Genomic DNA, 57,671 nt, shown 5'->3' on the forward strand with positions numbered 1-57,671 from the left:
AGCAGTTGCCCTTGCAGGTTCCACAACCGCGCTGTCTTGTCCTCTGATGCCGTGGCGATGGTTTTGCCGTCCGGGCTGAAACTCACACTTAAGACTGGGCGTTGATGCCCTTTGAATTCATGGAGCAGTTGCCCTTGCAGGTTCCACAACCGCGCTGTCTTGTCCTCTGATGCCGTGGCGATGGTTTTGCCGTCCGGGCTGAAACTCACACTTAAGACAATGCCTTGATGCCCTTTGAATTCATGGAGCAGTTGCCCTTGCAGGTTCCACAACCGCGCTGTCTTGTCCTCTGATGCCGTGGCGATGGTTTTGCCGTCCGGGCTGAAACTCACGCTTAAGACATAGCCTTGATGCCCTTTGAATTCATGGAGCAGTTGCCCTTGCAGGTTCCACAACCGCGCTGTGTTATCCAATGATGCCGTGGCGATGGTTTTGCCGTCCGGGCTGAAACTCACACTTAAGACTGGGCCTTGATGCCCTTTGAATTCATGGAGCAGTTGCCCTTGCAGGTTCCACAACCGCGCTGTCCCGTCTTGTGATGCCGTGGCGATGGTTTTGCCGTCCGGGCTGAAACTCACACTATAGACAATGCCTTGATGCCCTTGGAACTGGTTACGTTCTTTAATATTATCAAGAATAGTATGCAAAGCAAAAATAGGGCTGATAGCTGGATATTTTTCTAGAGGACGACCATCTTTTACCAGACTTTTTAACTCTTTACCACTCTGCATTGCTGACACCAGCGATTTTAACTCGGTATACTCAAACTGTTTTGAAGCATTAACTCCAGCCCGTTCTAATTCTGTTCCCTTTTGTGCTTCTTTTTGTGCTGCTTGCGCTCCTTCTGTTGCTTTTTGTGCTTGTGCAAGTTTTGCTTGCGCTTGGTTGAGGGTGGTTTGGGCTTGTTGAGCTTGAGATTCTGCTTGCTGTTGTTTTGTCGCTGCTTGTTCTAATTTTACCTCAGCAGTTTTTATTTCTTCCCTTGCCGTTTTAATTCTTTCCTCTGCTTGGGCGTTTTTCCCTTGTAATTCTGCTGCTTGCTGCTTTACTTTCCCTAAATCTGCTTCTGCTGCCTTAAATTTCCCTTCTGCGGCTTGCTGATTCTTCTGCGCTACTTGAAACTTTTGCTCTGCATCTTTCTTTTTAGTTTCTAATTCATACGCTTTATTCTGTATTTCTGCCTCTTTATTTTGCGTAGCTTGCAAGCTTTGAGTTACTTGATTGTAATTTGCTTCAGCCGTTGTCACTTGATTTTCTGCCTGTTGCTTTTTATTTCCAGCATCCTTAGCAACTTGAATTTGACTCAACGCATATAAAGATGATATACCTGCCAATAATAATAGACACGCAGCTAAACCAGAACTTACCGTCAACCGGTTGCGTCCCTCTTGAATTTGCTGGTCAGCTTTGCGTTTTGCATCAGTTAATATCTGCCTTGCCTCTTGTTCACGCTTCAATTCTTCTTCAGTTAGCTTTTGTTGCTCACGGATCTTTTCTAATTCTGCTAACAACTCACTTCCCTGCTGTTGGCGAATCAACGATACAAGATAATCATGCACCAATTGATAACGGTCAGCAGGAGATTCTGGTAACAGCAATACTAACCTAGATAGCACAAAAATCTCTAATATCAAATCTAGTTTATCGGCTTCTGCTGGCAAATCTGCGACTAACTCAGCACGAGTCTTTAGGGGACGAGTACCATTTTCATCTGTGAGCAAATATAAAACCAGTCGAGCAACCTGTTCATTCTCAGCACCACAATCATGGATGACTTCTTCTAAAAATTTCTCAACGAGTTTTTCTTTAGTGCCAAACTGACGATACTTTTCTAAAGTTGTAATTTTCTCAGTTTGCAGTTGTGCCCCCACAATTTGTAACTCAATTGGGCGTACCTCCCCCAACTCACCTGCTAAATCCCGCACTAATTCATCAATCAATGCTGGCTCTAGATAAAAGTGAGAGCGTGTTGTTAAACTCTGCACAACAGCTTTAGCATGTGCTGGCGAAAAGTTACCCAAGTAATAGCGAATGTTTTTATCAAGAATATTATTATTAATAACACCTAAATCAAATAATCTTTCTAACTCTAATAAATAATGTAAATAATCTTCCCGCAAAGATAAAATAACCTTCACAAAAGGAATATCTAGACAGACTCGCAAAAACTCATAGAATACTCGTCTTTGACTTTGGTCTGGATAAACAAAGAAAAACTCTTCAAACTGGTCAAACATTAAAACCGTTAACAAATTCCGGTCAGCATTTTTTCGTAACTGTCCTGAAATAGCTGTTGAAGAATCAAGATTAGCAAATAATTGATTACCTCTGACTTCCTCAAAAGCTTTAGCTAAACTCTGCCCCAACATTCCCACCCAATCTGTATACACTCGCAACAAAATAGGTAAAGCATCTCGCTCACCAATTGCTTCCTGTTGTAGCGCCGGGATTAATCCACCCTGCAAAATTGAACTTTTCCCCACTCCTGACTGACCATGAATTACAGTCAATTTATGCTCAGTCCCGCCAATTCTTTCTCGTAACCGCTTAACATCTTGTCCCCGACCAGAAGCAGCAATTTCTTCAGCAATTGTTTCAGGATTTTCTACTTGCAACTGTGCAGAATTAATTGCCTGTCGCTGCGGGTTAAGATAAGATGCACCAACAAAGGCGCGGAAACCATACTGTTGTTCTATTTGTAGTTGCTCTTGCTTAATATAAAAAGCTTTGAGATATTCACCTTGCTCAAAATAGAGTAAACGTAATATCTCTAATATAGATATATACAAATGCGGGTTGTACTGATGATTACTTTCCTTTTTCGCAGCTTCTAAATTAGTAATTGCTGCTTGAATTTGACCTAAGCCCTGTTGCGACTTAGCTAAAATAAACCGATACAACCCAAATTCATCTGGTTGTAAATTAGGAATATCAGTTAATATTTGCAATGCTTGCCCCGCGAGTTGATTAGCTTCATCCCAGCGTGACTGTTTTAAGGCTACTTCTGCCAAAAAACCATAATCTTTAGCTAATTGCAACGACGTGCCATAATTTTGATGTAGCGGCAGAGATTTTTCCCCAAGGCTTTGCAACTCTGACCATGCTTGCAAACGTCGCAGCACTTCACCTAGTTTAGTAATATGTTTTGCGACTAAATCTAAACGTTGTGCTTGTTCAAAAATATCAATAGCTTGCTGAAGGGAATTTCTAGCCTCTTGCCAATAACGTTGATTTTCTGTCTGATTTTTTTCGGCTTGGCGGTCATAGGCTAAAGCAATATTAACGAGTAGTATACCTTGTCGTTCTAAATAATTACTTTGTCGCCAAAACCCCAAACTTTGTAGATAATGTGCTAAAGCAGAATCTATCTGGTCATAGAGATAATCATTAAAGCCAAGCACAAACTCTAAACTGGCTTGAAGTACTGCTTCTAATACTTCTCCTCGATTTTGCAAATCCTGACGGGCGGTTTCTAGTTCCCGGCACATTTGGGAATTAGGCGTTACCTCACCAGCAAAGATTTCATCACTTTTTTGCTGGAGGAAGTTGACTAACTCATCGGTAGGGTTTTGAAATTCAATAATAGTTGCCCAATTCTCTAAATCAGTTGCTAATCGAATAAATTTTTGCAGAACTGAATCATTAACCCACAACAATATCGGAAACGGGAAGTTCTTTCTAAACTCCTCCCGGACTTGGTTAGCAGAAGTCAGAACTGTGTCAACATCTTTAACAGTCTCTAAACCAAAAATCATCAATGTAAGTGGCTGTTCATCTCCCAATTGTTCGCGTATATCTGTGTAAAGCGTTTTGACTGATGCAGGTAAAGTAATTTCGTGAATGTCTACAGGAGATAATTGGTGCAGACGTTGCACCATCCGCTGACGTAAAGCAGCATAGTTACAGCGCAGCAAAATCAGCGAAAATTCTCCCTGAGAAAGGGTAATTGTTCGCACCAGAGTTTGCAATGAATGCTCATTGTCAAAGGCTAAATTTTCTGGCTCTTGCTGATTACTCATAACATAGATAATTTACCTTATACTAGCTGTTTGTATAATTACATCATGCCAGTAGGGATAGTGGCCAAGAGAATGATTTTTGCTAATTTTAAAACGCTGTAAGTAAGTAGGCGAGAAAATCCCCAAGTATGTAACGAAATGTCAATTCAGCACATACCTTACAAATTCGTTATTTTACCGTTTTTACAAAACTAAATATATATCGGTTTTATCGTGCCTAGCTACTTAGTTGTGAAAATTACGACTGATATCGCTCCCGTCATCCTTGATATCGCTCCCGTCATCCTTGATATCGCTCCTGTCATCCTTGATATCGCTCCTGTCATCCTTGATACCGCTCCCGTCATCCTTGATACCGCTCCCGTCATCCCTGATATCGCTCCCATCATCCCTGATATGACTCCCGTCATCCTTGATATCGCTCCCGTCGTCCCTGATATCGCTCCCGTCGTCCCTGATATTGCTCCCGTCACGACTGAGATGGTTCTCTCGTTCCCAGGCTCTGGCTGGGAATGCCTACTGTGAGGCTCTGCCTCGTTTATTAGCGGCAGAGCCGCAATGAGGTGCATTTCCAGGTAGAACCTGGAAACGAGAGTGTTTCTTCTTGTGTTTTAGCTGAAGTTGACGCCAATGACATCTGTACGCCCCTACAACCGATTCATAAGCTAAATTCCTTAGCTTCAGCCAAAATCGGATTGATATCAAACCACGAACCATCCTCATTTCGGTATTCAAATACAAACATACTGCGGAGCAAAAGTTCGTATCTTTCATTACCTCTTAAGCTTTTCTCTTGCGCCACCTCACGCAGTACTTCCCATTCATCGGGCGTAATTGCCAAAATTAGCTCATTACGGCGTTGTTTAATCACCCTGTCTACGCACTCCCGCGACAGGGGTGGGTCTTCTTGCTGAAGACAGCGAAACAATAACATTAGCAAATTACGCAGATGACCACCGCTAACTCGGCAAAGTCGCTCTAAAGTATCAGGACTATCAAAAACCTCAGTAATTAAATTCCGACTTTGTTCCCAACTAACACCAGGAAAAGCCCTCGTCATAACCATCTGTTGCAGCAGCGTGATTCCTTGTGAAAATTGAGAACCATTCTGTAGTTGCACAGGAACCATCGGTAAAACCTTGGGGTCTACGCCAAAGCGATTTGTTAACCTTCCTAAAGCGTTGGAAAAAATCAACACTAGGGGAATGGTATAAACAACATGACAATTTAGCTGGTTTAACTGTTCACCGCGTTCCACAAAGAGATATTCTGGCTGGTAATAACCCGAAGGCTTTAAAGAATTATCAACTCGGTCGAGATTATCTATAATTACCACCAGTCCTTTTTTACCTTGCTGCTTGAGTTTTTCTCTAGCAGGCTTGAGCAATTCTTTGTTAATTGATTCTAAAATGCCATTGGTACGCGGTTCTAAATATTGTCGCAACTGACCGCGAAGTTTGGGACTATCTTTAGTTTTGGCAGTAATTTTGGCAATACCTACAGATAACTCTCCCCCAAGTTCTATCGGCGTTTGCAAAGATTCAGCAAGGTCAGTAAACAGAGTTTGAAAGTATCCTGGCTTGAGATTAATTTTTATTGCTTCAAGACTTTGACTTACCTCACGAGCTACTGCCAATAAAATATCTGTAACATCAATATCAGCCATATCCAAGCTTTGGCTAGACTCGAAATAAACCACATGAAATCCCTGCTGCTCTAACTCTGCTTTCAGCCGCAGTAACTCAGTGGATTTGCCACAGCCGATATGTCCGGTAAATAATTGACAGGTAGGTTCTTCAGGTGAAAGGCGGGTAATAGTTCGCCCTAATTCTTCAATAATCTTGGCACCACGCACTTTGGAGAAATCAATATAATACTGTCTATCTTCCGGTTTGCTTACAACCAGAGTTTTACTGGGGTTACAAGCTTGAAAAAACCTAACTAAATCTAGCTTCATCACAAATCACCCAAAATCAGCCTGACGCTCTTGCCCATTTCAGTGATTATACAGACGACAAAGCCGCTATTTCGGAAAAACTTCTTCAGGTTGAGTGATTATTTTTGTCTGTTTAATTAAACAGAATTCAGATGAACCCCACCCCCAACCCCTCCCCGCAAGCGAGGAGGGGAGTAAAAACTAGGATTAAAAACGTAGCTTTGGCTCTTTGCTTTAAAATCAATGACAAGATGTCTATCCTACAAAAAATGTCTATAATTCCAACTTTTCACCCCGAATCGAATAATCTAATAACTCCATCGGGTGAATAACTGAAATCTTCTTACCTTGCAACTCCAAATGCTTCGTAATTTGCAAAGTACACCCTGGATTAGCAGAAGCAATTAACTCAGCACCAGTATTCAACAAATTCTGCACTTTTTGCTGACCTAATTCTTCAGAAACTTCTGGTTGCAGCATATTATAAACCCCAGCGCTGCCACAACATAAAGCCGCGTCTATTGGTTCTCTCAACTTTACCCCTGGAATTTGTCGCAACACCTGACGCGGTTGCACGCTAATCTTTTGTCCATGCAATAAATGACAAGCATCTTGATAAACTAAATTCAAGGGTTTATCAGTCAGTGGTGAAAGTTTCGCTGTTAACCCAACAGTTGCCAAAAACTCTTGAGCATCTTTAACTTTAGCTGCGAAATCCTTCGCCTTTTCCCGATATTCTGTGTCATCTTCTAAAATGTGACCGTATTCCTTCAAAGTATGACCACAACCAGCAGCATTGATAATCACAAAATCTACATCAGTGTTAGCAAAACTATCAATCATCTGCCTTGCTAAAGCTTTCGCCTGTTCTGTTTGTCCTTGGTGTTCGGGAAGTGCTGCACAACAACCTTGAGATTTCGGAATCACAACTTCACAACCATTCGCTGTTAAAACCCGCACTGTTGCTTCATTCACTGAGGAGAAAAATAGCCGTTGCACGCATCCCAAAATCATCCCGACTCGGTAGCGCTTCTCACCTTGGGCGCGAATAACAGTAGGCAAATTATCTTGAAAAGATTTGAGAGTAATTTCTGGCAGAATAGATTCCATTGCTGCCAAACGGGGCGAGATTTTATTGAGTAAACCTGTAGCGCGAAAGAATTTAGCAAACCCCAATTTCTGATAAACCAACAACGGAACTAATAAAATCCGTAAAAGATTGGGATAGGGAAACAGAGAAAATATCAGTTGACGAAAAAATCGATCTGGCAAACTGCGGGGATAATTTCGTTCAATTTGGTGACGAGTTGCAGAAATCAATTTGTCATACTGCACACCAGAAGGACAAGTACTCACACAAGCAAGACACCCCAAACAAGAATCAAAATGTTCTACCGTGGCTGTATTGAGAGCAATTTCACCCTGATTAATCGCATCCATTAAATAGATACGTCCTCTAGGAGAATCCATCTCCTTGCCAAGCACCCGATAACTCGGACAAGTCGAGAGACAAAATCCACAATGTACACAACTATCAATCAACTTTGGGTCAGGCGGATGACTCTCATCAAACCCCTTCAAATTCTTTAAACTAGCCGTATTATTAACAGAATTTTCCGAAACTTGCATAATTATTCTTTCCCCTCTCTATCTCAGCGCCCTCAGCGTCTCTGCGGTTCGTTTCTTAAATCCCACCCACAAACCGACCAGGACTTAAAATATTCTTACTGTCAAACTGTTCTTTAATACGGCACATCAACGGTAAAGCATTGCCAGTGTAGCCCCAAACATCTATTTGTTGTTTAACCGCCATTGGTGCTGACAAAATTGTTAAAAAACCTCTATGAGCTTGAGTGCGTAGGTGCAGCCCGTCGTAGGCATCGCTTCCAGCGGAGCGTAGCTGATCGCGCACTTTCAAAACTTGATTTTTATCCTCTAATTGTAACAAACCTAAACCACTACTTATATGAATTAAACCCAACTCTACCTGAGTCAAAATCTCCACGGCAGCAGTAGGTAACACTCCTATTTTGCAGGTAATTACAGATTCTGTGGACGTAGTATGTATTCGTTTTTGCAATCTCTGCCATAGATTAGCTTCATCACCATCTGCAAATATTGCCCCGTTTAAACCTAACTTTTGCCCAACTTCTAAAACTCGATTTGACTGTTCCTTAACACTCTCACTAATACTTTGAAAGCGGGCAATTAATCCCAATCCTTCACCCAAACCTAAGCTAGACACCAGTTTAGCGGATAGTAAATCAGCCTGAACTGGTGTTAACGCCGAACCTCGAAGGATATCAGCCGCTTGGGATATAAGCTCTGCACTGCCAGTTAGTACCACCGTCCCCGATGCCTCTGGTAGCGGATATAGGCGAAAAGTTAGTTGACTAATAAAGCCCAATGTGCCATAAGACCCCGTAAGCAACTTCATCAAGTCATATCCGGCAACATTTTTAACTACTCTTCCCCCAGCTTTGGCGACTTGTCCATCAGCACGCACAAAGGTAATACCTAGTAACTGGTCGCGCACACTACCATAACGTTGCCGCAGAGAACCTGTATCACCTGTGGCGACAATACCGCCAATGGTTGCCGACTCTGGTGCTGTGGGGTCAAGGGCAAGAAATTGCCGCGATTTTGCCAAAAGTGCTTGGAGATCAGAGAACTTCATTCCAGCTTCTACTGTCACAGTCAAATCCCCAACAGCGTGTTCAATCAGTTGATTGATCCGTTCTGCACTAACTACGACATCAACGCCCTTAGCTAAACCACCCCAGCTGAGTTTACTGCCACTACCACAGGGGAGGACTCGCCAGTTGTGACTGTGAGCTGTGGCGATGACTGCGGCTAGCTGTTGTTGGGTGCGGGGATAGACAATACAACTGGGAGGTTTTTCAGAAGCTATAGCCTGTTGGATACGTTTTTGCTGACCAAGTTCGATGTTTTCCCAAAGGCAAACAGCATTTTCTTCGCCGACGTTAGATGCAAAATAAGAAGCGTAGACGCCTTGCGGCTTGTCGTTAGACATCGCTTTGATTCAGTTTATTTTTATTACGCCCTACATCTAATTTACTGGCTAAACTGACCAAAAAAGCGCATTGCTATTAATACATGGTGGCTAATTCAGTTGCGAGTTCCGCTTCTATAGGTTTTTTGATCCGCTGTTGGAAGTTTTACTACGCAAAAATAAACGCTGTAGGGGCAATTCATGAATTGCCCCGACGTGAAAATCTTTCTTTTCGGCTATTGTTTGCGTAATATTATGTTCGCCAAATTACCCATAAGACAGAACCTCACCCCCAACTCCTCCCCGCCTGCTCTTAGGGGAGCTAAAGCGTAGCTTGGGCGGGGTGGGGTTGGGGGTATTATGCTTAATTGCCCATATGTGCTTTTTGCTCGGAAGAAGACAATTTGCATGTGTACAACATCTTGTGGGGGAAAAATCAGAAATTACAGCGGTGTTAGTTGAATAGACTAGAGAGGAATGGAAGCGACGTGTAGGCGTAGTCTATTCATTTGAATATCGCTATAAAAGTGTAATTTTTGAGAGTAAATTTATGTTGTTCTAATTAACTTTAAAAAAAATGTAACAGATGGGTAGAAATTACCCCTCTGCTACAAGCAAACGGAGGTATAAACTTGATTATTTAATTGGCATGAACCAATTCCTGAGGCGCTGCGGCATCATATTCTACAGCTTTAACAAATTCTTTGAGAACATCTTTGAGTCTTTGCTCAATTTCCTCATCTAACACGATGCTGTTATCAGCTTGTCGTTGAATTTGTTTGTCTACCGCATAAATAGTAGCTAGGATATGCCGCGCTCCTAATTCAGATAAGACAGGTTTAAGAGCATATTCAATTGCCAATAAATGAGCGATCGTGCCACCAAGGGCAATTGGTAACACAGGTTTACCTGTCAATGATTTTTGCGGCAGCAAATCTAGAAATGTTTTCAGCACTCCTGTGTAAGCAGCTTTGTAGATTGGGGTGGCAATAATCACACCATCTGCCTTTGCTAATAAAGCTTTTGGCTGTTCTAAAGCAGGGCTGTCGTATCGTCCAAAAACTAAATCTTCAGCAGGCAAATCCCGAACTGAAATAATGTCTACATGCAAGCCTTCTTGTTGTAAAAGCTTGGCAGTGTATTCGACAAAACCGTAAGTTCTAGATGGATGGGTTGGACTACCAGCGATCGCTAAAATATTTGCCATTCAATTAAACTCCGAATTTCTACAATTGTTTTGATGGGCATTGGGAAAAATTCAGTCCCTAATCCCCAGTACCCACTACCCTAAACTTTACTAGGATATGGATGTGGCTTTCTCCTTATGCTGCTGCTTAGGAAAATCTTCATTTGCAACAATCTCGCCAAATGGACTCAAGACATGTTGCTTCTCCACTGCCGGCAGATTCTCTAAGGGCAAATGGGGAAATAGAAGTTCTGCGACTCGATAAGCTTCCTCTAGGTGGGGATAGCCAGAAAGGATAAAGGACTCAATACCCAAAGAAGCGTATTCCAATATCCTGGCAGCTACGGTTTGAGGATCGCCTACTAAGGCTGTTCCCGCACCACCTCGCACCAAACCGACTCCCGCCCACAGGTTCGGGCTTATCTCTAATGCCTCACGATTACCGTGGTGTAATTGAGTCATCCGCTGTTGCCCAACTGAATCCATCCGGGCATAAGCTTTTTGGGCTTTAGCGATCGCCTCGTCATCTACATATTTAATCAAATCATTCGCCGCATCCCAAGCTTCACTCTCGGTTTCTCGCACAATCACATGTAGGCGAATCCCAAACCGCAAAGTCCGCCCTTCTGCTTCTGCAAGTCTGCGAACTGATGCAATCTTCTCGGCTACTTGCGCCGGTGGTTCGCCCCAAGTTAGATAAACATCTATATGCTTGGCAGCAATTTTTTGAGCAACGGGAGAGGAACCGCCAAACCACAAAGGCGGATATGGCTTCTGAACAGGTGGAAACAGCAGTTTACCATCCTGAATGTTGAGATAGTCGCCCTGAAGATTGGCTTGTTCACCACTAGCGATCGCTCGCCACACTGTCAAAAATTCATCTGTTAATTCATAGCGCTGATCGTGGCTTAAATGCAAGCCATCTCCCGCTAATTCCACGGGATCGCCCCCGGTAACAACGTTAATCAGCAAGCGTCCACCAGAGAGGCGATCAAAAGTCGCCGCCATCCGTGCTGCCACTCCAGGTGATACCAAGCCGGGACGAATCGCCACCAAAAAACGCATCTGTCGCGTCAGTGATACCAGCGTTGACGCTACAATCCAAGCATCTTCGCAAGAGCGTCCTGTAGGCAACAATGCCCCTGTATAACCAAGGTCATCCACCGCTTGGGCAATCTGCCGCAGATAAGGAAAGCTTACTGCCCGTCCGCCTGTAGCAGTTGCAAGGTAACGTCCGTCGCCGTGGGTTGGGATGAACCATAGTAGCTGCATGAGTCCTGTCCTTTTAAAACTACGGTATTTTTATCGAATTACCGTGCTTTGCTTATAGCTTCACAGTATCACATATTCTACAAAAGCCCGCAAGAAGTTTTCAGAAAACTCCGGTATCTCTATCAAACCAATGTATATTAAGCCGTGTTCGATCAGGTAGCGATCGGAAAAATTGGGTATTAGTTATTTCTCCCTCTTTCTGTCTCTAGGAAGAATACACCAATGGCAGTTTTGTGTATACTACTTTACTTTTTCCTAACCTTTTGTTAAATTAACCTTAATGTAGGCCAAACTTATTGACTTAATGTAGTTAGGTTCTCAGCTATAAATGTGGGTAGCCATCCAGCCCACTGGCAATAGGCGCAAAATTCCGTTCTATCTCTAGGAGAAATAAGGCAATGGGGCCGATGTTTATTGCTGCCAACGATTGGCCACATATAGCATTTAGATTGTCTTTGGCGCTCCTGGTTGGTTGCCTGATTGGATTTAACCGTCAGCAAGGAGGTAGACCAGCAGGGATGAGAACATTTATGCTTGTGAGTATGGGGGCAGCATTATTTGTGATGATTCCTTTGCAGGCTGAGGGCGAGAGTCCCTATGCTGCTACCAATGCGCTGAGTCGCACAATTCAAGGTGTAGCTACCGGGATAGGATTTCTCGGAGCCGGATTGATTTTACAAGAGTCTTCTAGAAAATCTGCAACGCCAAAAGTCAAAGGTTTAACTACAGCCGCCTGTGTCTGGACTGCGGCCGGGTTGGGGGCTGCAATTGGTTGTGGTCTATGGCAAATGGGATTATTGGGAGGCTTACTTACCCTGATTACCCTAAGTGGGGTAAAGCGGCTCAATCGCGCATTTGTATTTATGACGGGTCATGGAAAAAAAGGGACTACTCAGGAACTAACAACTACCTCTGATGAAGATGATGATTGACTGTTGCTACACAAGATGCACCAGTTAGTCAACACTTCTGATGAGAACGATCTCGTTCTACATATCTACGTTGATCGGATTCCTTTGCGGTATTTTATTGAAGAATAATTTTTCAATTCTTAGCTAATTTTAATCAATTTATCAGGGCTAACTCAGGGCGATCGCTGATTCTGGTAATTAATGTAGGGAATCCCGTACTGGAGTTGATTGGCAAGTTAACGGCAAAATAGAAAATAATAGATATATGGACAAACGGTATTTTTTACAGGCTAGTGCAGCAATAGTCGGCACAGCATTCTTATCAAAGTATATCAATTGGGAGTCAGAGGCGATGACAACTTCTCAGAGTGGATTTGAAATTACCAAACCAGAGTCAGAGTGGCGCACGATTTTAACGCCAGAACAGTATAGTGTATTGCGTAAACATGGGACTGAACGTCCTCACACCAGCCCATTGGATAAAGAATACGACAATGGTACTTATTATTGTGCTGCGTGTGAACAGCCACTGTTTACATCTGATACCAAATTTAACAGTGGTACTGGCTGGCCTAGCTTTTTTAATCCAATTGAAGGTGCGATCGCCCTTACTGTAGATAAGTCGTTGTTTATGACCAGAACTGAAGTGCATTGTAGTCGCTGTGGTGGTCATCTGGGTCATGTTTTTGATGACGGCCCTGCACCCACTGGCAAGCGCTACTGCATGAACGGTGTTTCGTTAAAGTTTACGCCTGCTTAATTTAGTTGCGTAGGTATAACCCGTCGTAGACATCGCACCCACTAACTTAAATTATCAGATTTTGAGGCTTGAAAAAACAAGGCACACTGCGATACTGTAGACGCAATAGTGCGTACAAGTGTTTGTGTGCCTTGTTTTGGTTGAGTCGATGGCGGGTATTATCCCGCGCACCTCTCAGTTAAATCTGGGCGTGCGATTTTCACCGCACCCAGCTTCCGATGTTCTCAGCTTGCGCTTTTGCTCATGTGTTTGTAATCGTGGCAACTCTGATGAATTGCTTCTAGATTATTCTTTTTCCAGTTGGCGTGATTTCCGTCGATGTGGTGCAAATGTACCTTTTCTTCATCAATGAATTTCAGACCGCAGGAAGCACATTTATGGCTTTGCTTCTTAAGAGTTTTAGAGGTTTCACCATCGTAGAGCTTACTATTACGTTCACTCCAGTAGGCTATGTTTCCGTCATAGGGGGATTTTATTTCTGAAACCATGACGTGTTTATTTTCGGAGTAGGAAACTGCTGGGAATGCCTTTTTAACTAGCTCCTCGCTGGTGTAGCGTGTTTGCTTAGTTTCCTTGTTAAATACCGTGTATGCTCTGTGATTTAAAAACCAAAGTGAGAACTTTGACCCGTCCATCTTGCAGAACTTGTGGTAATTTCTCCAACCTCTAACTACTGGGGCTAATTTCTCAGCCTTTGTGGTAGCACCATAATTCGAGTTGTTAACGATGTGTTTTACTTTCTTACGGAACGCTTTAAAGTTATCCACTGAGGGAGTGCTTCTAAACTTTCCGTTTTTCTGTACTTTGAAGTGCCAGCCGAGGAAATCAAACCCATCTGTCGCGGCGGTAATTTTGGTTTTCTTTTGGCTTACTTGCATTCCGCGTTTGCGGAGGAACTCGCTGATTCTTTCAAGTATCTCTGTTGCATCATCTTCGGGTCGAAGTATAATAACCATGTCATCCGCATACCGGACTGATGGTTCTATGATTGACTTTTTTGGGGTCTTGTCATGTACCTTGCCACCTAGTTTGTGGTTGTAGTGGTATCTGTGTATACTCTCAATCCCGTTGAGTGCAATATTTGCTAGTAATGGGCTGACCACTCCCCCTTGTGGGGTTCCTTGTTCAGGGAATTCTGGATTTACCCCTGCCTTGAGGCATCGGAAGATACCGAGTTTTAAGCCTTTGGGAGCGATGAGTTCGTCCATTATTACTGAGTGGTTAATCCTGTCGAAGCACTTCTCAATATCGAGTTCAATAACTCGTTTCTCTATTCCGTTGACTCTGGAGTTGAGGTTGTTAAAGATGTACTGTTGTGCATCATGGGCGGAGCGCCCAGTTCTAAACCCATAACTCCGAGCATGGAATGTGGCTTCGTGTGCTGGTTCGAGTGCATATTTTGCGAGGCATTGCCAAGCTCTATCTGCGATGGTTGGTATTTTAAGCATTCTGGTAGTCCTGTCCTTCTTAGGGATGGGGATTTCCCGTAAGCCTTGATGCTTCCAATTTCCGCTATTGACTCTTAACCATTCTTCTAGATAAAAGCGTTCGCAAAAAGTAAGGGATTTTTTGCCATCAATACCAGCCGTCTTTTTACCAGCATAAAGCTTAGATACTTGTCTTATTGCAAGAAATCGAGCCGAGGTGGATTTTAGAATAAGCTTTTGGAGTGACCTAGCTTTCCGCTTGTCTCCAACTTGAACAGCTTTGAATACGCGCTTTTGAAGGCGGAAAAGATTTCGGCGGAATTTCTTCCACGGTAGAGCTTTCCAAGATTCACTAGTTTTGTAACTGTGTCTAATCATTTTCTCTTCTGGAGTTTGTATTTTCTGAACACCTCAGACCAATTACGGTCTGTCCTACCCGACTTGTGAGGATTCCGCTTCTCGTCTAGCCTACTTGGGGTTCGACTGCCCCAGGACTCACAAATCGTTTTTATTCGTTCCCTCGGAGAGATTGATGAGCCACTGCGTTGCGGGGGTTCCCCCCGTTGTAGCATGTGGCGTTGTTCCGTTAGATGTAGCCAATTCGACTACTGGATTCCCTGGACTCTTGCCGTTCTTTTAACCGCACACGGCGGGAATGGACTCCAGCGAAGTCAGGGATTTTTGTGTTGCGCCCTGCTTAAACATAAGTCGCTTTTCTAGGCTCTGTTTCATCATAGGAACTCCCTGTTAGCGCCAGTGTCAACCCGCAACGGTCGTCTGATTGCGCCCTGTTCCCAGCTTCACTCTACAAGAACCGAGCTTGTTCGGTGTGGGCAGGTAAGGAGTCAATTCTGAGTCTGAATGGCAAGACTTGCACTTGCATCTGACCGAGAGTTCAGCCTTTTATGACAGTAATCTGCTGTCGGGCTGGATTAGTTATTTACGGACTGAGTACCGTGATTCACTAATCAACGAATCGCACTGTTAAATGTCTTGTTCTCTATTGCCCAGCCAATGTGTGCATTGAATATTCCTGCACACTGCTCCATAAGATTTAGAAATCTTTGATTAGGTAAACTAACTGGGATAGAAATAGTACGTTTCATTTGCAGTCAAATTAAAGAAATGCAACTCTTGGTCTTAGCTAAAAAGCTATTTACCAAAATCGTTCTATTTGTTTGGCTCGTTTTTCTCCTTTTTGTCTTTGGGGTCTTTTTTAGGTTTTTTAACTTCTTTATTACTTTTTCTTTCCTTCGACATCAGCGTTCTCCAACTAGGTTATTCAATGAAAGCTTCCACATTCTGCCGTCAGGAAATCAGGAGATGACTTACCTAATATTCTTTTAAGGCAAAAAAGAAAGTATCAGACATAAATGCTACTAACTACCATGATAGGGTGTTGTTTGATTTAATGGAGCTTACATCCATATTGCTAGAGGTTGCCCAAATTCCTTAAAGACTTAGGTTACAGGGTACAGAACTCTATTAACAATTTTCTTTACTGTCACCTGTAATTTATCCCCTTTTTAACTCCTAACTCCCTTTACTATTGCTCTAACAATTTCATCCGCTGCCACCAACGATTTAGGGGATAATAGACTACAGGTGCCCACAGACTACTAAGAATGGCAGAGGCTAGGGCGACACGCTGGTAATATGTCCAAATATCTGTTACCTTGCGTAGGCTGTGCCCGCCGTAGGCATCGCCGGTTAAAGTTAATTGCAACCCAAAGATAGTTTCTGCCAAAACTGCCATACCAAAGACAATTACAGCTATCGAAATAAAATCTTCTTCGATAAAACGCTGTTTTTGGAGCAGACCAGTTAAAATCCCCACTATACCTAAACTGAGCGCATGAGTAGGGTTAGGTGATGTCATTGAATCTTGAAGTAGCCCCAGAACGATACCTGCCAATGCGCCGGATAACACTGTACGCTTCACACTCCAAGCTACCACCCAAATTAATAGCCAGTTAGGGCCAATTCCCAATAATTCCATACCAGGCAGGCGGGTTGGCAATAATAGTAAACATAACAGTACAGAACTAGCCGTCACTATCCAACCCAACAACTTACGTATACCGGGATGCCAACGAGAAAGCGGCGGGATTTGGAATTTCGATTTTCGCTCTGAGGATTTTGGCTTTTTCTGCCTGCTGCCACCAAATGCAGGAATCTTCATTTTTCTATGGATTTTCTCAAATAATTTACTTAGACTTTTGCGGCACTTGATCTGCCGATTTTTGGTTTTCCAACTCTTGGTTTTCTGGCTTTGGATAAACAGCTACCCAATCGAGAGAGTTGATTGGGGGAAAAAGCTCAATTTTCGCCACTGATGCGGGAAGTTTCTTTAAATCCAGGGACTTGATTCGTCCTACTGCCAAGCCAGATGGAAATTTCTGACTATAAGTAGATGTGGAAACTAAATCTCCTACTTTGACATTTGGGACTTTTTCATAAAACTCCAGCACAGCTTCTGCTGAAGAATCTCCTCGCAAAACGCCTTTAGCTGCCGTGCGGCTAACTGATACACCCACTTGACTCTTGAGGTCACTGATTAACAACACGCGGCTAGTATTGGGAGTTACACTCTCCACCAAACCCACCAATCCGCCATCTGCCTTGACTATAAAGCCTTCCTGAATTCCCGCATTTACTCCGCGATTCAGGGTAACTTGTTGCCACCACTGGTCAGCACTACGCCCTATCACCCGTGCTGGAACTGGTCGTGATGCCAGCGGCTCTTTTTCCACATAGCCTAATAAATCTTGTAGCTTTGTCTTTTGACTTTCCAAATCTACTATACGGGTTTGCAATTCCAATATCCGGGCATCTCTGATCCGTTCTTCTGGAGTTGGCCCTGACTGCAACATCTCTAACGGACGGGTAATTGCTTGGTATGTTTCAAGCACCAATTCACCTTGAGTCTGTCGCAATATCCAAGCACTACCAATTATTAAAGCTAACAACCCGATTTGTAACCCTTTACGATCCCACCAACGCCGTATTGTCACCATATATACCTTTACATACTTATGTAAATTAAGTTCTACTTGGATTCTATTTATATAGAACCCAAATAGAACTCAAATAGAACTCAAGTCTGATATTTTTTTTTGCTACATATTGCGAGAGCTTTCGGTGACAACTCGTTCCAACTGTTTAAAGTTTTCTAACACACGACCTGTTCCCAGCACAACACAGCTCAAAGGATCAGCAGCAATGTGGGTAATAATCCCTGTTTCATGGCTAATGAGGGTATCTATGCCTTTGAGCAAAGCACCGCCACCAGCCAGCATAATCCCTCTGTCAATAATGTCTGCTGCCAGTTCTGGAGGTGTGCGTTCCAGTGTCCGCTTCACAGCTTCTATAATTACTGATAGTGGTTCCAACATGCTTTCACGGATTTCTGGGCCTTTGATCGTTACAGTTCGCGGTAGACCAGAAAGCAGGTGTAAGCCTCGGACTTCCATAATCGCGTCATTATCATCATTAGTAGGATAGGCAGAACCAATCCGAATCTTGATGTCCTCGGCAGTCCGTTCACCAATCACTAAGTTATGAACTTTTTTAATATACTGAATGATCGCTTCAGTCAGTTCATCTCCAGCAATGCGTACTGATTCGCTAATCACTGTACCCTGAAGACTTAGCACTGCAACTTCTGTTGTGCCACCACCAATATCGATGATCATGTTGCCAGTGGGTTCGGCTACAGGTAGTCCTGCACCAATGGCCGCAGCTACAGGTTCATCGATTAAATACACTTTTCTTGCTCCTGCTTGGTGAGCTGCATCCATCACAGCTCGCCTTTCTACTCCTGTGACACCACTGGGAATACCAATGACAATCCGGGGTAAAATCAAAGACCTACCTTCATTTACACGCTGAATAAAGCTTTTCAGCATCAGCTCGGCTATCTCGAAATCAGCGATTACACCATCCCGCAAAGGGCGGAGGGCAATGACATTTCCAGGTGTGCGACCGAGCATTTTTTTGGCTTCTTCTCCTACTGCTAGTGCTACCTTTTCGTTGACATCGATAGCAACTACAGAAGGCTCTTGCAGTACAATACCTTTACCAGATACATAAACGAGAGTGTTAGCGGTACCGAGGTCGATACCCATATCCCATGATGTGCGAAAGTTCCTAAAAAGACCCACGCGTGTCTAAGCCCCCTATGTGCGATACTTTTTGACTACAACGGTAAGAGTTAATCGTGTCGGATTCGATAAAGTTCGTATCCTGAGTTGAGTAAACTAGACTATATATTTATATGATTCCCAGGAATATTTACTATGTCTCAGGCATCTATAGTTTTGATATTCTCTGGTTAACTTAGTATATCCGTATACTTTATGTGTTTCTCCAAGTAGTATGTATAATTTTTCAAGTCAACTATATTGTTAACTGTTTAACACATTATTTTCAAGAGTTTCATAATTCGCTATGATGAAAGTCGGAATGAGTCAGTACGTCTGTACTAAGAGGTAACGCATATGAGTATCAATATTGTCACCCTTGTTGGTCGTGTAGGCAGCGACCCTGATATCAAATATTTTGAATCTGGTAGTGTTAAGTGTAGATTGACACTAGCTGTAAAAAGACGATCGCGCAACAGCGATGAACCTGACTGGTTCACTCTGGAATTATGGGATAAGACGGCTGAGGTAGCAGGTAATTATGTGCGTAAGGGAAGCTTAATTGGTATAAAAGGCTCCTTGAAGTTTGACACATGGAGCGATCGCCAAACAGGAGCAAACCGTTCTACACCGATTATTAGAGTAGATCAGCTGGATTTATTAGGCTCTAAGCGAGATGGAGAAGGCGGTACAGGAGATATGTCTTCAGAACATTTTTAATTGGGCATTGGGCATTGGGCATTGGGCATTGGGCATTGGGCATTGGGCATTGGGCATTGGGCATTGATTATTAGTCCTTTGCCCTCACAAATGACAAAGGACTAATGACAAATGACTAATAACTAATTTGCAGCGTCACCGATGCTTCTACTTGTTGTTCACCACCAATAACAGGGGTGGAAGCATCAGCTGACTTGGCAGCTGATGCCCGTAAAAACATGGGTGGTGGAGGCGCACTGGCATTATTAACTTGAATGCTGACTATTTCTTTGGATTTCAAACCCAAGGCACTGAAAACAGCATCAGCTTGCTGCTGGGCATCTTGGGTGGCTTCTTTTAATGCTTGTTTTTGAGCAGCCGCGATCGCTTGATCATTCGCAACAAAACTAATACCGTTAATTTGTGTTGCACCCGCTTTCACTGCATCATCTAATAATGTACCAGCTTTCTCGGTAGGAATACGAAAACTTACGGTGTTATTGGCAGCATAGCCTGTAATTCGCTGCACATTATTGGTGTAGCTATAAACTGGGTTGAGACTGATACCAGTAGTTTGTAATTTTTCGACATTTTGGCTCTTGAGGAACGCAACTACAGCCGATGACCTCCGGGCGGCTTCTTGCTGTACCTCCTGGGCTGTTTTCCCCTGAATCTCTACTCCTAAACTGACTTGCGCCAGGGTTGCAGGAGTTGTTTCCACTCCACGACCACTGACAGTAAGGGTTCGCCACAATTTCTCTTTTTCTTGTGCCAACGCAGGTAGTGTAAAAGTTGCACATAAGAGCATTGCTAAAGGCAGTATTTTCCCCAAGTTTCCAGATGGAAACTGAGAACCGGGTAAAGCGGCTCTAGTCATCAGATTTGCACTCCTCAAAGTATCCACAGATGTTTTTAACAAGCGGATGTAACAATCTTCTGGTAGTCGTTGAGAGTCAACGGCTACCACAAGTTTTTCACAATTTAAGTGCGATCGCTAGATCCGATTTGTATGTTCTTACTTTGACACTGCGATCGTCAAAAGCTGAAATGGTTACATTTTTGGATACTGAAAAAATTACACTAGCTTTTTTGGAGATTTTGTCGTGGCGTATTGGCTGCTGAAAACTGAACCGGAAAATTATTCCTACTTCGATTTGGAACGGGACGGCAGTACAGTTTGGGATGGAGTCAACAATTCCCTAGCACTCAAACATATACGTACCATGCTTTCTGGTGACTTGGCGTTAATTTATCACACAGGCAAAGAACGGCAAGTCATCGGTTTAGCAGAGATAATTAGTCAACCCTATATCGATCCAGCACTCAATGACAGCAAACGGGCAGTTGTAGATGTGCGGGCATTACGAAGAGTACACCAACCCGTTACCCTAGCCCAAATCAAACAGGACAATAAATTCACAGACTTTGACTTGCTGCGACTTCCGAGACTGTCTGTAGTCCCGGTTTTTGAAGTCTACTGGCAGCGCTTGATTGAGTTGACAAATGGCACAAATTAAGATCCAAAAGCTGCCAATCGCGTTTCCATTGATAGATGTTTTTCAGAAACACGTCAGAATCAAAGAGAAGGATTTTCACAGAACCCATGCATTTGTTAGATCCAATCAGCTACTCTTTTCCTCTGCTGGCCAGCGCAACAGAAGCCGCAGACAGTTCAATGGTAGTAGCAGCAGTGCTACTAAGCTTAGTAGTCATTTATCTCGCCAGCAAAGTTGGTGGAGAGTTATCAAACCAAGTGGGTTTGCCGCCCGTCTTAGGAGAACTTGTAGGTGGTGTGGTAGTTGGCATCTCTGTTTTCCACCTTTTGGTGTTTCCAGAAGGCGGCACAGACAGTTCTAGCTCTTTGATTATGTCCTTCCTTCAAAGCACTGCCAGTTTAACGCCTGAAGCCACTCCAGGGGTGTTTGCAGCGCAGTCTGAGGTCGTTTCCGTTTTAGCAGAATTGGGTGTGATCATCTTGCTCTTTGAAATCGGCTTGGAGTCGAATTTAAAAGACTTAATGGCAGTCGGTATCCAAGCTACCGTCGTTGCAGTAGTTGGGGTAGTAGTACCTTTTGCTGCTGGTACTGTGGGACTGATGACTTTGTTTGGTATTGGTGCTGTACCCGCAATTTTTGCCGGGGCGGCTTTGACTGCCACTAGTATTGGTATTACTTCCAAGGTGCTGTCAGAATTGGGGCGACTCAATTCTAAAGAAGGGCAGATTATTCTCGGTGCTGCCGTAATTGACGATGTATTAGGAATCATCGTTTTGGCGGTAGTTGCCAGCCTAGCTAAAGATGGCGTGGTGGATGTAAGTAAAGTCATTTATTTGATTATCAGCGCCACTGGTTTTATTTTGGGAGCAATCCTACTAGGCAATGTTTTCAATAAGTCCTTTGTGGCGATCGCTGATCAACTCAAAACCCGCGGGGGACTGGTAATACCAGCATTCATCTTTGCCTTTGCTATGGCATATCTTGCCGCCGTCATCCACTTAGAAGCAATTTTGGGAGCTTTCGCGGCTGGTTTAGTCTTGGAGGAGACAGAGAAGCGCAAAGAACTGCAAACGCAAGTCTGTCCCATTGCTGATATGCTAGTGCCAATTTTCTTTGTGACTGTTGGGGCAAAAACCGATTTGGGAGTGTTAAATCCAGCAATTCCCGACAATCGTGAAGGTCTAATTATGGCAACTTTCCTGATCACAGTAGCCATTCTCGGTAAAGTAATCACAGGTTTAAGCGTGTTTGGTCAACCGGAAATCAACCGTTTAGCGATCGGTGTGGGGATGATACCTAGAGGCGAAGTTGGCTTAGTGTTTGCTGGTGTTGGCGCAGCCAGTGGCGCTCTCTCGAAACCATTAGGGGCAGCAATCATCATGATGGTTATCTTGACAACCTTTTTAGCTCCTCCCTTGTTACGATTTGTATTTCCAGACCCCAAAACCGTGGATGCAGGCTCAGAGCAACTGATTTTAGACGGTTCCTCTGGGACTTCATTGGTAATTGAACCACCTCAGTCGAGGGTGCCGGCATCAAATGACAGTGGCAATTTGGAAGTAACCCCAGATTCTGGCGATCGTTAATCAAAATCTTGGGTAACTTATTACTGAGTTCTGAGTGAAAATCGCTCAGAACTCAGGACTCTGTATTCAGTACTATCACCGTGCTTTGAAGATTTTGCGATCGGGCAGTGGAAACTTCTCTCTCCAAATTACCGTCCCGTGTGATTGTAGAATAATCGTCTGTTTATAATTTCTACCAGCATTCGGAATGTTATTTATTTCCAGTCTCCCTTGGCTTGTGGGCCTTTATCTGAATATTTTCCAGGTAATTGGGGAGTAACACCCATAAATCTTGCTAGATCATCTGACAGTAATGGGAATTATTTACTTAGTGCATTGATGGCAACAAAGAACAAACACTTATCAGTGAACGGTTATCAGTTATCAGTTTTCTAGCTTCCTTGGGATTCCGAGTCCCCCACCTCTACAGGTGAAGGTTTCACATGGGGATTTAGATTCAAGATAACTGATTTAAGCGTATCTTTATACCAGCTTAAAAAATCAAAAAAGGCATCAAAAGTCAAGTTTAGGTGGTGACGGTGTGATGATTTACCAATGAGTTGAGATATTGACGGCTCCCATGAACGTGAATTAGGAGAAAGGACTGTGAAATTACACTGGTTATTATCCAGTACTATTGGAACTATCTTCATGCTATCGTCGCCGGCAATGGCCGCGAAACTTGAATCTTGGCGCTTTGATGCCAATCAAAACAGGCTGGAAATTAATACTGTAGGAGCAGTTCAACCCCAAGCACAACTAATTTTCAACCCGACTCGGCTGGTAATTGATTTGCCAGGAACTACATTTGGGCGTCCGCAGCTAACCCAACAGGTGGGCGGTGGAATTCGCTCGATCCGTGTTGGGCAGTTTGATGCAGAAACTACGCGCATAGTCGTCGAACTGACTCCTGGTTATACTTTAGACCCCAAAGGAGTGCAATTTGTTGGTAGAACTGGCGATCGCTGGACGGTGCAATTACCTAAGCCATCAGCCGATAAAGTTTCCTCATCTCCTAGAAGTGTTTACAGTGTAGTCACCCCAGATTCTGAACCTCAACCTCGGATATCAAGGGTTGCCACTGCCATCCAAGGGGCGACTAAAATTGAAAACTTACAAGTAACAGGCGATGGGTTGTTCATCCGTACCAGTGGTGGTAATCCTCCGATTCACGTAATTCGGAGCCGCGATCGCGCTACCATCTTCATGGATATCTCTGACGCATCTTTATCACCACATCTGGCGCAACAGAATAATATACCCGTTAACAAACATGGTGTTAGCCGCGTCGAATTCACCCGACTACAAAGCCAACCTCCTGGTGTCCGCTTGACTTTGCGGGTAGATAAAAATAGCCCAGACTGGCAAGCAACTAATAGTAATAGCGGTGGTTTGGTAGTTTTACCTAGTCGCGTTGTCAGATTGCCTGGAAGTAATAATTCGGACAATCAGTCAGATGCCATTTCCTTTCCCAGCAGACCATCTACCAACAACTCGCCAGCAACAATTGAGTCTGTACAACTGGCTGATAATGGCACACAGCTGCTAATTAGAGCCGACCAAACTTTATCTGCTACGGGAACCTGGGATAGATCCTCCGGTGTGTTCCGTGTCACAATTACCAATGCCAAGTTAGCTCCCAGAGTCACAGGCCCTACTTTTGCTGCCAATAGCCCCATTCTTCGAGTCCGCCTGCAACCCCAAGCATCCAACACAGTCGTTGTTTTAGTTCAACCAGCAGCCGGAGTGCAACTTGGGCAACCCAGACAAATTGGCGACCAGCTTTTGGTATCAATACAAGGTTCTCGGCGAGTTGTCGCCCTCCCCGGAAGACCTCCCTTTGCCTTACCTGGGCTACCACCACCAAACCGTGGGCCCTTCCCAGACCCAAACAATCCCAATCCGCAGCCCCGATTCCAACCACAGCGCCGAGTTACCAATGGGCGAGTGGTAGTGATTATTGACCCCGGACATGGTGGCAAAGACTCAGGAGCGCTTGGGATTGGGGGGGCACGCGAAAAGGATGTAATTTTGCCTATTGGTAAAAGGCTGGCAGAGATTTTGCAGCAACATGGTGTACAAGTTATTATGACCAGGGATTCTGACTATTTTGTTACCCTTCCGGGACGAGTGCAATTAGCAGAGCGAGCTAATGCTGATGTATTTGTCAGCATCCATGCTAATTCAGCAGGTGCGAGTCGTCCAGATGTTAATGGTTTGGAAGTCTACTATTACGACAGCGGTCTGGATCTAGCTCGCATTGTCCGTAGTAGTATTCTCCAAAGTATTAGTACTCTCAAAGACAGGGGAGTGCGGCGAGCCAGATTTTATGTTCTCAGAAAAAGTTCTATGCCCTCCATTCTCGTGGAAACGGGTTATATGACTGGTCGAGAGGATATGGCTAGGCTCAGAACCTCAGCTTACCAAAATCAAATGGCAGAAGCGATCGCTCGTGGTGTTCTTCAGTATCTAAAGAGAAGATAAGTAATTTAGTCTAAATCATTGAGTAAATACATCTAATCTTTACCATTTTTATCCAATTTAGTAGTAAAACAATTTAAGTATTCTTGCGGCGGGACAGAAGTAGCTTCTTTGTTATTGTCGTCTGGTGCTGATGCTTTGTAAGTCAAATTTATCTAAGCTAATAGCATGGCAAAATTAGAGGAGCGTGCTATATTTTACGCCATTAGCTGTGTCTTAATAACAGCGCAAAACTCAAGTGTGTGCGGTGATGGTGTGAGGATTTGCCAATATTTTGAGATGTTAACGGCTCCCATGAATGTGAATCAGGAGAAAGGACTGTGAAATTACACTGGTTACTATCCAGTACTATTGGAACTATCTTCATGCTATCGTCGCCGGCAATGGCCGCGAAACTTGAATCTTGGCGTTTTGATGCCAATCAAAACAGGCTGGAAATTAATACTTTAGGGAATGTTCAACCCCAAGCACAATTAATTTTTAACCCCACTCGTTTGGTAATTGATTTGCCAGGAACGACATTTGGTCGTCCGCAGCTAACCCAACAGGTGGGCGGTACAATTCGCGCTATCCGTGTTGGGCAGTTTGACGAACAAACAACGCGGATAGTCATTGAATTGACTCCTGGTTATACTTTAGACCCCAAGGGAGTACAATTTGTTGCTAGAACTGGCGATCGCTGGATGGTGCAATTACCTATGCCATCAGCCGAAAATGTCCCCTCAACAAATACTGGGGGGCAACAAGAACAAGCTATCGCAACAGAAACTTCACCGAGAACATCTCCATCAGTGTTCTCCCCAAGAGATATTTACAACGTGGTGAGAACAAGCCCTCTCAATCCACCTAGAAACGGAATGCTTGTCGCCAGGGCGACTCAAATTGAGAACTTACAAGTTACAGGCGATGGTTTTTTCATCCGCACCAATGGTGGTAATCCTCAAATTCAAGTAAATCGTAGCAACGATCAGAGGGCAATTAATATCGACATTGCCGGCGCTACTTTATCACCAAGTCTAGAGCAACGCGATTTGCCGATTAATCGCTATGGTGTCAGCCGCATTCAGTTCAGCCAACTACAAACAAGCCCATCTGTTGTTCGCCTGACTTTACAGGTGGACGAAAATAGTCCAAATTGGCGAGCAACCACTAGCAGTCTTGGTGGTTTTGTGGTTCTACCCAGTCGTGGCGTTGCCCAGTTGCCTGGAGGTAACAGTCCACGCCCTATACCATCTACTAACACCTCACCTGCGACAATTGAGTCCGTGCAACTGGCTAATAATGGCACACAACTGCTGATTAGAGCCGACCAAACTTTATCTGCTACAGGAGGCTGGGATAGAACTTCTGGTCTGTTCCGCATCACTATCAACAATGCTCGGTTAGCTCCCAAAGTCACAGGCCCGACTTTTAACGCCAATAGCCCTATTTTGCGAGTCCGCCTGCAACCACAAGAATCCAATACTGTCATCGTCTTGGTTCAACCAGCAGCCGGAGTGCAAATTGGGGAACTCAACCAGGTTGGCGACCAGCTTTTGGCTCTAGAATTACAACGTTCTCGTAGCGTTACACCGCCCATTGCTTTACCTCCTCTGCCATCGCCAAACCAAGGTCAATTCCCAAACCCCACAGATAATCCCCGGACTATATCCCAGTCACAGCCGCGCCCCTCAGTTCCCAGAGGGAAATTACTAGTAGTGATTGACCCAGGACATGGTGGAAAAGACTCAGGCGCTCCTGGTCTGGGCGGACTTTTAGAAAAGAATGTAATCTTGCCTATTGGTAAAAGGGTAGCAACAATTTTAGAGCAAAATGGTGTACAAGCGGTACTAACGCGGGATGCTGACTTTTTCGTAGAACTTCAGGGACGGGTAGAAATTGCCGAGCGAGTTAATGCGACGGCGTTTGTCAGCATTCACGCTAATTCCGTTGATAATCGCCCTGACGTGAATGGTTTAGAAGTCTATTATTACGACAGTGGTTATGCTCTGGCTGAAGTAGTTCGCAATACCATCCTCCAGGACATCGGTACTATCAAAAACCGGGGAACCCGCAAAGCCAGATTCTACGTTCTCAGGAAAAGCTCTATGCCCTCGATTTTAGTGGAAACAGGCTACATGACTGGTTACGAGGATAATCCTAGATTGGGAACACGAGAGTATCAAAATCGCATGGCGGAAGCGATCGCTCGTGGCATCCTGAAATACTTACACCAGAGGTAATATAGTACAAATTACTAATTAAAGAGGTAGTATTTAAACTTCTTTTACGTGCAGAATTTAGTAGTCAATTTGGAGATTGTCTGCTAAGTTCTGTATTTTAAATCCAAAAACCTAAATCAACATCTGCCTGTGTATTCATCTTCCATCTTTGAAGGAAATCTTGACGATTTTTCTGATCAAGAACCCCAACGTGCCCGAATTGGCATCTTTGATAGTGGTGTGGGTGGACTTACGGTACTGCGACAACTATATCGGCAACTCCCCAATGAATCAATTGTTTACTTTGGGGATACAGCTCGACTTCCTTACGGAATTCGTTCGCAAGCAGAAATTTTACAATTTACGCGTGAAATTCTTATCTGGCTACAACAGCAGCAGGTAAAAATGGTAATTATGGCTTGCAACACTAGTTCTGCCCTAGCCCTAGAAACCGTGCGTCAGGAATTCAACATACCCATTTTGGGAGTAATCCTACCGGGTGCAAAAGCTGCGGTGCAGCAAGGAAAGCGGATTGGTGTAATTGCCACTCCAGCTACGGCTAAGAGTAATGCTTATAAGCACGCCATACTCGAAATTGCTCCTGATGTCCAAGTTTGGCAAGTTGGATGCCCAGAGTTTGTGCCACTCATTGAGCAAAACCGGATTCATGACCCCTACACTGCTGAAGTAGCACGAGCCTACCTAGAGCCTTTATTAGAGCAGAAAATTGACACCTTAGTCCACGGCTGTACCCATTATCCCCACCTTACACCAGTACTGCGATCGCTCCTCCCCTCTCAAGTCCAACTGGTTGACCCAGCTGTTCATGTTGTAGCAGCTTGTGCCCAAGAGCTAGACTTACTAGGCTTAAGAAATACCCACCTACCACTGCCTACTCGCTTCGCTGTTAGCGGTTGTGCGCAACAGTTTTCCCAGTCAGGAGTGCAGTGGCTAGGCTATACTCCAATGGTTGAAGAGGTTTGCTTCACTGATACCGCTATTTCTCAACTCCAATAAAACTAATTTGTCCTTAGTCATTGGTCATTGGTCATTTGCAAATGCCCAATGATGCCAATCGCCTCAAGCCGGGAAACCCACCCAATGCCCAATGCCCAATGCTATTGACTATTAACTGCTTCAGTCACCTTTGTCCTTACTGATATCTCCTGCTTGTGTTTTCCTTCGGCAGATGAAGGCAAACTTGTAGTAACACTCTTTGTACCCGTTCGCTTCGCCAGTGCTAATAACAGGTAGACTGTGAACAAATATCCAGACGCTAAAATAAAAATCATCATAGGTATACTTCCGTAAATAATTGTTCTACTAGCACCCTTCTAAAAAAATATAAAATTTCATAAAATTAGTAGAACCTCAGCCAACCAAGTGCATTCTTGATGGCTGTAGTTTCCTATGCTAAAATTACCTATAGATATAAAATTCTCTACGGACAAAGAATTTATTATTTAATGCGACTTCTTGCAGACCATAGATCCGACGGCAGTTAGATTACCAAACGGCAATCTAAAACTACGATTCTCAGCGGTCTACTTGCTCTGCGTTATTTTTACTCACACTGCTGTGAAAGGAGAAATGCTTGCGCTCAACGTGCGCTGAAGACGTGTAGCGGCTTCCCATAGGGATATCGCATAGCTCCAAATCAGCAGTTTTGCATATCGTAGGAAAAATCAAGGGAACTATTCCCTTAATCTCAGCTACGACTAATTATTTTAGACTCACATCACCGAGTCTGTAAAATCACCTAGTAAGTGACTTACTTTTGGGCTGTGAATATCTGAAAAATTTAAAATTCCTATATTTTAGCGTAACACAACGACCCTGGATTTTGAGCTTACTCGACTGCTAAATTTCAAATTTTTTGAATAGCTACACTTTAGTCATAGAGAAATTTAGCCTTACCCATTAGCGAAAAATTTAAATTGCATCCATTTTCTCAATAAGTAATATTGCTTAAATTTTATTTTTAACTGTGGCGGAAAACTTGCTCTGCTAAACTACTTAACATAATTTAAAATCATATCTATTCCCATATACGGAGAATTCATGTTTTAAGTTATTTTCAAACCGGAATTTCCAAAAATTAAGCATAATTTCTTATTGACAAACGCGCTAGCAACCTTAATTATCACCGATAGACTCATGAATATGAGATTACTTTATGAAAACTTTGCGCTGGCACAGGGTTATCTTAAAATGAGTATAGGATATGTAAACTTTCGTAACCTAAGCCAGAGTCCGCCCATCCATGACCCCAGCCACCTCCCTGTTTACCCCTGTGGAAGCAGACCTGCGACTCCTAGCAGATAACCTAAAACAGCTAGTTGGAAACCGCCACCCCATTTTGTTTGCAGCAGCCGAACATTTATTCGGAGCTGGGGGAAAGCGTATCAGACCAGCAATTGTCCTGCTAGTATCGCGGGCAACAATGTTAGACCAAGACATTACACCCCGTCACCGCCGCCTAGCTGAGATTACGGAAATGATCCACACAGCAAGCTTGGTACATGACGATGTGGTTGATGAATCAGACGTGCGGCGAGGCGTTCCTACCGTTCATAGTCTGTTCGGTAACCGCATTGCCATATTAGCAGGAGATTTTCTCTTTGCCCAATCGTCCTGGTATTTAGCAAACTTGGACAATTTGGAGGTGGTGAAACTCCTCTCAGAAGTCATTATGGATCTGGCTACTGGGGAGATCCAGCAGGGATTGAATCGTTTTGATGCTGGTATCTCTATTGAAACTTACCTCCAGAAGAGTTATTACAAAACAGCTTCATTAATCGCCAACAGTTCTAAAGCTGCTGGGTTACTCAGTGAAGTCTCCCGAGAAACTGTTGAGCATATGTATAGCTACGGTCGTCATTTTGGTATAGCATTTCAAATTGTTGATGACATTCTAGATTTCACCAGTACAACAGATACCTTGGGTAAACCAGTGGGGTCGGATCTCAAAAGTGGTAATCTGACTGCACCCGTTTTATTTGCTTTAGCGGAAAAACCATCCTTAGAAGTGCTGATTAAACGAGTGTTTGCTCAAGAAGGAGATTTAGAGCAAGCACTAGCACTGATTCAAGATAGTCAAGGGATACAGCAGGCGCGAGAGTTAGCTGCTCACCATGCTAAGTTAGCAATTGAACATCTTGCAGTTCTCCCACCCTCAGAATCCCACCAGGCATTGATTAACATAGCTGAATACACACTGAGTCGCCTCTATTAAATCAGTTATCAGTTCTCAGGTAGAAAGTGGGGATTGAGGTGTAGGGTGTCACACTAAAGCAGTTTTATATTTAATTTAACCCACCTACTACTCTGTCAAGTTTAAATTGATGGGTAATACCGATTATCTGTGAGGTTGCATAGAACCAGTTGCTCAAGCCCCTTGTCTTATAAAAGTTGATTTTGTACAGCTTCACATAGAATTTGGTATAAGCAAGTTCGTAGTAAGCACTTTAGTCCTTATTTTCTAAGCACTAAAGTGCTTACTACAAACCCTGAAAACCAGCTTGAAAAACTACTACTTACAAGGTTTTGAGTGGGAATTTAGGTTCCAAGTGAACTTTCCACCTGTTCTTAAGGAAACTTCAAAAAATAAATTATCTTTCTTTAGAGGCTATTTATAAAGTAAAAATAAAATTCTTGTAGGGTGTGTTATGCGCATATTTCGATATGATTTGTCACGAAAAATATGACTCTTGGCTATCACGTACCGTGTTATATAGCGGTGCGTGATAGCAAAGGCATAACACACCCGTAACTTTTGATTTACTTTATAAATGGTCTCTTATGGACTCAATGCGACTTCTTGCTCAAGTCGTTCCTCTGCGATCGGATATTTTTTATGTATGTCGTGTGCAACTTTTACTCAAACCTAACCCCCTAGCCGCCTTCCTTCCAAGGTAAGGTAAAATTCAAAGCCTCTCTTTGAGGGATTTCCAAGAAATAAATTATCCAAATAAACAAACCACTCCAGACACAGAGAACACAGAGATAGGAGAAATAGAGAGGGTTTGTGCGTTAGTTTTGGAATATTTTTTTATTTGGAAGTTCTTAAGTGGGGGACTCTGGTTCACTGGAAAACTAAAACTTGAAAACTGAAAAATGTTCACTGATAACTTTTTTTTAACCAATTTTAAGTTTTACCGAGAGTTGAGCCAATCGCATGGTGTAAGAGAAAGAAAAAATTTCTTTTTTCACTGATTTAGAAAACTTTCCTAAAAGAATTTGAGATTTAATATTTTGGATGAGGGATTGTATCTAAAAAACCCCACATCCAAATTTTTTCTATGCAATATCAGGGGGTATCTGTTTAGGCGATCGCTGTTGTCGTAACTGTTGTTGCATGAGTTTTTCTAGGTCAGTACGCCGAACTTCAACGGTATGAGTGGTCTTACCCGGCGTTTCCAAAAAAACGATACTATCTACGGGTTCTAATGCCACCAGTTGGAACAAAATATGGGTGACAGGAATAATTTTAGCTAGCATTTGAGGGTCAAGCCCAGCAGGGGAAATTAGAGAGACATCCTGTATGGTAGGAAAAGCGTAAACAACACGTTTTTCCAATCCTGGATTAGCACGATTGCTCAATGTAGTTAAAACCCAGCTTTGCTCCGAATTTTGGAGAATATAGTACTGGGAGTAACGTAATTTTTGAGCGATCGCTCTAAGGGCAGGAGTAATTGCTGCAATCAGATGTGGTGTTATACCATCGCGGGGTGCATTGTCAATCAGCAATTGAATTTGTGCTTCTAAATCCATAATGACTTGTATACGGCTCCTGGGTAATGGCAATAACATCTATCAAAGTGTGAACAATCCCATCAGAGTTGGGAATAATAAAATCAGCCACATCCTCAATGTAGGATTGGTCTGCGTTTAGCTTATACGTAAAACCAAAAAAGCCAATACCCACAGTCGTACAGGTTGTATTTAAATACTTAGGGTCTTTTGAAAACCGAGACTATGAATTCAGCCGCAACCGCAACTATTCCATCTGCAACTATTCTGGGAGAAAATTCTAAAGGCGTGGAGGTGATCTTTCAACTCCTGTCCAAGGAGTTTCAACAATCAACCAAAGCTTCGGAACAGAATTGCCACGATGTAGCAACACGTATTACCACCGAAGTATATCGGATTTGCCATGAAAGCAAACGTATCCAAGCTTCTGGAACTGTAGAAAGCTCGGCGATGACCCTCGCTCGGCATCGGCTACAACAGTGTCTCAGGTACTATCAGTTGGGTTCAAATCGGGGCAGGGTAGAATTACACAGTACTCTGAGTGCAATTATTTATCGATACATTAATCCGCCTCAGAAGCAATTGAGTTATCAAGGGCGACTGACTATAATTGAAGATTTTTTACAGAGTTTTTATCTGGAGGCATTAAACGCTTTCCGGCGAGAAAATCAACTCGGTGCTACTTATCGCCCTCAGACGCTTCTAGAATTGTCTGAGTACATGGCATTTACCGAACGCTACGGCAAGCGACGCATTCCCTTACCAGGCCGTCAGCAGCAGCTAATTATCTTGCGGGCGCAAACTTTTTCCCAACAGCAGCCCCCAGAAACCAGCGTAGATATAGAACAAGCCGCAGAAGGCAGCAATAGTGAAGCCGATGGTTCTTGGGAAGAACCAGCAGTGCATCAATTGCGCTCCACAATGGCAACGCAAGCCGAACCCGAACCTGAAGAAGATACCTTGCGCTCCGTTGTGGTTACAGAATTAATGAATTATCTCGAACAACGGCAACAATCTGACTGCGCTGATTACTTTTCCCTCCGCCTCCAGGATTTATCAGCACAGGAAATTGAGTCGGTTTTAGGTTTAACCCCTCGTCAAAGAGATTATTTACAGCAGCGCTTTAAGTATCATTTGATTCGGTTTGCCTTGTTGCACCGTTGGGAATTAGTTCACGAGTGGCTGGAAGCTTCTTTGCACACCAATTTGGGTTTAACTCCCCAGCAATGGCAAGTATACACAGCGCAGTTGGACAATAAACAACGGTCTTTACTAGAGTTGAAGCAACAAGGACAAGCCGATGAAAAAATAGCAAAAACTTTAGGGCTGTCAATGGCACAACTTCAAAAGCGGTGGTTTAAGATTCTAGAACAAGCTTGGGAAATTCGTAACTCATTAGTGTCCGGATCAGGTGCATCTACTCATGAATAGTGACTCAGAATCCTTACAATACCGGTGTCTCGATTGGTTATTGACAGATGATGTCAAAAATAACGAGCAACTCTCGGTATGTGAGGAAAATGACGGGGTAAAAAACCTCCTCAAGGAAGCCACTGCTTCAAGCAGTCAGCCAAAATTGGGAGGAACGCCCCAGGCCTTTCAACTGGGAGAAATTCCTACTGTGCAAGATCGTTTTCAAGCCGTCCTTAAGCGTCGGTTACAAATCCAAGTCCAAGACCACCCACCGTTGTTTCCCTGGGAAACACAATTAATCGACTATCCCGATTTTGTTGACGAGCCGTCAATGACGCTCGTTCCTACCTGGGGGTGGATGGCACAACAGTCGAAGCTGAACCTGCCGCGTCCTTTACCAGAGAGAGTTTTCCAGCAATTGCTAGAACAATGTCAGGCGTTGGTGACATCTTCAATACCTCTGGGAGCAAAATTAGTTCAAGTGGTGGAGAACTTTTTTCCCAACGATTCTCAAGCATTAAACGATATAGCTGGATTAGTGCTAAGAAGCACCTATCGGTCTGTAAATACTCTGGATACAATACCCAATATTCAGAGCGATTACTCAGATTTACAGCCGCGTCAACAGATGGCTTTGTCGTTGCTGGCGGCTAAACAACTGCTGGAAAATTTGACTCTACCACTTTCAGCAACTAGTCCAGTGGTAGAAAGACAATGGCTAACCACTGTCGGTAATTTGAACATCAGAGTAGAGTATCAGTCTGTAGGTAAACTTACGAAGTTACTTGTTCAGGCTGAGTTACCCGTTAAAGGAACTTTGACACTTCGCACAAGTGGCACCTTAGCAATGGCAACATCTTCGACTCCGGGATACTTAAGTGTAGAGTTAGGCTGTGAGCAACTTAACCCAACTTATACTCTGGAAGTTGAGTTTCCAGAAATAGACCAACAGCCCCTTTTGTTTGTCATTAATCCCACTATGTAACCTTAATTGCCACCGCTAGTACGTAATGCTGAATATCTTAAGGTAACTATTGCCTAGCTGTTGCCTTGGGGCTTTTTTTACCCTCTCGACACTACTAGCAACAGGGTGCTTACTTATATCGTTTACGGAACTTACTTAAGGCGTGGTTACAACTAACCAGTGGGTGTAGACTTACCCTTCACCCCATAACTGATTTTTCGTGGGTACTCGTCAGTCCACTCGGTTACTAGCAAAGCCTGGGGAACGAGTTAGTTTTTTGTGTTGTGCTGATTTCGCCTCTATTTTTCCAAGCCACCAATTTTTCACAACGAATTTCTTCGCTTGTGTTGTTTTTTTATACAAAATTATGTTCACATTTGGTGTTAAAGCTCGCGGTAACATTATATATCAGTGCGCTTGGGTTAAGGCTAAAACTCTTTATCAAACTCAATTTTTTTAACGTAGACGCATTCGCAAAGCGTCTCGTAGAGAAGCGGCTTACCGCAGGCTACCGCAAAGGCGCAGTCAACTAAGCCCAAGCGAATGGAATTCGCGGCTACACAGGCAAAGTCCGCCCCCGCGGACTAAGAAAAAACTGATTTTTGACAACACTCAGTGCTGAGTTACAAGCCAAGAGGAGCAAGTGGCGTGGCGGAATCTTCTTAACTCAAGAGGTTGGTTGATACCCCACCCCTTATGGGTGGTCTTTTAACTCAGCACTCTAAGCCGAGGAACTCAGCACTCTTCATCTGTAGAGACGAAGTACAATCTCGCGTCTCTACCAAGCATTTTGGGCTTAACTGAACTGTATTGGGTTTCTAACCGCCGATTTCAGGTTAAGTTGACACCAATGAAACCCCCACGACAGAAGAAGGGAAGCAAAGGTTGACAACAGGCTTTTCAAACTCCCACAAGGGCTTTAAGTTGTAAAATAGGCGCTAAACCTTGATAGATGCATGAAGGCAGGATAAGAAAGCTTCCTGTAACGGGAATACTTTAAAGTAGGGCGAAGAGTTTCGTCCTCAGCATTGTTTCCGTGGCATCTATATTTAGACTCGAAATGCTCAACTTATCCAGGATGAATCGGTTTTGGCGTGTCCCTGTAGGTAATTTCTGGCGGCAAAATTTACAGCGATCGCCTTTGACAGAAGTGGAAGATTCAATTTCCTTGCGGGTGCTGGTGCTAGCGTTGGTTATTTTGGGCATTGTGGCGACGGATATCGCCGCCGAAACTTCATTCAGTTTTTGGGCGTTACCCCTGAGTGGAGTGGGTGCGATTTGGAGTTACTATCGTCGTCGCGATGCTAATGTTGCAGTTAAATTCTGCATCGCTATCGGAATGTTAGTAGCATTGGGTGCTTTCTTTGGGCGATTAGTGGGAGAGTTGAATGATACGCGGTTGGGTTTGGCGGAGTTATTAATTCAACTCCAGGTGCTGCATAGCTTTGATACACCCCGTCGGAAAAATTTGGGCTATTCGATTGTCATAGGACTGATTTTATTGGGTGTGGCGGCAACCCTAAGTCAGACTTTAGCATTTGCACCTGTGTTGCTATTATTTTTAGCGATCGCTCTGCCAACTTTAGTATTAGATTATCGCTCACGCTTGGGTTTGCAGCCATTAAAAACTCAAAAGAAAGAATTCAATCAGAAGAATTCCTCAACTCTTAATTTTAAATTTTTAATTCTGACTTTTTTGCTAATTGTCGGTCTGGGACTGGCAATATTTGCTGTTTTACCCAGATTCCCTGGCTATCAGTTACGGAATTTTCCTGTAAGTTCTGCTATTCAAGTAAAAGGCAGTTTCACAGGACGTAGTATCATTAATCCCGGTTATGTCCGCCAAGGTAAAGGTAATAATCAAGGCAGTGGTAGCGGTGGTACGGGACAAAACCGAACTGGTGAACCAGGAACACTAGATAATAACTTTTATTACGGTTTTAATAGCCAAATTAACCAAAACTTGCGGGGCGAGATGAAACCTAAAGTTGTGATGCGGGTGCGATCGCAAGCTGAGGGTTTTTGGCGAGTACTAGGATTTGACCACTATACAGGTAAGGGATGGGAGATTTCCCGGAATGAAGATGTTATGACCATGAGGCGATCGCCTTGGTCTTACCAAATTTTTCTTTACCCATCTGTGATCCTTGGTAAAACCCAAGAGGTAGTGCAAACTTATACAGTGGTGGCGGATTTGCCTAACCTAATTCCAGCGATGGCTTATCCCAAGGAAGTTTACTTTCCCACACCATTGATCGCTGTTGATCAAGAAGACGGATTGCGATCGCCTGTAGAATTATCAGAAGGACTCACCTACACAGTCATTTCCGCAGTACCATACCGCGATCGCACTTTGTTAGGTGCAGCTTCTACTAATTATCCAAAACAGATTAAGAAGCATTATCTGCAAATTCCTCCCGAAATTGCCGAAAAAGTCCGGCAGCGTACCGAAGAAATTCTCGCTAACTACAATCGAGAAGGGGTATCAAAGTCTTCTAAAAGCCTAGATTCTCCCTATGAACAGACTCTCTACCTAGCTCAATACCTAAAGCAACATTACTCTCTTCCCCAAAATCCCTTAGATTTGCCTTATTTGGGAGAAAAAGATGACTTAGTAGAATCTTTTTTATTCAAATATAAAGGCGGTTATCCAGACCACTTCTCAACAGTTCTGACGGTAATGCTACGTTCCATTGGCATCCCAGCGCGGTTGGTAGCAGGGTTTAGTCCAGGAGAATTTAATCCATTTACAGGGCTATATGTTGTCCGTAATACTGACGCTTATGCGATGACGGAAGTATATTTTCCGAAATATGGCTGGTTTGCCTTTGACCCGATTCCCAATCATCCCCTTATACCTCCATCAGTAGAAGACACTCAGACTTTTAGTGTCTTGCGCCAATTGTGGCATTGGGTTGCTGGATGGCTACCATCTCCGGTGACAGGTTTGTTGAATAATGTATTTGAGACAATATTTAGGTGGGTAATTAGAGCGATCGCTTGGTTTTTAGCTTTATTCTCTCAAGGTTGGTTTGGCGTATTGACTGGCTTAATTTTGGTAATTACAGCAGCTTTCTTCGGTTGGCTGGGTTGGGGACAGTGGCGAGAGTGGCGCAACCGCCGATGGTTAAAGAAATTGCCAGCAATGGAAAGCCTTTATCAACAAATGCTGCAATGGACAACCCAAAAAGGTTTAGGCAAACATCCAGCACAAACACCCTTAGAGTATGCCAGAGGATCGTACCAGCATCATGCCCCAGCAACTGCTGAGGTAATAGATGAGATTAGCCAAGCCTATGTTAGTTGGCGTTATGGTGGTCATCCTCCTAACTTGCAGCGATTGCGACAAAGATGGCAAGGTTTGAAAAAGGCTGGTAAGTAATTAAAATCCCAACAGAAGGCAAAGTTTTCAGGTGATCTCTTTTAAGATAAGATTCATTTATTTAGGCGCAATTATACAAATGATTTGAAACTAGCACCGTCCCAAATAATTAAAATTTTAGCTTGAGGACGTAATGATTGAAGATATTCTAAGAAACCAATTGTAGTCTCGGAATTAAATGATCATCCATCTCCAAGATGCGATCGCACTCCCGCCACCAGACTCAACTTACAGCCAAGATCCGCAAGACAACTCCCTTAGTTGTCTCACGCGCTCAAAATCACTATCCTGTAAAATAATTGTCAAATTATGACGTAAAGCGATCGCACACACCACCAAAAACCACATAATTAGCCCCCTCATCGCTTGCGGGGAGGGGGTTGGGGGTGGGGTTCTATCTCTGCAACCAAGTAGCAATATCCTGCAACACCCCCTCCATCCTCTCCAGAACATCCTCATTTCTAAATCGCACAACCTGCAACCCCAAACTCTCCAAAAATTCTTGACGGATCGCATCTTCTTGTTGGGTATAGTCATGAATTTCGCCATCCACTTCCACCACTAACCGCGCTTCACCACAGTAAAAATCGACGATAAAACGGTCAATTGTTTACTGACGGCGGAACTTGAAACCCAAAAGTTGCTTGTCTCTCAACTTCTGCCAAAGTAACTTTTCTGCTGTAGTTGGTTCACACCGCATTTGTCGCACCAATGGCTTAAGTTTTTTCCAAAGTTCGTGTGGGGTTTGCCAAGGGTATCCTGCAACCCCACCCCCTAACCCCCTCCCCGCAAGCGATGAGGGGGGACTGGAGTTGGTGAGAGGCTTTGGGTTGGGGTTGTGATTTTGGGTCATTTGCGCGATTGGTGGTTAGATAATTAATATTTCATGTAATATTCCCAGCGATCACACTCTTACAACCTCCCTAGCAGTCAAAACTCTGGCATAATCAGATATGGCCGCACTTAAAAAACTGATATAAATCTTGCCAAGCTAATTAAAAGGTTTACGCCGAATGGATATTTTAATAGAATAATCTCATCAAAAGATTCGCAGAAACATAAATGGACTGGATTACACTACTGCGATCGCTACAGTCTGATTTTATTAAAAGGTTAACATCTGGTTGTCTGCTTCATTGTGAAACAGAAGGTCAATATAGTGAATTAACTATAATCTCTGGAGAAAGGTTAAAGGCATTACGGGAATTTTGCTGGCTGATGGCTGAGAAATATAAGCGTGTTTCGCCAGTCCGTGACGTTTTTATTAGCTATCTCAAAGGGAAGTTGGGTGAGGAAGTTGTCAAAGAACGTTTAGCTGATTTTATTACCGAAGTCGATTATGAAAAGCGATTCGGCGGCGATGGCAATATAGATTTTACCTTGACTACTGACCCATCTATTGGTATTGAGGTTAAATCTCGTCATGGTAGTATTGATAGAGTTAAATGGTCAATTAGTTCTGAAGAGGTGGAAAAAAATGCAGTTGTAGTTTGCATTTTGATTCAAGAAGATGTGAGTGAAGCACAATCTGAGTATCACCTTTTTTTAGCTGGGTTTCTCCCAACCCGGATGATTAAGTTGAAAACTGGTAAAATTTCATTTGGGATAGAACAATTACTGTATGGTGGTGGTTTATGGTGCTATCTAGAACAGTTACAATCTTCGATGAATAATTCTTATAAGCAACAACCACCAATTTACCAATATCTTCCGAAACAGGAAATTCCATCTAAGCCAACTAATAATCAATTGATAAAATATTCTTTTAAACCTGCTGAATTAGAGAACTATTTACAATATCGTAATGAAGATTTAAATATATTTTATGTAAGATTGGGTGATGAATGTTTTGAGAAAGGAGAATATCCGAATGCAATTACCAATTATAATCAAGCTTTAAAAGTTAAATCTAGTGATGTTGATTTATATTATAAACGAGGTTTGGCTCACTATCAAGTAGGAGATTATGAAGCTGCGATCGCAGATTATTCTCAGGCAATTCAGATGAATCTCCATGATGCTAAATCTTACAATAAACGAGGTTTAGCTCTGTCTCAACTGGGGCGATTAGAAGAAGCAATTAATGATTATACCCAGGCTATTAGAATTAATCCTAATGTTGCCGTGGCTTATAAAAACCGGGCTGAAGCTCGTTCTCATGTAGGAGATAATCAGGGTGCGATCGAGGATTATACCCAGGCTATAAAAATTAACCCCCATTATGCTGATGCTTATAAAAACCGTGGAATTGCTCGTTATTTATTAGGCTCTCAACCGGCATTTCCCCAAGCAATCAAGATTAATCCTAAAGATGCCATAGCTTATAAAAAACGTGGTAATGCTCGTTCAGATTTAGGGGATTTGGAAGGAGCAATTGAAGATTATACTCAAGCAATCCAGATTAATCCTAATTATGTAGATGCTTATTACAACCGTGGTAATGCTCGTTCTGACTTAGGAGATTTGGAAGGAGCAATTGAAGATTATACTCAAGCAATTCAGATTAATTTAAATTATGCAGATGCTTATTACAATCGTGGTAATATCCGTTTAGAAATAGCAGATAAACAGGGAGCAATTGAAGATTTTCAAAAAGCGGCAGACATCTATCGTCAAGAAGGTAAGCTAGAAGCACTCAAAGATACACGAGAAATAATATTAGATTTAGAAATAGAAGAATCATTAGATATTTTAAAGTTTTAGAAAATCGATAAATTCAGATAACTAGCAATTTATTTTCAGTCTAAGCTCGACTTTATCCATTTTTTGGCAATGCTCAAGCTGATACTGAAAGCTTTGTGGGACGGTAGTTTTACTTTTTTGATTTCACCGATAATCCGTGACATGGAAAAAGTTTTTGCCAAAAAGCTAGGGTTTTGCCGTATCAAGAAAACCAAGTTCTTAATTTTTGGATAAAGTCGAGCTAAGAGGATGTTTGAAAAGTATTGGGCGAATAGAATTCCCTACTACACAAACGTACCCCTACGGGGAAGCAAGCTACGCGTAGTATCTCGCAGAGAAGTCCACCTTTCCTGCGGAACGCTACGCGAACGTGGACTAATATCATGTCCGCCTAATTAGTTATGATTCCCATAGTCATTGCACTCCACCCCTCAATCCCCTCCCCGCTCTTCCGGAGGGGAGACGAAGCATAACTTTGGCAGGGTGGGGTTCTTCGGGTTTAATAAGTAATCAAGCGGACATGATATAAGAGAAAACCAAGGGTTTTAAACCCACGGAGGTGGGTTTTGTCTGTATAGTCGCGACTTCTAGTCGCCCAGGTGAGTGATAAATTAGACTTTTTTACTTAGCTTACAAAATCGTTCCAGCTTCTTTCAAATAAACCTGTGTAAATGGTTCATCTTCAGCCAAAGTATAATCTTCAATCAACCCTTTGCGACGAATAGAAATATCGTTGCCTTTTTTAATTACCACAGTAGAACTATCGAAGACATCCCGCGCTAGCATCATCTCAGTTTCGGTGGGATTATCCAAAACTACGATATTACTACTGCGGTAAAACATGCCCTCTTCATCTAGGATGTCTTCCGCATACTCGGCAATCAGCAAATCAAGTTTTGGATGACGCAGCAAAGTTTGGACGTTGCTGTTGTAATTTTTGCTTAATACTTTTTTCGAGCGATTCACAAAAACTGCATCACGACAAATAGCGCCTATTGTCCAGTTAGGATGTTGCAAAAGGATATGGTCAATCGTTGCTTGCAGTTCTTCAACTGAGATTTTATTAAAGGTAATAATCGGTATCCTAGCATCCGTACCTGACTCAAAAAAGGTTTCTAAGATATGGGAAGGCACATCAACGCTTTCACCAACAGAAGGTTTTAGATGCATTAAAACGCCTGGTGCAGCGTTGATTTCCAAGATGGCGAAGTTACTTGATTTCCAAGATTCTGAGAGACTTTTGGTCATGACATCAATACCAAGGCAAGTCAGCTGGAAGTGTTGGGCAATATCTTGCGCCAAAATAATATTGTCAGCATGAACTGTCTGGCTTGCATCGATGCTTATACCTCCGGCTGAAAGATTGGCGACTTTACGCAGGTAAACAGTGCGTTCCTTCTCAATCACGCTGTCTAATGATAAGCGTTGTTCGTCTAGATAGAGTTCCATCGCTTCATCTATCTGAATTTTACTCATCGGCGAGGTGGGTGAGTCTAAACGTGCAGGTTTGCGGTTCTCTTGGCGGATTAACTCTGCAAGCGTTAAATACCCATCACCAACAACTGAGGCTGGGCGGCGTTCTGTGGCGGCGACGAATCGACCATTGACACACAACAAGCGAAAATCTGATCCTGAGATGCTTTTCTCAACAATTATTCGCGTTAGCTGATCTTCGGGAATCGCTGCCAGTGCTCTATTATAAGCAGATAGCAGTTCTTTTGAGTCTTGCACATCAGCCGTGACGCCAATTCCTTTGTGCCCTACCACTGGCTTAACTGCCACTGGGTAGCCAATTTGTCTGGCTGCGGCCAAAGCATCCTTTTCGGAAAAGACGATATCACCTTCAGGTACTGGGAAACCCAAGGTTTTTAAAAATGCCTTGCAGTCATCTTTGCGGGTGGTAAACTCCGAATCTAGATGACTATCACAGTTAAATGTTGTTGCTACCCCCCGGACATGTTTTTTTCCCAAGCCGTATTGCATCAAACCTTCTTCCCACAAATAAAAGGCAGGAATACCTTTTTCGTAGGCTGTTCGCAATAGAGCGTAAACCGTGGGGCCACCATAGACAGATGCGCGGAATCTATTTTGCAGCCTCACTAGCTGCTCATCAAAGATAAAGTCTTTGTCTTGGGTAATGGTTTCAAACCAATCCCAAACAAAATAAACCACCTCTCTAGTTGTGCGTTCATGTAGCGATTGGACACTAATCCGCACGAAATCTGGATATGGTTTGACACTCCAATGATTAAGGTGCAAATCCATGTCCAACTTTCCGACTTCGGACACAACTTGGGCAAATAGATGGGCATGGGATTCGTAAGTTTGGCCGCCCAGGTGTGGATAGCGATGTCTCTCGACAAGCCGCTGTACGTCTGTGCCAATCCTTGCAATATAATCTTCAATGGGCAAAGGCTCTCTAGAGTCAACTAGAGCAAAGTCAAATACTAGCGCCCCTGTATCTAAATAGAGGTTGGGCCCAATATAATGCTTGAAGTTGAAAATATCGAATACATCCGTTCTTCTAGCATTAATGCGGACTAAATCACTGCTTTTTTGTAGAACCATTGATTACGAACCTTTGGCTAAACACCCTGAAATTTAGATGCTGAGTTATGGTTACTCAGGCTTATTAATTGTAGATTGATTCACATTAATTTTGAAGAGTGATGGCAAAGCCATTGATCTAATCAGAACCTACCGTAACCCTATTAGTAAGCATTTTCAACTATCTCAAGGCATAATTAAACCCCCCTTCCTCAGCTAAGAATAAAGAACAGTCAATTCATCCTCATGACTAGTTAAAGATATAACCTTTGAAAGGTGCAACACTCAACCAATAATTTGTATAAATAAACGTGCGGTATTGAAATAGACAGCAAAGTATGAATAGCACACAAGCTGCTCTAAGAGATGAGATTCGAGAACTTGCTGAGGAGGCATTTCACCAAAAGCTGATCTCTGGGCATGGTGATGGGCCAGACATGAATGAGTATCAAATTGTCTACCAAGGCAAACCCAGGCATCTCCCACTAGAACAAGCACGTTTTTTCTTAACTAACTTGCTTTACAGAAGTCGCATTCATTAAGACTTGCCATTAGATATCTAATTGCACCCAGCTAGAGTTAATACCAATTACTTACAATTACACGATAAATTTCTAATCGGCAATTAGTAAGATAGTCAATAATGCCTCTATAAAATATCTTTAGAGGCAGTTGCTGTTGTGGGTTTTATTAAGTCAACAAAAATTCATTTTAGTGAGGATAGTTATTTTTATTTATGTAATTTTTTTGAAAAATCTCTTGGTGTAACTGCTTGCGATCGCAAATATTAATACTACCTACTATCAAGCAATCTACCAAAAGGATGATTTGATAGGTGGAATTGTCATGGTTTAGTAAAATTTATTAACTCAAATCAGGGGGCATCATGGTGGAAAGTAATCCCAAACGGCAGTTGGTAATTATTGGGGGAGCTGAAGACAAGGACGGAGATTGCCTAATTCTGCGGGACTTTGTGCGACGCGCTGGGGGTACCAAGGCGTACATTGTAATTATCACGGCGGCGACAGAATTACCAAGAGAAGTGGGAGAAAATTATATTAGAGTTTTTGAGCGGCTGGGAGCCGAGAATGTTCGCATTATTGATACAGAAACCCGCGAAGATGCATCTTCATCTACCGCATTGGAAGCAATTAATAAAGCAACTGGGGTATTTTTTACTGGGGGAGACCAAGCTCGCATTACCAGCATCCTCAAGGATACCGAAATTGATGCGGCGATTCACAAACGGTTCTCTGAAGGTATAGTTATCGCCGGCACAAGCGCGGGTGCTGCTGTGATGCCAGATAAAATGATAGTGGAAGGTGATTCGCAAACACATCCTCGGATTGAAACTGTCGAAATGGGCCCCGGTCTAGGCTTTTTACCAGGGGTGGTAATTGACCAGCATTTTTCCCAGCGTGGACGCTTGGGACGCTTAATCTCAGCTTTAATACTAGAACCTGCTGTTTTGGGATTCGGTATTGATGAGAATACCGCTATGGTAGTGACAGATAACCAAGTTGAAGTTATTGGCCAAGGCGCTGTCACAATTGTTGATGAATCAGAAGCTACATATAACAATATGGGCGAAATTTTGAAAGATGAGGCTTTGGCGATTTGCGGCGCAAAGCTTCATATTTTGCCACATGGTTTCAAATTTGACTTAAAAACCCGCCAGCCTATCCTAAATAATGGCTCTGTGGCAAATCTCTCTGTACCTGTTGGTTCAATTAGCACCTAATTTTTAGTAGGTGTGTTTAAGCAGCAGTCATAACCAAAATACAAGTAAGCTGAATCTCAATAATTACCTATTAGGTTGCGGTGGATAATACAGCCCACCGTAACCTTTAGACTAATAGAATGAGTTTAACAAAAGCGGCTAAAAGCGATCGCCTTACACTTTAAACTTCTCAGTAATCCGCTTCATCGCCTCTTCCACATTCTCTCGACTGTTAAACGCTGATATGCGGAAGTAACCTTCACCCGCAGCACCAAAGCCAGAACCAGGTGTGCCGACAACGTTGACAGTTTGCAGCAGCTTATCAAAGAATTCCCAACTGGATAAACCATTAGGAGTTTTCACCCAAACGTAAGGTGCATTCACGCCACCATAAACTGATAATCCGGCGGCTGTGAGTTTCTCGCGGATAATTTTGGCGTTTTCTAAATAAAAACTAACTAATTCCTTGATTTGTGCCTGTCCTTCTTCAGAGTAAACCGCTTCGGCTCCCCGTTGGACGATGTAAGAAACACCATTGAATTTGGTGGACTGGCGACGATTCCACAGTTTCCACAGTTCTACATTGGAACCATCGGCGGCTTTTGCTGTGAGTGTCTTCGGTACAACGGTTAACGCGCAACGGATTCCCGTAAAACCTGCATTCTTGGAAAAAGACCGAAATTCGATCGCAACTTCTCTTGCACCTTCAATTTCATAAATTGAGTGGGGAATCGATGGATCGGTAATATAAGCTTCGTAGGCTGCATCAAAGAAAATAATCGAGTTATTAGCTTTGGCATAGTCCACCCATGCTTTGAGATATTCCTTGGTAGCAGTTGCGCCAGTCGGGTTATTGGGAAAGCAGAGATAAATTAAATCGACTTTCTTTGAGGGAATCTCGGCGGTGAAGTTGTTATCAGCCGTAATTGGCAGATAAACTAAGCCTTCAAATTCGCCTTTGTCGTTAGTATCTCCCGTATTTCCCACCATAACGTTAGTGTCTACATATACGGGATAAACGGGGTCAGTAACGGCAATGATGTTGTCATGTCCAAAGATTTCCAGAATGTTGCCCGTGTCGCATTTGGAACCATCGGAGATAAAGATTTCTGAGGCATCGATCGCGGCTCCCCGTGCTTGGAAATCGTGAGTAGCAATTTTCTCCCGCAACCAAGCGTAGCCTTGTTCTGGGCCGTAGCCTTTGAAGGTGTTGCGATCGCCCATTTCTTCCACAGCTTTAATCATAGCTGTCCGGCAAGCCTCCGGCAGAGGTTCAGTAACATCGCCAATCCCCAACCGGATAACATTAGCATCAGGATTCGCTTCCGCAAAGGCATTCACCCGCCGAGCAATTTCTGGAAACAGATAACCCGCTTTCAGTTTCAGGTAGTTGTCGTTAATAGTTGCCATGTTTAGATTATGAAAAACGCCCTCAAACAGCTTACTGCTAATTTATGAGGGCGGGGAGACGCGATTAATCGCGTCTGTACAGGAGTTAGGAGTAGAGACGCCGATTAATCGCGTCTGTACAGGAGTTAGGAGTTATAAGAATTCTTTCCTCAATGCCCAATGCCCAATTAGATATTTACCGCCTGTTTACTATTTTCTGATGTTGTAATAACTGTTGCGATCGCCAATTCCTGAGTGGGTGAGGATTCTTGTCCTGTAATCAATCTTGCGCCGCGATTACGGGTGAAATAGTTCCAAGCCCACTTAATCATCACTACTAATTTGTTGTCAAATTCAATTAAGAAGTAGATGTGAATCAACAGCCAAAACAGCCATGCAAAGAAACCTTTCAGCTTGATAAAACCCAAATCTACCACAGCAGAGTTGTGCCCAATCATCGCTAAACTACCGTGATCAACATAAGCAAAGGGTGGCAAACTGTTACCTGCAAGCCGATGCTGGACTAGTTCTGCTACATATTCTCCTTGTTGCTTCGCTACAGGTGCAACCCCAGGTAGCGGTTTCCCATTTTGATGAGAAAAATTTGCTAAGTCGCCTATTACAAAAATATTGGGATGTCCCTTAATACTCAAGTCAGGTTCGACGATAATCCGTCCAGCGCGATCGCATTCAGCACCTGTGTGTTCTGCTAGCACTTTTCCCATTGCTGAAGCTTTTACACCTGCTGCCCATAATACTGTTTTTGAGGCAATCTCGCTGACTTCATCGCCTTGTTTGAGGGTAACAAGATCATTTTCAATATTCGTTACCAGTGTTTTTGTCTGGACAATCACCCCCAACCGCGTCAGGGATGCTTCGGCTTCTTGTGATAATTCTGGTGCAAAGGGTGGCAGAATGCGATCCAGCCCTTCTAATAGCAAAATCTTGGCTTCCGATGTATCGATGTTGCGGAAATCTTCTTTGAGAGTTTGGTTTGCCAATTCTGCGATCGCGCCCGCCAATTCTACACCAGTTGGGCCACCACCGATAATTACAAAAGTTAACCAGGCACGGCGTTTTTCTGGATCAGTTTCTTTTTCTGCGGCTTCAAAGGCCGTAAAAATCCGGCGACGCATTTCTATGGCATCTTCTACAGTTTTCAAACCTGGGGCGAATTCTTCCCAGTTATCTTTACCAAAGTAGGAATGCTTGGCTCCTGTGGCGACAATTAACGTATCGTAAGGTATTGCTTCGTCGCCCACAATCACTTTTTGTGCTTCTGGATCAATATTATTCACCTCTCCCAGCAACACTTTCGTATTCTTGCTCTTGCTGAGTACAGAACGCAACGGTGAGGAAATATCCGCAGGAGATAGCGCACCTGTGGCAACTTGGTATAGCAGAGGTTGAAATAGATGAAAGTTACGTTTATCAATCAGAGTAACGCTTACCGCCGCCTTGGCGAGTGTTTTTGCCGCATAAAGTCCACCAAAACCACCGCCAACAATAACTACTTGATGGGGTGGATTATTGTCAAGTGAATTTACCATAAGAAATATTATCCAGTATGCCGACTATTGTAACTATTCTTAACAAATTTGTATCAAACTTGTCATCATATATTTTGTATTGTTTTTTACATTTGATTGAAGATTAAAGTAATCAAAACTACAGGAAAAACAGAACTTTTCAAGATGAAGGCACAGACAATAAGGACTTGGAATGTTGGAATCGCTCTATACTTATGTAAATTTATCAAAGGCAGATGTAGTATTTACGCAAGTTCACTCAGAACTAGTTGATTCTGGTGTTTGTATCAAACGTGGTGAATGAGTTCGCCGCCAACGAGTAAAACCATAGACAAGAGCAGCAAAAATTAACAAATAGGGACTGTAAACAATTAACCAAATACCTAGCTTGAGTAAGCCAACGGAAAATGCACTCAAAGAGTGGGTGGAGTTGTTCCAAGTTTCCTGAACTTGCAAACCAAAGGCAGGTTGTGGACTGGTGCTAGAAACTGCTGCTTCTAGGTTCAGCGTAATAGTGGAATATGCAACTTGATTTTGTAGGCTTTTCAGTTGGGCATTAATTTGTTCTATTGTTTGTCGGACATTACTCAATTCTTGGGCAACACTAAGCACATCTCTAATAGAACCCGCCCGATCCATAATTTTTTGCAAATTGACTTCAGTTTTCTTCAAATTGGTTAATCTAGCTTGGAAATCCACCAGGCGATCGCCCACATCTTCTGCCGTGATATTACGACTCTCGACAGTGCCCAATTTAGCTAGTTGTTCTAAGGTAGGTTCCAGCAGATTCTCTGGTATCCGCAATTGGATTGTTGCTGTGTAACGCCGATTGTCGTTTTTGGGTTGTTGTTCTTGCAACCCGATCAAATCCCCTTGCTGTTTATTGATAATTTGCGAAACAGCATCAATAGTCTTATCTACAGAGTTGACAGTCAAAGACATTGCTGCCTTCTTAATGAGTTGGGGACGAGAACGGGCTATTGGCGCAGCTTCCGTCTTTTGGGAAATACTGCTTTCACTAGCAGGTGCCATTGCTTTATTTGCCGCGCCATCGGCTGCAACTTGAGGTAAAGCCTGATTTGCTGACTGATGGGAAGCGGCGCAACTGGTGAAAATCACCCCTCCTAATAACGCACTCACAAATAAAGCAGATGTGCGCGGTAATTTAATCGAAGCGTACATAATCTACCCCCAGATGGATGAAGTTAAACCCAGTATTACTGAAGGAAAACTCAAAGCCTGGATTGTTGCGATTTATGTAACAGGGTTTGTCATTTTTATTTACAGAGAATGAAAATTCATCTTGATAAGATATCTCAAAAAGATTATTAGCAAGTCATTAGACGATTATTTAAAAAAATATCTGCAACAAGTCTGTTTGCCAGTAGGGTCGTAAAATTGCTTTCTGGTAGTTGATATTTTTGAAATTGTTTGATTTTGAAAACAAGTTGGATCTGCGATCGCTGCTTGCAAATCTGCCTTTATACCAATTCAGAATCCCCTACGGTATCTTGTCGGTCAAAATTCCCTGGCACTTTCAGCAGCCTGTCTCAATGCTAAAAAAGCTTCTTTTAGAGGTTGGCTAACGGCACTGTCTGGTTCTGTTAGCACTAGCTGTTGGTAGGCTGACAAAAATTGCGATCGCAATCGATGGAACAAATGCAGAAAGTGACGTACAAAGCTGATACAATCCAAAACCACAATTTCTATACCATCTGTACGGTCGTACATACTTGAGGCATATTCCTGAACACCTTCTTCGATCGCATCCGTCGTGATAAAAATATAGTTGTCAACCCGCTTGCCTGTGCTGTTGATTTTTTGCAACGCACGGTCAATATCTGCTAGGGTGACACGTCGGGTCTTCATTTCATAGCTGGTAATCACCTTCTCATCATCAACTAGAGTAATTTCCAAATCTCCCAGAGCACCTGTCTGCTCGTCTGCTGCATTGTGGGATTCTAGAGGTAAAAAACGCTCCCCAATATATTGTTCTGCTACTTGATAGGCAGCAGCAACAATTAGTACAGGAAGGCGGCTTTAACCTCGGCAAGCCAAATGCTGTTTCAAGAGTGTGACAATTTCCTCTGCTGACAAAGGTATTGCGTCTTCCGACTTCTTCAAGTCAGCTAGTAGTGTTTCCATGCGCTGCCCCTTCTCGTTCCGAGCAATAATTAGACAGCGAATAGTTTGGGCTAGCAGTTCCTCAGCAGTTATTCTGCCTTCATGAACATCATCAAGTAATTGCAGGGCGGCTTCGTAGAGTTTGGGCGGTCGTCCTACCAGATTGACTGCTGGGGTTAAGGTGGTGTTACGGTTCCGCAGGGCAGGGGTGAGGAACGCGGTAGTGGGATTACAGGGCAACTCGTGCTTGTTAATGAATGCTGTGATGTAACTTTCATCGTAGTAGCGGCCAGAGTAAGCATCTGGTGTGCCTATTTCTGTGTAAGGCTTGCGGATATCAACATTCCCAAGGTGAACGGCTGCCAAAGAGCAGGCCAGTAACAAACGAACTACAGCACGATTGCCTACATAGCGCGATACATAGTCAATTTTTTCGGCAATGCTAGGGTTGGTGACAATCGGTTGGACTATCGATGCTTCGGCTTTTTGTAAAGCTACATCAAGGATAGCTGCTGGGGTTGTGGACATGGAGCGATTTCTTCAACAGTAAGTGTGGAGGCTTGAGGGTCATAATTGAGCCAAAGTACTTCTTGCCGTAACTGCTTGATTGAATGGCAATGCTTCACGGGCGCTTTAATGCAGTTCCAGTCACCGTACAGTTCCTGCATCAACGAACAATCATAGCCTGAAAGGGCAACTTTACCTTTGACTGAACGCAAAACATCCGCTAGTTGCCGATGCTGGTCGTCGGTCATTTCATAAGCGTAAGCCTTGCTATCCCCACGGGAATCGTGCGGGTAGGGAGGGTCACAGTAAAATAATGTTTCTGGACTATCGTACCGTCGAATAATATCAATTGCTCGGTCGTTCTCAATTTGCACGCGTAGCAACCGTTGCACGATTTCGGGCAGATCCTCAACACTACCAAGCCACCGGGAAACTGCACCAGCCATTCCAGCGCGGCTAGTAAGTTTGCAGTGCGCCCATCGTCCAACACTGGCGGTTTGTGCCAAGCCTGTTCTCACTTGTCGCGCCCGGACGAAAAATCGTCTAGCCCTTTCCAGGTCTGACAAACTCTCTTCTTCTTTGGTAATAGCAATCCGAAATTCTTCACGCGAAAATGGGGTTAACCCAATCGCCTCGATGAGTTGGTCTTTTTGGTCACGTAGCACGCGAAAGAAGTTGACTACCTGGCCATCAATATCATTGTAGGTTTCCACAGGCGAAGGCTCCCGGTTCAACAACACGGCTGCTGAACCGCCAAAGGGTTCGCAGTAGTGGGTCGTTTTTGACAACAAGGGTAAAAGCCAGTCTAAATGACTGTACTTGCCGCCATACCAACCAAATGCAATTTTCTTTGCCATGAAAGCCAACCTCAAAGGGATTGCTTTACCCGAAACCAAGGATAAGGGTAAAACGCAATTTATTATATAGTGTTGAGAAATAAAGTATAAACAAACAAAAATACTTACATTATTTTTTCAGAGAATAATCTATCATTCTTTTTCGGTAAGGCGATCGCCAACAGTATTAGATACGTGTAATTTCCGGGAAAATAGTCTGTAAAAGCCTATCCTGTCTGAGTTTTATACCAGCCGGAGTAGAACGGAGCATCTCTAGAAGCTAATAAACTTATTCCAGATAATTGCAGTGAGTTCCATATTCTTGACTTCGGAGGTGGTACGCTCACATTCTCAAGCTACCAAGTAGGCAAGCAACCAAAAGCCATTGAACAAAGTCCAGGTAACGGTAACGGGATGAAAGCAATCGTGAGCGCTTGAGTATTGTCCTAGTGTGTATAGATACAGGTGGTATTCAGTTCAAAAAAGAGGGAATACTAAACGTAAGTGAAAGGTTACTACTTAACAATTGGATTTTTTGAAATGGATTGGTTATTAAAGGATATAGCTAAAAGCGTAGTGAAAGGTATATCTGTGGAGTTCCTCCTAAATCGTGCTGGTACTAAGAGCCAACAACATGATTATAAAGGAGCGATTGAAGATTGCAACCAGATTTTAAGTATCAATCCTAATAATGCTGATGCTTACTGTTTACGTGGTCTAATCCTAGATAATTTAAGGCAGGAGAAATCTGCAATTCAGGACTATACACAGGCTTTACGTATTAACCCAAATTTGGCAGCAGCCTATTTTAAAAGAGGAATTTCTCGCACAGAAATAAGAGATTATCAAGGGGCTATCGAAGACTATAATCAATCAATAAATATTAATCCAAATACAGCATTTATATATTCAAAAAGAGGATTGAGTTTCCTAAGTATGGGAAATTACAAAAATGCTATTCAATATTTTCAGCAAGCACTTTTGCTAGAGCCAAAACTCCCTTCAGCTTATTATGGAAAAGCTTTATTTTATTTATACACTAAAATATATTCAGAAGCAATTGTAAATTTTAATCTTGCTATTGAATTATACCCTAACTATATAGATGCTTTTTGCAATAGAAGATGCTTTTTGCAATAGAGGTCTGGCGTATGGTGCTATGGGAAATTATGTGCTAGCAATTGAAGATTTTAATCGAACTTTACAATTAAATCCAAACTATTATGGTGCTTATTATGGTATAGGTGTGGTCAAAATGTATCAAAACCAATTTAAAGAAGCGATAATTAAATTTAATAAATGTATTGAAATTAATCCTTTGCATGTATCTTCTTATTTCTATAGAGGATATATTTATGAATTGGGCAGTTATTATAATAAAGCGCTGGAGAATTACAGTGCTGCAATTAAAATTGATGCTTTTCATAAAGAAGCTCATGAAAAACAAGGTTTTATTAGAATTAAAATTGGCGATTTAGAAGGTGGTATTCAAGATTTAAAACTAGCCGCTAATATTTCTTTAAAGCAGGGGAATGTGGAGGATTATCAAAGAATATTAAATAATATTAGAGAGTTAGAAATTTAGATTTTTTCAAAACTCAAGTTTTCTGAGGTATTAAGATAAACCCCTATCATCCTTGAGTGATTATGGGTTTTACTTTAACTATTACTTAGTCAAACACGACGATTTACTACTAAATCTTCTCTAACTCCTGATTGAAAGTGATTAATTGCAGCTTGAAGCACATTCACATTTATGGGGTCATCAATTGGTACACAAGCATACACCAGATAAATCTTTACAGCAACGAGAGAATTTTTGTTTAACACACCAACAAAAAGCATCCTGCCATAATCTTCTTTTTTAATACAAATCTCGTAATTTTGAGAATTAAATATATTAGCTAATGCTTGAAAGCATGGCAAATATTGCATTTCTTCGTGGTCGAGAATTTGTAGATTATGGGGATTGTAAATTTTCCCATTTACAGCAGAGTAAGTCACCATAACTCCTTAGACATTAATTTTTTAGGAATATATGATTATACATAAATAATTACGTATTTAGTACATTAGTTCTAAAAAACGTAAAAGCAAGGAACCACAACCGAGCAAGGAAGTTACTCAGCATTGGCTGCTGAAAACTTTTACTACATTAGAGTGCCGAAGGTGGGTTATAAATTATCAAAAACGATCAAATTTTTTATGCTTAAACAAAAGTGTATCATAGGCTACTATTCTTTGGCGATCGCTACGCCCCCCGAACGCGAGTGCGTCTCGTATAGAAGGCAGCGCAAAACTTTTCGATCTACTGAAACTGAGTAACTTTACTTGCTTGAGATAAAAAAGTTAGGCGATTATTGCCGTCGTAAACACTCCTCCTGAGTTCAAACGGATAAATTCAATGGTTGACAGTTAATCTGTGGTTACTCAATTTGAGGTACAATCAAAAGTCTGCCAATTGATGATGCTTGCTGACAGGAGATGCTTCTATGGCCCGGATGTACTATGACGAAGATGCCAATTTAGACCTTTTGGCTGGAAAAACTATTGCTATTATCGGCTATGGTTCCCAAGGTCATGCCCACGCTCTCAATCTCAAAGATAGTGGTTTGAATGTGATTGTGGGACTATATCCGGGTAGTAAGTCAGTAGCAAAAGCTGAAGCTGCTGGGTTAACTGTGAAGAATGTTGCAGATGCTGCCAATGCTGCTGACTTCATCATGATTTTGTTACCTGATGAAGTCCAAAAAACGATTTACAAAAACGAGATTGAACCCAATTTAGAAGAAGGGAATGTCTTAGCCTTTGCCCACGGTTTCAATATTCACTTTGGGCAAATTGTACCACCAGATAACGTAGATGTGGTGATGATAGCACCCAAAGGGCCGGGACATATAGTACGGCGGACTTATGAACAGGGTGAAGGTGTACCAGCGCTATTTGCAGTTTATCAGGATGCCAGTGGTCAGGCACGCGATCGCGCGATGGCATACGCTAAAGGTATCGGTGGTAGCCGCGCTGGTGTTCTCGAAACTACTTTCCGCGAAGAAACCGAAACCGATTTATTTGGCGAACAGGCGGTATTGTGCGGTGGTTTGAGTGCTTTAATCAAAGCCGGATTTGAAACTTTGGTAGAAGCTGGTTATCAACCAGAATTGGCTTACTTTGAATGTCTGCATGAAGTCAAGCTGATTGTTGACTTGGTTGTGGAAGGTGGTTTAGCCAAAATGCGCGACAGCATTTCTAACACTGCTGAATATGGCGATTATACCCGTGGCCCGCGAATTGTTACCGAACAAACCAAAGCTGAAATGCAAAAGATTCTCAGCGAAATTCAATCTGGGCAATTTGCACGGGAATTTGTTCTGGAAAACCAAGCTGGTAAACCAGGATTTACCGCCTTGCGTCGCAAAGAAGCTGAACACAAAATTGAGGAAGTCGGCAAAGATTTACGCGCTATGTTTAGCTGGTTGAAAAAAGCTTAACCAAAAGAAAAGTACCCGACTAAGTTCTGTGGAGGAGCCGAACAACTGAAGTCGCGGCTATATTAAACCAATTCGCAATTTGCAATTACGTTTGGTGACGGAGATTTAGACTCCGACACCAAACGCTCTGCTTAGGAACGTGGATTAAATAAAATGCAAAACTTTATCCTATCTCTAGCTTCCCTCTCCTTTATAAGAAGAGGGATTGAGGGTGAGGTAAGCCAGGGACATAAATTGTATGTTATTTAATTATGATTCCTTAGTAGTTGCTATGCAACTTAAACCCCTAAAATTGCTTAACATATCAGGAGCGTCTGAATCCCCATCCAATTATTCCTTCAGCATAGCTGCCTCCTTCAAGATATCTATAGCAATCCGAATTGAAACGTGAGAAAATACGGAGATTAAAAGTACGTATTTTCATGCCTTTCAGCGATTTTCTCTCTCAGGAATGATTAGGATTGCTATAGTTATGAAAAAGCTAAAAAAAATCGCTTTAATAAGTGCTGTTTTAGCGATGACACTTGGTATAAATATTTCGGCTCAAGCTCAAGAAAAACGCCTACTGACGCTTGAGGATAAGTTTGCCTTTCGCCAAATTAGCGATCCCCAACTTTCTCCCACTGGAGACTGGATTGCTTACACGGTAACTAATACCGATTTGAAAAATGATACACAAGATAAACATATTTACATGACTTCTTGGGATGCTTCCCGAACGTTACATTTAACTAACGGTAAAGATGGTGAATATAACCCTCGGTTCAGCCCAGATGGGAAGTATCTAGCTTTCATCTCCAGCCGTGAATCTGGAAAACAGCAAATTTGGTTGCTCAACCTAGCAGGTGGTGAAGCCGAAAAAATATCCGACTTTGCTGGTGATGTTAGCGATTTTGTCTGGTCTGGTGACAGTAAACGACTAGCCGTAATTGCCTCTGAACCAGCCCCAGAAACTCCCTTTAATGGCAAAACCCCACCACCGATTGTTATCGATCTGTTTCACTTCCAAGAAGATGGTGTCGGTTTTATCGATAAAAGTCGAGAACATCTTTATGTATTGGACTTAGCAACTCGCAAAACAGAGATTCTCACCCCAGGTTCATTTAATGAGTCTTTACCTGCTTGGTCAAGTGATAGCAAAAATATTGCTTTTGTGAGCAAACGCGGTGAAAATAGCGATCGCAACAATAATTGGGATCTTTATGTCATCGCTGCCCAACCTGGAGCAAAAGCCCGCCAGCTAACCACTTTTTCTGGGCCTGATAGCGATCCTGATTGGGGTAGCCGTCCAGCTTGGAGTCCAGATGGGAAGTCAATTGCCTATCTTCAAGGAGGTTCACCCAAACTCATTGAATACGCGGTTTACCATCTAGCGGTGATTCCTGCCCTTGGCGGCACTCCGCGTCTACTGACTTCCAGCCTTGATCGCAATGTTGTCAAACCGCATTTTACAAAAGATGGGAAATCAATACTGTTTTTAATCGAAGACGATGGCAACGTTCACCTTGCAAAGATACCCGTAGCTGGTGGCAAAATTGAGCGATTGTTAGCAGGAAGGCGAAATATTAGTAACTTTGATTTAGGACGCGATGACAAAATCGCTTTACTTTCTTCAACGCCACAACAACCAAGTGAAGTCTTCGCCTTCAAAGGTAAAGATTTACGTCCATTGTCGCACCAAAATGATCAGTTGCTAGCTCAACTAAATTTAGCAACTACAAATGAAATCACCTTTAATAGTAAGGATGGAACAGAAATTCACGGTTTTCTCGTCAAGCCACCTAACTTTCAGTCAGGGAAGAAATACCCGACACTGCTGATGCTGCACGGCGGACCTGTGGGGCAGTTCACAAATCAGTTTATGTTTAATTGGCAACTGTTTGCGGCCAAAGGCTATGTGGTTGTCGGTGTTAACCCACGCGGGAGTTCAGGAAGAGGTGAAGCCTTCTCCAAAGCGATTTATGCAGACTGGGGAAACAAAGACGCTCAAGATATTATTGCCGGTGCTGATTATGCGATCGCTAGCGGAATTGCTTCGCCATCGCGTTTAGGAATTGGTGGGTGGAGTTATGGGGGGATGTTAACCAACTATACTATTGCTCAAGATACTCGCTTTAAAGCCGCAGTTAGTGGGGCTAGTGAATCAAATATTCTGGCGACCTATGGTACAGATGAGTATATTTATGACTACGAACAGGAGTTAGGCGTACCGTGGAAGAACCTTAATACATGGCTGCGAATTTCTTTCCCATTTCTTCACGCTGACCGAATTGTGACACCGACAATATTTCTGGGAGGTGACAAGGATGGTTCTGTACCACTGCTAAACTCTGAACAGATGTATCAAGCCCTGAAAAGTCTCGGAATTGATACTCAGTTAGTAGTTTATCCCGGACAGTCCCACGGAATCAGCAAACCGAGTTATCAACGTGATGTCCTAGAGCGTTATTTAGCTTGGTATGATAAATACTTGATCCCCTCAACCGCAACCAGTGGAAAATAGTCTTGAAGAAGAATTCAGTGTTCTTCTGGAAAAGAAAAAGCAGAGGTATTTATCAAAGGTCAAGCTAGGGGTGAGAAGTTAAATGTCTTGAGTTTATTTTGCGATCGCTATATTCAATATATAGGAATCATATTTGATTTTTGAAATACACGTAGGGTGCGTTAGCCTTTGGCGTAACGCACCAATTCGGATTTTAGGTGCCGTACTCTCGGCGATAACACAACGCCAGTTGCTACAACTCTGGGAACCAAAGCAACGCACTGGCTCCCCTACATATACTTAGATTTTTTCACGCAATCAAATCGGATTCCTATATTCATTTCATGACACAGCTTTCAAATCTTGAGCAATTCTAAAACCAGCGTGTTGATAAAAGTAGGGACGAAACCAATTGCGATAGGTTGGTAATGCCATTGAACCATTAGTAGCCCAAGAACCGCCGAGCATCATCTGATGTTTGCCATCAAAAAAGGGTGCTGCTTGGTCTTCGTAAAGCGGATGAGGTTGAAATCCGGGTAGGGCGTTGAAAGTGTCCCCCAACCATTCCCAGACGTTTCCTCTAAGATCATAAAGCCCACAAGCACTATTAGCTGGTTTGAACATTCCCACTGGGCTGGGAGAAATGAATTGTAAGTTGAGATTATAATTACTTGAGAAGTGGTTATCCTCAGAGGTAAGTAAGGCTTGATTCCATTCGGCCTCACTCATCAAGCGGATTTCTGAGCCT

The 57,671-nt window shown here is 42.9% G+C and carries 43 protein-coding genes and 1 pseudogene (1 of these 44 running past the window's edge); 21 read left to right on the forward strand and 23 right to left on the reverse strand.

The window, feature by feature from the left end; all coding sequences use genetic code 11:
* Positions 1-4,019, reverse strand: a 4,019-nt coding sequence (locus tag V7K30_RS17755; RefSeq protein ID WP_335001426.1) for an nSTAND1 domain-containing NTPase, incomplete at its 3' end; no start/stop codon positions are given.
* A gap of 231 nt (positions 4,020-4,250) precedes the next feature.
* Between V7K30_RS17755 and V7K30_RS17760 the strand changes: the two genes are divergently transcribed.
* Positions 4,251-4,544: a hypothetical protein gene (locus V7K30_RS17760; protein WP_335001428.1), complete on the forward strand. Its 294-nt coding sequence runs from the start codon at positions 4,251-4,253 to the stop codon at positions 4,542-4,544.
* Positions 4,545-4,677: 133 nt separating this feature from the next.
* Here the strand turns inward: V7K30_RS17760 and V7K30_RS17765 are convergent, their stop codons facing one another.
* The 5 genes from V7K30_RS17765 to ssuD form a co-directional block, all read right to left on the reverse strand.
* Positions 4,678-5,976, reverse strand: a complete 1,299-nt coding sequence (locus V7K30_RS17765) for a P-loop NTPase fold protein (RefSeq protein WP_335001430.1) — start codon at positions 5,974-5,976, stop codon at positions 4,678-4,680.
* A gap of 252 nt (positions 5,977-6,228) precedes the next feature.
* Positions 6,229-7,584, reverse strand: coding sequence for a (Fe-S)-binding protein (locus tag V7K30_RS17770; RefSeq protein WP_335001432.1), 1,356 nt, complete (start codon positions 7,582-7,584; stop codon positions 6,229-6,231).
* Between the two features lie 55 nt (positions 7,585-7,639).
* Positions 7,640-8,989 carry an FAD-binding oxidoreductase gene (locus V7K30_RS17775; RefSeq protein ID WP_335001434.1) on the reverse strand — a complete coding sequence of 450 codons (1,350 nt, stop codon included), beginning with the start codon at positions 8,987-8,989 and terminating at the stop codon, positions 7,640-7,642.
* Positions 8,990-9,608: 619 nt separating this feature from the next.
* Positions 9,609-10,175 (reverse strand): NADPH-dependent FMN reductase, encoded by a 567-nt coding sequence (gene ssuE, locus V7K30_RS17780; protein WP_335001435.1) that lies wholly within the window; start codon positions 10,173-10,175, stop codon positions 9,609-9,611.
* Positions 10,176-10,265: 90 nt separating this feature from the next.
* Positions 10,266-11,426, reverse strand: a complete 1,161-nt coding sequence (gene ssuD / locus V7K30_RS17785) for an FMNH2-dependent alkanesulfonate monooxygenase (protein WP_335001437.1) — start codon at positions 11,424-11,426, stop codon at positions 10,266-10,268.
* 398 nt (positions 11,427-11,824) lie between these two features.
* On the opposite strand from ssuD, the gene V7K30_RS17790 reads away from it, so the two are divergent.
* The gene (locus tag V7K30_RS17790; protein ID WP_335001439.1) at positions 11,825-12,358 is read left to right on the forward strand and encodes an MgtC/SapB family protein; all 534 of its coding nucleotides are present in this window, start codon (positions 11,825-11,827) and stop codon (positions 12,356-12,358) included.
* A gap of 244 nt (positions 12,359-12,602) precedes the next feature.
* Entirely contained in the window at positions 12,603-13,097 is a 495-nt protein-coding gene (gene msrB / locus V7K30_RS17795) for a peptide-methionine (R)-S-oxide reductase MsrB (RefSeq protein WP_335001441.1), read from the forward strand.
* Positions 13,098-13,321: 224 nt separating this feature from the next.
* On the opposite strand, the gene V7K30_RS17800 is transcribed toward msrB, so the two are convergent.
* From V7K30_RS17800 to V7K30_RS17815, 4 genes are all read right to left on the reverse strand, one after another.
* The gene (locus V7K30_RS17800) at positions 13,322-14,902 is read right to left on the reverse strand and encodes a reverse transcriptase domain-containing protein (protein WP_335001443.1); all 1,581 of its coding nucleotides are present in this window, start codon (positions 14,900-14,902) and stop codon (positions 13,322-13,324) included.
* 1,168 nt (positions 14,903-16,070) lie between these two features.
* The gene (gene mreD, locus V7K30_RS17805; protein WP_335001445.1) at positions 16,071-16,706 is read right to left on the reverse strand and encodes a rod shape-determining protein MreD; all 636 of its coding nucleotides are present in this window, start codon (positions 16,704-16,706) and stop codon (positions 16,071-16,073) included.
* 25 nt (positions 16,707-16,731) lie between these two features.
* The gene (gene mreC, locus V7K30_RS17810; protein WP_335001447.1) at positions 16,732-17,541 is read right to left on the reverse strand and encodes a rod shape-determining protein MreC; all 810 of its coding nucleotides are present in this window, start codon (positions 17,539-17,541) and stop codon (positions 16,732-16,734) included.
* A gap of 102 nt (positions 17,542-17,643) precedes the next feature.
* Positions 17,644-18,651, reverse strand: a complete 1,008-nt coding sequence (locus V7K30_RS17815; protein ID WP_335001449.1) for a rod shape-determining protein — start codon at positions 18,649-18,651, stop codon at positions 17,644-17,646.
* Between the two features lie 372 nt (positions 18,652-19,023).
* Between V7K30_RS17815 and V7K30_RS17820 the strand changes: the two genes are divergently transcribed.
* Positions 19,024-19,386, forward strand: coding sequence for a single-stranded DNA-binding protein (locus V7K30_RS17820; protein ID WP_100900435.1), 363 nt, complete (start codon positions 19,024-19,026; stop codon positions 19,384-19,386).
* Between the two features lie 115 nt (positions 19,387-19,501).
* Here the strand turns inward: V7K30_RS17820 and V7K30_RS17825 are convergent, their stop codons facing one another.
* Positions 19,502-20,242 carry an SIMPL domain-containing protein gene (locus V7K30_RS17825; RefSeq protein ID WP_335001451.1) on the reverse strand — a complete coding sequence of 247 codons (741 nt, stop codon included), beginning with the start codon at positions 20,240-20,242 and terminating at the stop codon, positions 19,502-19,504.
* A gap of 29 nt (positions 20,243-20,271) precedes the next feature.
* Between V7K30_RS17825 and V7K30_RS17830 the strand changes: the two genes are divergently transcribed.
* The 6 genes from V7K30_RS17830 (at position 20,272) to murI (ending at position 28,125) form a co-directional block, all read left to right on the forward strand.
* Positions 20,272-20,487, forward strand: coding sequence for a hypothetical protein (locus V7K30_RS17830; RefSeq protein WP_335001453.1), 216 nt, complete (start codon positions 20,272-20,274; stop codon positions 20,485-20,487).
* Positions 20,469-20,882, forward strand: coding sequence for an EVE domain-containing protein (locus tag V7K30_RS17835; protein ID WP_335001455.1), 414 nt, complete (start codon positions 20,469-20,471; stop codon positions 20,880-20,882). Before V7K30_RS17830 ends, V7K30_RS17835 begins: the two co-directional genes overlap by 19 nt.
* Before the next feature lie 86 nt (positions 20,883-20,968).
* Positions 20,969-22,447 carry a cation:proton antiporter gene (locus tag V7K30_RS17840; RefSeq protein ID WP_335001456.1) on the forward strand — a complete coding sequence of 493 codons (1,479 nt, stop codon included), beginning with the start codon at positions 20,969-20,971 and terminating at the stop codon, positions 22,445-22,447.
* A gap of 585 nt (positions 22,448-23,032) precedes the next feature.
* Positions 23,033-24,910: an N-acetylmuramoyl-L-alanine amidase gene (locus V7K30_RS17845; protein WP_335001458.1), complete on the forward strand. Its 1,878-nt coding sequence runs from the start codon at positions 23,033-23,035 to the stop codon at positions 24,908-24,910.
* Between the two features lie 317 nt (positions 24,911-25,227).
* Positions 25,228-27,129 carry an N-acetylmuramoyl-L-alanine amidase gene (locus V7K30_RS17850; RefSeq protein ID WP_335001460.1) on the forward strand — a complete coding sequence of 634 codons (1,902 nt, stop codon included), beginning with the start codon at positions 25,228-25,230 and terminating at the stop codon, positions 27,127-27,129.
* Between the two features lie 129 nt (positions 27,130-27,258).
* Positions 27,259-28,125, forward strand: coding sequence for a glutamate racemase (gene murI, locus V7K30_RS17855; RefSeq protein ID WP_335001462.1), 867 nt, complete (start codon positions 27,259-27,261; stop codon positions 28,123-28,125).
* A 101-nt stretch (positions 28,126-28,226) separates the two neighbouring features.
* Here the strand turns inward: murI and V7K30_RS17860 are convergent, their stop codons facing one another.
* The gene (locus V7K30_RS17860) at positions 28,227-28,424 is read right to left on the reverse strand and encodes a hypothetical protein (RefSeq protein WP_335001509.1); all 198 of its coding nucleotides are present in this window, start codon (positions 28,422-28,424) and stop codon (positions 28,227-28,229) included.
* A gap of 947 nt (positions 28,425-29,371) precedes the next feature.
* Between V7K30_RS17860 and sds the strand changes: the two genes are divergently transcribed.
* The gene (gene sds / locus V7K30_RS17865; protein ID WP_335001464.1) at positions 29,372-30,343 is read left to right on the forward strand and encodes a solanesyl diphosphate synthase; all 972 of its coding nucleotides are present in this window, start codon (positions 29,372-29,374) and stop codon (positions 30,341-30,343) included.
* 1,064 nt (positions 30,344-31,407) lie between these two features.
* On the opposite strand, the gene V7K30_RS17870 is transcribed toward sds, so the two are convergent.
* A complete protein-coding gene (locus V7K30_RS17870; protein ID WP_335001466.1) occupies positions 31,408-31,881 on the reverse strand; it encodes a hypothetical protein in 474 nt (157 codons plus the stop codon).
* Positions 31,882-32,085: 204 nt separating this feature from the next.
* Between V7K30_RS17870 and hetZ the strand changes: the two genes are divergently transcribed.
* From hetZ to V7K30_RS17885, 3 genes are all read left to right on the forward strand, one after another.
* Positions 32,086-33,291 carry a heterocyst differentiation protein HetZ gene (gene hetZ / locus V7K30_RS17875; RefSeq protein ID WP_335001468.1) on the forward strand — a complete coding sequence of 402 codons (1,206 nt, stop codon included), beginning with the start codon at positions 32,086-32,088 and terminating at the stop codon, positions 33,289-33,291.
* On the forward strand, positions 33,284-34,258 hold the full coding sequence (locus V7K30_RS17880; protein WP_335001470.1) for a PatU: 975 nt from the start codon (positions 33,284-33,286) through the stop codon (positions 34,256-34,258). The genes hetZ and V7K30_RS17880 overlap by 8 nt, the downstream gene beginning before the upstream one ends.
* A 1,057-nt stretch (positions 34,259-35,315) precedes the next feature.
* Complete coding sequence (locus tag V7K30_RS17885) at positions 35,316-37,619, forward strand: DUF3488 and transglutaminase-like domain-containing protein (RefSeq protein WP_335001472.1); 2,304 nt, start codon at positions 35,316-35,318, stop codon at positions 37,617-37,619.
* Between the two features lie 394 nt (positions 37,620-38,013).
* On the opposite strand, the pseudogene V7K30_RS17890 reads toward V7K30_RS17885, so the two are convergent.
* Positions 38,014-38,472: pseudogene (locus V7K30_RS17890) on the reverse strand (endonuclease domain-containing protein).
* 209 nt (positions 38,473-38,681) lie between these two features.
* Between V7K30_RS17890 and V7K30_RS17895 the strand changes: the two are divergent.
* On the forward strand, positions 38,682-40,322 hold the full coding sequence (locus V7K30_RS17895; protein ID WP_335001474.1) for a tetratricopeptide repeat protein: 1,641 nt from the start codon (positions 38,682-38,684) through the stop codon (positions 40,320-40,322).
* Positions 40,323-40,931: 609 nt separating this feature from the next.
* On the opposite strand, the gene V7K30_RS17900 is transcribed toward V7K30_RS17895, so the two are convergent.
* Entirely contained in the window at positions 40,932-42,869 is a 1,938-nt protein-coding gene (locus tag V7K30_RS17900) for an acetate--CoA ligase family protein (RefSeq protein ID WP_335001476.1), read from the reverse strand.
* Positions 42,870-43,186: 317 nt separating this feature from the next.
* Between V7K30_RS17900 and V7K30_RS17905 the strand changes: the two genes are divergently transcribed.
* Positions 43,187-43,390: a hypothetical protein gene (locus V7K30_RS17905; protein WP_229483945.1), complete on the forward strand. Its 204-nt coding sequence runs from the start codon at positions 43,187-43,189 to the stop codon at positions 43,388-43,390.
* 344 nt (positions 43,391-43,734) lie between these two features.
* A complete protein-coding gene (locus tag V7K30_RS17910) occupies positions 43,735-44,589 on the forward strand; it encodes a cyanophycinase (protein ID WP_335001477.1) in 855 nt (284 codons plus the stop codon).
* Between the two features lie 153 nt (positions 44,590-44,742).
* On the opposite strand, the gene V7K30_RS17915 is transcribed toward V7K30_RS17910, so the two are convergent.
* The 6 genes from V7K30_RS17915 to V7K30_RS17940 form a co-directional block, all read right to left on the reverse strand.
* On the reverse strand, positions 44,743-45,978 hold the full coding sequence (locus tag V7K30_RS17915; RefSeq protein ID WP_335001479.1) for an LL-diaminopimelate aminotransferase: 1,236 nt from the start codon (positions 45,976-45,978) through the stop codon (positions 44,743-44,745).
* Between the two features lie 167 nt (positions 45,979-46,145).
* The gene (locus tag V7K30_RS17920; RefSeq protein WP_335001481.1) at positions 46,146-47,507 is read right to left on the reverse strand and encodes an NAD(P)/FAD-dependent oxidoreductase; all 1,362 of its coding nucleotides are present in this window, start codon (positions 47,505-47,507) and stop codon (positions 46,146-46,148) included.
* A gap of 234 nt (positions 47,508-47,741) precedes the next feature.
* The gene (locus tag V7K30_RS17925) at positions 47,742-48,668 is read right to left on the reverse strand and encodes a DUF4349 domain-containing protein (protein ID WP_335001482.1); all 927 of its coding nucleotides are present in this window, start codon (positions 48,666-48,668) and stop codon (positions 47,742-47,744) included.
* Positions 48,669-49,004: 336 nt separating this feature from the next.
* Positions 49,005-49,403, reverse strand: a complete 399-nt coding sequence (locus V7K30_RS17930; protein ID WP_335001484.1) for a hypothetical protein — start codon at positions 49,401-49,403, stop codon at positions 49,005-49,007.
* 123 nt (positions 49,404-49,526) lie between these two features.
* Positions 49,527-50,138: a hypothetical protein gene (locus V7K30_RS17935; protein ID WP_335001486.1), complete on the reverse strand. Its 612-nt coding sequence runs from the start codon at positions 50,136-50,138 to the stop codon at positions 49,527-49,529.
* On the reverse strand, positions 50,105-50,974 hold the full coding sequence (locus tag V7K30_RS17940) for a DNA adenine methylase (protein WP_322637349.1): 870 nt from the start codon (positions 50,972-50,974) through the stop codon (positions 50,105-50,107). The genes V7K30_RS17935 and V7K30_RS17940 overlap by 34 nt, the downstream gene beginning before the upstream one ends.
* Before the next feature lie 483 nt (positions 50,975-51,457).
* On the opposite strand from V7K30_RS17940, the gene V7K30_RS17945 reads away from it, so the two are divergent.
* Entirely contained in the window at positions 51,458-52,093 is a 636-nt protein-coding gene (locus V7K30_RS17945; protein WP_335001489.1) for a tetratricopeptide repeat protein, read from the forward strand.
* A complete protein-coding gene (locus V7K30_RS17950) occupies positions 52,059-52,538 on the forward strand; it encodes a tetratricopeptide repeat protein (protein WP_335001491.1) in 480 nt (159 codons plus the stop codon). The genes V7K30_RS17945 and V7K30_RS17950 overlap by 35 nt, the downstream gene beginning before the upstream one ends.
* Positions 52,539-52,627: 89 nt before the next feature.
* On the opposite strand, the gene V7K30_RS17955 is transcribed toward V7K30_RS17950, so the two are convergent.
* Entirely contained in the window at positions 52,628-52,960 is a 333-nt protein-coding gene (locus V7K30_RS17955) for a hypothetical protein (protein WP_334833147.1), read from the reverse strand.
* 485 nt (positions 52,961-53,445) lie between these two features.
* Here V7K30_RS17955 and ilvC point away from each other — a divergent pair, with 485 nt between their 5' ends.
* Together ilvC and V7K30_RS17965 are read left to right on the forward strand one after the other, a co-directional pair.
* Positions 53,446-54,441, forward strand: a complete 996-nt coding sequence (gene ilvC / locus V7K30_RS17960; RefSeq protein WP_334833149.1) for a ketol-acid reductoisomerase — start codon at positions 53,446-53,448, stop codon at positions 54,439-54,441.
* Between the two features lie 472 nt (positions 54,442-54,913).
* Positions 54,914-56,944 carry a S9 family peptidase gene (locus tag V7K30_RS17965; RefSeq protein WP_335001493.1) on the forward strand — a complete coding sequence of 677 codons (2,031 nt, stop codon included), beginning with the start codon at positions 54,914-54,916 and terminating at the stop codon, positions 56,942-56,944.
* Positions 56,945-57,265: 321 nt separating this feature from the next.
* Here the strand turns inward: V7K30_RS17965 and ovoA are convergent, their stop codons facing one another.
* A protein-coding gene (ovoA, locus tag V7K30_RS17970) for a 5-histidylcysteine sulfoxide synthase (RefSeq protein WP_335001495.1) crosses the window boundary here: on the reverse strand, positions 57,266-57,671 show its final stretch. 956 nt of this gene lie beyond the right edge of the window; the window shows 406 of its 1,362 coding nt (coding positions 957-1,362); its start codon lies beyond the right edge, outside the window — the gene reads right to left on this strand; it ends in the stop codon at positions 57,266-57,268.

Source organism: Nostoc sp. (genome assembly GCF_036917655.1).
GTDB lineage: Bacteria > Cyanobacteriota > Cyanobacteriia > Cyanobacteriales > Nostocaceae > Nostoc.

Excerpts from the sequence above, each read along its gene's own strand:
- V7K30_RS17905 (WP_229483945.1), top strand. The coding sequence starts at position 43,187 with ATGAATAGCACACAAGCTGCTCTAAGAGATGAGATTCGAGAACTTGCT.
- mreD (WP_335001445.1), bottom strand. The coding sequence starts at position 16,706 with ATGAAGATTCCTGCATTTGGTGGCAGCAGGCAGAAAAAGCCAAAATCC.
- V7K30_RS17940 (WP_322637349.1), bottom strand. The coding sequence starts at position 50,974 with ATGGCAAAGAAAATTGCATTTGGTTGGTATGGCGGCAAGTACAGTCAT.
- V7K30_RS17895 (WP_335001474.1), top strand. The coding sequence starts at position 38,682 with ATGGACTGGATTACACTACTGCGATCGCTACAGTCTGATTTTATTAAA.
- ssuD (WP_335001437.1), bottom strand. The coding sequence starts at position 11,426 with ATGCAGCTACTATGGTTCATCCCAACCCACGGCGACGGACGTTACCTT.
- V7K30_RS17925 (WP_335001482.1), bottom strand. The coding sequence starts at position 48,668 with ATGTACGCTTCGATTAAATTACCGCGCACATCTGCTTTATTTGTGAGT.
- V7K30_RS17775 (WP_335001434.1), bottom strand. The coding sequence starts at position 8,989 with ATGTCTAACGACAAGCCGCAAGGCGTCTACGCTTCTTATTTTGCATCT.
- V7K30_RS17790 (WP_335001439.1), top strand. The coding sequence starts at position 11,825 with ATGGGGCCGATGTTTATTGCTGCCAACGATTGGCCACATATAGCATTT.
- mreC (WP_335001447.1), bottom strand. The coding sequence starts at position 17,541 with ATGGTGACAATACGGCGTTGGTGGGATCGTAAAGGGTTACAAATCGGG.
- V7K30_RS17820 (WP_100900435.1), top strand. The coding sequence starts at position 19,024 with ATGAGTATCAATATTGTCACCCTTGTTGGTCGTGTAGGCAGCGACCCT.
- V7K30_RS17915 (WP_335001479.1), bottom strand. The coding sequence starts at position 45,978 with ATGGCAACTATTAACGACAACTACCTGAAACTGAAAGCGGGTTATCTG.
- V7K30_RS17800 (WP_335001443.1), bottom strand. The coding sequence starts at position 14,902 with ATGATTAGACACAGTTACAAAACTAGTGAATCTTGGAAAGCTCTACCG.
- V7K30_RS17920 (WP_335001481.1), bottom strand. The coding sequence starts at position 47,507 with ATGGTAAATTCACTTGACAATAATCCACCCCATCAAGTAGTTATTGTT.
- V7K30_RS17830 (WP_335001453.1), top strand. The coding sequence starts at position 20,272 with ATGTTTTTAACAAGCGGATGTAACAATCTTCTGGTAGTCGTTGAGAGT.
- V7K30_RS17770 (WP_335001432.1), bottom strand. The coding sequence starts at position 7,584 with ATGCAAGTTTCGGAAAATTCTGTTAATAATACGGCTAGTTTAAAGAAT.
- V7K30_RS17765 (WP_335001430.1), bottom strand. The coding sequence starts at position 5,976 with ATGAAGCTAGATTTAGTTAGGTTTTTTCAAGCTTGTAACCCCAGTAAA.
- V7K30_RS17935 (WP_335001486.1), bottom strand. The coding sequence starts at position 50,138 with ATGTCCACAACCCCAGCAGCTATCCTTGATGTAGCTTTACAAAAAGCC.
- V7K30_RS17885 (WP_335001472.1), top strand. The coding sequence starts at position 35,316 with ATGAATCGGTTTTGGCGTGTCCCTGTAGGTAATTTCTGGCGGCAAAAT.
- V7K30_RS17880 (WP_335001470.1), top strand. The coding sequence starts at position 33,284 with ATGAATAGTGACTCAGAATCCTTACAATACCGGTGTCTCGATTGGTTA.
- V7K30_RS17815 (WP_335001449.1), bottom strand. The coding sequence starts at position 18,651 with ATGGGTATCGACCTCGGTACCGCTAACACTCTCGTTTATGTATCTGGT.
- V7K30_RS17965 (WP_335001493.1), top strand. The coding sequence starts at position 54,914 with ATGAAAAAGCTAAAAAAAATCGCTTTAATAAGTGCTGTTTTAGCGATG.
- V7K30_RS17825 (WP_335001451.1), bottom strand. The coding sequence starts at position 20,242 with ATGACTAGAGCCGCTTTACCCGGTTCTCAGTTTCCATCTGGAAACTTG.
- hetZ (WP_335001468.1), top strand. The coding sequence starts at position 32,086 with ATGAATTCAGCCGCAACCGCAACTATTCCATCTGCAACTATTCTGGGA.
- V7K30_RS17950 (WP_335001491.1), top strand. The coding sequence starts at position 52,059 with ATGCTTTTTGCAATAGAAGATGCTTTTTGCAATAGAGGTCTGGCGTAT.
- V7K30_RS17840 (WP_335001456.1), top strand. The coding sequence starts at position 20,969 with ATGCATTTGTTAGATCCAATCAGCTACTCTTTTCCTCTGCTGGCCAGC.
- V7K30_RS17955 (WP_334833147.1), bottom strand. The coding sequence starts at position 52,960 with ATGGTGACTTACTCTGCTGTAAATGGGAAAATTTACAATCCCCATAAT.
- V7K30_RS17900 (WP_335001476.1), bottom strand. The coding sequence starts at position 42,869 with ATGGTTCTACAAAAAAGCAGTGATTTAGTCCGCATTAATGCTAGAAGA.
- ilvC (WP_334833149.1), top strand. The coding sequence starts at position 53,446 with ATGGCCCGGATGTACTATGACGAAGATGCCAATTTAGACCTTTTGGCT.
- ssuE (WP_335001435.1), bottom strand. The coding sequence starts at position 10,175 with ATGGCAAATATTTTAGCGATCGCTGGTAGTCCAACCCATCCATCTAGA.
- V7K30_RS17910 (WP_335001477.1), top strand. The coding sequence starts at position 43,735 with ATGGTGGAAAGTAATCCCAAACGGCAGTTGGTAATTATTGGGGGAGCT.
- V7K30_RS17870 (WP_335001466.1), bottom strand. The coding sequence starts at position 31,881 with ATGGATTTAGAAGCACAAATTCAATTGCTGATTGACAATGCACCCCGC.
- sds (WP_335001464.1), top strand. The coding sequence starts at position 29,372 with ATGACCCCAGCCACCTCCCTGTTTACCCCTGTGGAAGCAGACCTGCGA.
- msrB (WP_335001441.1), top strand. The coding sequence starts at position 12,603 with ATGGACAAACGGTATTTTTTACAGGCTAGTGCAGCAATAGTCGGCACA.